50 protein-coding genes and 4 tRNA genes (1 of these 54 running past the window's edge) are annotated in these 57,419 nt (G+C 60.0%); 26 read left to right on the top strand and 28 right to left on the bottom strand.

All coding sequences use genetic code 11. The features are described from left to right. Positions 1-275, top strand: partial view of a hybrid sensor histidine kinase/response regulator gene (locus tag NQL71_RS19355; RefSeq protein WP_248686162.1) — the 3' portion only. It extends 2,089 nt beyond the left edge of the window; 275 of the gene's 2,364 nt are visible here — the last part of the coding sequence; its start codon lies beyond the left edge, outside the window; its stop codon occupies positions 273-275. On the opposite strand, the gene NQL71_RS19350 is transcribed toward NQL71_RS19355, so the two are convergent. The 3 genes from NQL71_RS19350 to msrB form a co-directional block, all read right to left on the bottom strand. After that, on the bottom strand, positions 259-720 hold the full coding sequence (locus NQL71_RS19350; RefSeq protein WP_046816092.1) for a MarR family winged helix-turn-helix transcriptional regulator: 462 nt from the start codon (positions 718-720) through the stop codon (positions 259-261). The genes NQL71_RS19355 and NQL71_RS19350 overlap by 17 nt on opposite strands. After that, the gene (locus NQL71_RS19345) at positions 717-1,202 is read right to left on the bottom strand and encodes a glutathione peroxidase (RefSeq protein WP_046816091.1); all 486 of its coding nucleotides are present in this window, start codon (positions 1,200-1,202) and stop codon (positions 717-719) included. The genes NQL71_RS19350 and NQL71_RS19345 overlap by 4 nt, the downstream gene beginning before the upstream one ends. 178 nt (positions 1,203-1,380) lie before the next feature. Next, positions 1,381-1,776, bottom strand: coding sequence for a peptide-methionine (R)-S-oxide reductase MsrB (gene msrB, locus NQL71_RS19340; protein WP_077185754.1), 396 nt, complete (start codon positions 1,774-1,776; stop codon positions 1,381-1,383). A gap of 226 nt (positions 1,777-2,002) precedes the next feature. Between msrB and NQL71_RS19335 the strand changes: the two genes are divergently transcribed. After that, positions 2,003-3,214, top strand: a complete 1,212-nt coding sequence (locus tag NQL71_RS19335) for a pyridoxal phosphate-dependent aminotransferase (protein ID WP_008030363.1) — start codon at positions 2,003-2,005, stop codon at positions 3,212-3,214. A 315-nt stretch (positions 3,215-3,529) separates the two neighbouring features. Further along, positions 3,530-4,420: a protease HtpX gene (gene htpX / locus NQL71_RS19330; RefSeq protein ID WP_046816090.1), complete on the top strand. Its 891-nt coding sequence runs from the start codon at positions 3,530-3,532 to the stop codon at positions 4,418-4,420. Positions 4,421-4,606: 186 nt separating this feature from the next. Here htpX and NQL71_RS19325 read toward each other — a convergent pair whose 3' ends face one another. After that, positions 4,607-5,263 (bottom strand): thiopurine S-methyltransferase, encoded by a 657-nt coding sequence (locus NQL71_RS19325; RefSeq protein WP_046816089.1) that lies wholly within the window; start codon positions 5,261-5,263, stop codon positions 4,607-4,609. Positions 5,264-5,366: 103 nt separating this feature from the next. Here NQL71_RS19325 and NQL71_RS19320 point away from each other — a divergent pair, with 103 nt between their 5' ends. After that, complete coding sequence (locus NQL71_RS19320) at positions 5,367-6,134, top strand: DODA-type extradiol aromatic ring-opening family dioxygenase (RefSeq protein ID WP_046816088.1); 768 nt, start codon at positions 5,367-5,369, stop codon at positions 6,132-6,134. A gap of 26 nt (positions 6,135-6,160) precedes the next feature. On the opposite strand, the gene phnR is transcribed toward NQL71_RS19320, so the two are convergent. Next, on the bottom strand, positions 6,161-6,874 hold the full coding sequence (gene phnR / locus NQL71_RS19315; protein WP_046816087.1) for a phosphonate utilization transcriptional regulator PhnR: 714 nt from the start codon (positions 6,872-6,874) through the stop codon (positions 6,161-6,163). Positions 6,875-7,224: 350 nt separating this feature from the next. Here phnR and NQL71_RS19310 point away from each other — a divergent pair, with 350 nt between their 5' ends. From NQL71_RS19310 to NQL71_RS19285, 6 genes are all read left to right on the top strand, one after another. Then, positions 7,225-8,289, top strand: coding sequence for an ABC transporter substrate-binding protein (locus NQL71_RS19310; RefSeq protein WP_046816086.1), 1,065 nt, complete (start codon positions 7,225-7,227; stop codon positions 8,287-8,289). 178 nt (positions 8,290-8,467) lie between these two features. Beyond that, positions 8,468-9,274, top strand: coding sequence for an alkaline phosphatase family protein (locus tag NQL71_RS19305; RefSeq protein WP_046816085.1), 807 nt, complete (start codon positions 8,468-8,470; stop codon positions 9,272-9,274). 5 nt (positions 9,275-9,279) lie between these two features. Continuing rightward, positions 9,280-10,116 carry an ABC transporter permease gene (locus NQL71_RS19300; RefSeq protein WP_162488905.1) on the top strand — a complete coding sequence of 279 codons (837 nt, stop codon included), beginning with the start codon at positions 9,280-9,282 and terminating at the stop codon, positions 10,114-10,116. Next, positions 10,103-10,903, top strand: coding sequence for an ABC transporter permease (locus tag NQL71_RS19295; protein ID WP_077185675.1), 801 nt, complete (start codon positions 10,103-10,105; stop codon positions 10,901-10,903). Before NQL71_RS19300 ends, NQL71_RS19295 begins: the two co-directional genes overlap by 14 nt. Then, positions 10,900-11,889 (top strand): ABC transporter ATP-binding protein, encoded by a 990-nt coding sequence (locus NQL71_RS19290; RefSeq protein ID WP_077185674.1) that lies wholly within the window; start codon positions 10,900-10,902, stop codon positions 11,887-11,889. Before NQL71_RS19295 ends, NQL71_RS19290 begins: the two co-directional genes overlap by 4 nt. A 34-nt stretch (positions 11,890-11,923) precedes the next feature. Continuing rightward, positions 11,924-12,577 (top strand): HAD family hydrolase, encoded by a 654-nt coding sequence (locus tag NQL71_RS19285; RefSeq protein WP_046816081.1) that lies wholly within the window; start codon positions 11,924-11,926, stop codon positions 12,575-12,577. Positions 12,578-12,668: 91 nt separating this feature from the next. Here the strand turns inward: NQL71_RS19285 and NQL71_RS19280 are convergent, their stop codons facing one another. Further along, positions 12,669-13,631 (bottom strand): zinc-binding dehydrogenase, encoded by a 963-nt coding sequence (locus tag NQL71_RS19280; RefSeq protein ID WP_077185673.1) that lies wholly within the window; start codon positions 13,629-13,631, stop codon positions 12,669-12,671. 138 nt (positions 13,632-13,769) lie between these two features. On the opposite strand from NQL71_RS19280, the gene NQL71_RS19275 reads away from it, so the two are divergent. Both NQL71_RS19275 and NQL71_RS19270 read left to right on the top strand, forming a co-directional pair. Beyond that, positions 13,770-15,851 carry a carboxy terminal-processing peptidase gene (locus NQL71_RS19275; RefSeq protein WP_179092172.1) on the top strand — a complete coding sequence of 694 codons (2,082 nt, stop codon included), beginning with the start codon at positions 13,770-13,772 and terminating at the stop codon, positions 15,849-15,851. A gap of 133 nt (positions 15,852-15,984) precedes the next feature. Next, positions 15,985-17,790 (top strand): bifunctional diguanylate cyclase/phosphodiesterase, encoded by a 1,806-nt coding sequence (locus tag NQL71_RS19270; protein WP_046816078.1) that lies wholly within the window; start codon positions 15,985-15,987, stop codon positions 17,788-17,790. 54 nt (positions 17,791-17,844) lie between these two features. On the opposite strand, the gene NQL71_RS19265 is transcribed toward NQL71_RS19270, so the two are convergent. Further along, positions 17,845-18,924 (bottom strand): SDR family oxidoreductase, encoded by a 1,080-nt coding sequence (locus tag NQL71_RS19265; RefSeq protein ID WP_274643114.1) that lies wholly within the window; start codon positions 18,922-18,924, stop codon positions 17,845-17,847. 74 nt (positions 18,925-18,998) lie between these two features. Between NQL71_RS19265 and NQL71_RS19260 the strand changes: the two genes are divergently transcribed. The 3 genes from NQL71_RS19260 (at position 18,999) to NQL71_RS19250 (ending at position 21,608) form a co-directional block, all read left to right on the top strand. Then, positions 18,999-19,379, top strand: a complete 381-nt coding sequence (locus NQL71_RS19260; RefSeq protein ID WP_248686169.1) for a MerR family transcriptional regulator — start codon at positions 18,999-19,001, stop codon at positions 19,377-19,379. A 302-nt stretch (positions 19,380-19,681) separates the two neighbouring features. Then, positions 19,682-20,356, top strand: coding sequence for a DUF3313 domain-containing protein (locus tag NQL71_RS19255; RefSeq protein ID WP_274643113.1), 675 nt, complete (start codon positions 19,682-19,684; stop codon positions 20,354-20,356). 118 nt (positions 20,357-20,474) lie between these two features. Next, positions 20,475-21,608 carry an aminotransferase class V-fold PLP-dependent enzyme gene (locus NQL71_RS19250; RefSeq protein ID WP_046816075.1) on the top strand — a complete coding sequence of 378 codons (1,134 nt, stop codon included), beginning with the start codon at positions 20,475-20,477 and terminating at the stop codon, positions 21,606-21,608. 153 nt (positions 21,609-21,761) lie between these two features. Here the strand turns inward: NQL71_RS19250 and NQL71_RS19245 are convergent, their stop codons facing one another. The 5 genes from NQL71_RS19245 to bamJ form a co-directional block, all read right to left on the bottom strand. Beyond that, positions 21,762-22,169 (bottom strand): SEL1-like repeat protein, encoded by a 408-nt coding sequence (locus tag NQL71_RS19245; RefSeq protein ID WP_046816074.1) that lies wholly within the window; start codon positions 22,167-22,169, stop codon positions 21,762-21,764. Continuing rightward, a complete protein-coding gene (locus NQL71_RS19240; RefSeq protein ID WP_003223109.1) occupies positions 22,170-22,541 on the bottom strand; it encodes a hypothetical protein in 372 nt (123 codons plus the stop codon). It lies immediately after the preceding gene. After that, the gene (locus NQL71_RS19235) at positions 22,538-22,879 is read right to left on the bottom strand and encodes a helix-turn-helix domain-containing protein (protein WP_046816073.1); all 342 of its coding nucleotides are present in this window, start codon (positions 22,877-22,879) and stop codon (positions 22,538-22,540) included. Before NQL71_RS19235 ends, NQL71_RS19240 begins: the two co-directional genes overlap by 4 nt. Positions 22,880-22,993: 114 nt before the next feature. Then, positions 22,994-23,449, bottom strand: a complete 456-nt coding sequence (locus NQL71_RS19230; protein WP_046816072.1) for a YkvA family protein — start codon at positions 23,447-23,449, stop codon at positions 22,994-22,996. A 310-nt stretch (positions 23,450-23,759) separates the two neighbouring features. Further along, positions 23,760-24,473 (bottom strand): BamJ family beta-barrel-assembly machinery protein, encoded by a 714-nt coding sequence (gene bamJ, locus NQL71_RS19225; RefSeq protein ID WP_077185669.1) that lies wholly within the window; start codon positions 24,471-24,473, stop codon positions 23,760-23,762. 255 nt (positions 24,474-24,728) lie between these two features. Here bamJ and NQL71_RS19220 point away from each other — a divergent pair, with 255 nt between their 5' ends. Further along, positions 24,729-26,537: a c-type cytochrome gene (locus NQL71_RS19220; protein WP_274643112.1), complete on the top strand. Its 1,809-nt coding sequence runs from the start codon at positions 24,729-24,731 to the stop codon at positions 26,535-26,537. Further along, a complete protein-coding gene (locus NQL71_RS19215) occupies positions 26,534-27,667 on the top strand; it encodes a catalase family protein (protein ID WP_274643111.1) in 1,134 nt (377 codons plus the stop codon). The genes NQL71_RS19220 and NQL71_RS19215 overlap by 4 nt, the downstream gene beginning before the upstream one ends. A 196-nt stretch (positions 27,668-27,863) precedes the next feature. Here the strand turns inward: NQL71_RS19215 and NQL71_RS19210 are convergent. From NQL71_RS19210 to NQL71_RS19195, 4 genes are all read right to left on the bottom strand, one after another. Continuing rightward, positions 27,864-27,940 (bottom strand) — tRNA-Asp (locus NQL71_RS19210). A gap of 19 nt (positions 27,941-27,959) precedes the next feature. Beyond that, positions 27,960-28,035 (bottom strand) — tRNA-Val (locus NQL71_RS19205). 198 nt (positions 28,036-28,233) lie between these two features. After that, a tRNA-Asp gene (locus NQL71_RS19200) sits at positions 28,234-28,310 on the bottom strand. A 19-nt stretch (positions 28,311-28,329) separates the two neighbouring features. Next, positions 28,330-28,405: transfer RNA gene (locus NQL71_RS19195), tRNA-Val, on the bottom strand. A 159-nt stretch (positions 28,406-28,564) separates the two neighbouring features. Here NQL71_RS19195 and rdgC point away from each other — a divergent pair. The 3 genes from rdgC (at position 28,565) to sugE (ending at position 31,029) form a co-directional block, all read left to right on the top strand. Further along, positions 28,565-29,485, top strand: a complete 921-nt coding sequence (rdgC, locus tag NQL71_RS19190) for a recombination-associated protein RdgC (protein WP_008060875.1) — start codon at positions 28,565-28,567, stop codon at positions 29,483-29,485. A 141-nt stretch (positions 29,486-29,626) separates the two neighbouring features. After that, positions 29,627-30,592, top strand: coding sequence for a bile acid:sodium symporter family protein (locus NQL71_RS19185; RefSeq protein ID WP_046816002.1), 966 nt, complete (start codon positions 29,627-29,629; stop codon positions 30,590-30,592). 122 nt (positions 30,593-30,714) lie between these two features. Next, entirely contained in the window at positions 30,715-31,029 is a 315-nt protein-coding gene (sugE, locus tag NQL71_RS19180) for a quaternary ammonium compound efflux SMR transporter SugE (protein ID WP_046816001.1), read from the top strand. Positions 31,030-31,102: 73 nt separating this feature from the next. On the opposite strand, the gene NQL71_RS19175 is transcribed toward sugE, so the two are convergent. The 7 genes from NQL71_RS19175 to NQL71_RS19145 all read right to left on the bottom strand — a co-directional run bounded on the left by NQL71_RS19175 (position 31,103) and on the right by NQL71_RS19145 (position 38,977). Further along, complete coding sequence (locus NQL71_RS19175) at positions 31,103-31,897, bottom strand: iron-containing redox enzyme family protein (RefSeq protein ID WP_274643110.1); 795 nt, start codon at positions 31,895-31,897, stop codon at positions 31,103-31,105. A 45-nt stretch (positions 31,898-31,942) separates the two neighbouring features. Beyond that, entirely contained in the window at positions 31,943-34,402 is a 2,460-nt protein-coding gene (locus NQL71_RS19170) for an EAL domain-containing protein (protein WP_046815999.1), read from the bottom strand. Between the two features lie 136 nt (positions 34,403-34,538). Further along, on the bottom strand, positions 34,539-36,356 hold the full coding sequence (locus NQL71_RS19165; protein WP_166618623.1) for an ABC transporter ATP-binding protein: 1,818 nt from the start codon (positions 36,354-36,356) through the stop codon (positions 34,539-34,541). Next, a complete protein-coding gene (locus NQL71_RS19160; RefSeq protein ID WP_178134215.1) occupies positions 36,349-36,951 on the bottom strand; it encodes a DsbA family protein in 603 nt (200 codons plus the stop codon). Before NQL71_RS19160 ends, NQL71_RS19165 begins: the two co-directional genes overlap by 8 nt. A 36-nt stretch (positions 36,952-36,987) precedes the next feature. Then, positions 36,988-37,929: an oxygen-dependent tRNA uridine(34) hydroxylase TrhO gene (trhO, locus tag NQL71_RS19155; protein WP_046815996.1), complete on the bottom strand. Its 942-nt coding sequence runs from the start codon at positions 37,927-37,929 to the stop codon at positions 36,988-36,990. A 211-nt stretch (positions 37,930-38,140) separates the two neighbouring features. Then, positions 38,141-38,440, bottom strand: a complete 300-nt coding sequence (locus NQL71_RS19150) for a BolA family protein (RefSeq protein WP_077185667.1) — start codon at positions 38,438-38,440, stop codon at positions 38,141-38,143. A 12-nt stretch (positions 38,441-38,452) separates the two neighbouring features. Beyond that, positions 38,453-38,977, bottom strand: a complete 525-nt coding sequence (locus NQL71_RS19145) for a DUF2059 domain-containing protein (RefSeq protein WP_046815994.1) — start codon at positions 38,975-38,977, stop codon at positions 38,453-38,455. Between the two features lie 192 nt (positions 38,978-39,169). Here NQL71_RS19145 and NQL71_RS19140 point away from each other — a divergent pair, with 192 nt between their 5' ends. Beyond that, a complete protein-coding gene (locus tag NQL71_RS19140) occupies positions 39,170-40,564 on the top strand; it encodes a class II fumarate hydratase (RefSeq protein ID WP_046815993.1) in 1,395 nt (464 codons plus the stop codon). Positions 40,565-40,673: 109 nt separating this feature from the next. Here NQL71_RS19140 and NQL71_RS19135 read toward each other — a convergent pair whose 3' ends face one another. The 3 genes from NQL71_RS19135 to pap all read right to left on the bottom strand — a co-directional run bounded on the left by NQL71_RS19135 (position 40,674) and on the right by pap (position 44,587). Beyond that, on the bottom strand, positions 40,674-41,633 hold the full coding sequence (locus NQL71_RS19135) for a DMT family transporter (protein ID WP_274643109.1): 960 nt from the start codon (positions 41,631-41,633) through the stop codon (positions 40,674-40,676). A 140-nt stretch (positions 41,634-41,773) separates the two neighbouring features. Further along, complete coding sequence (locus NQL71_RS19130) at positions 41,774-42,958, bottom strand: thiolase family protein (RefSeq protein ID WP_046815991.1); 1,185 nt, start codon at positions 42,956-42,958, stop codon at positions 41,774-41,776. A 105-nt stretch (positions 42,959-43,063) separates the two neighbouring features. After that, positions 43,064-44,587, bottom strand: coding sequence for a polyphosphate:AMP phosphotransferase (gene pap / locus NQL71_RS19125; protein ID WP_046815990.1), 1,524 nt, complete (start codon positions 44,585-44,587; stop codon positions 43,064-43,066). Between the two features lie 160 nt (positions 44,588-44,747). Here pap and mnmC point away from each other — a divergent pair, with 160 nt between their 5' ends. Next, a complete protein-coding gene (gene mnmC, locus NQL71_RS19120) occupies positions 44,748-46,730 on the top strand; it encodes a bifunctional tRNA (5-methylaminomethyl-2-thiouridine)(34)-methyltransferase MnmC2/FAD-dependent 5-carboxymethylaminomethyl-2-thiouridine(34) oxidoreductase MnmC1 (RefSeq protein WP_274643108.1) in 1,983 nt (660 codons plus the stop codon). Positions 46,731-46,735: 5 nt separating this feature from the next. On the opposite strand, the gene NQL71_RS19115 is transcribed toward mnmC, so the two are convergent. Further along, on the bottom strand, positions 46,736-51,559 hold the full coding sequence (locus tag NQL71_RS19115) for an NEL-type E3 ubiquitin ligase domain-containing protein (protein ID WP_274643107.1): 4,824 nt from the start codon (positions 51,557-51,559) through the stop codon (positions 46,736-46,738). A gap of 296 nt (positions 51,560-51,855) precedes the next feature. Between NQL71_RS19115 and NQL71_RS19110 the strand changes: the two genes are divergently transcribed. The 4 genes from NQL71_RS19110 (at position 51,856) to NQL71_RS19095 (ending at position 57,133) form a co-directional block, all read left to right on the top strand. Beyond that, entirely contained in the window at positions 51,856-53,628 is a 1,773-nt protein-coding gene (locus NQL71_RS19110) for an N-acetylglutaminylglutamine amidotransferase (RefSeq protein WP_274643106.1), read from the top strand. 3 nt (positions 53,629-53,631) lie between these two features. Next, complete coding sequence (ngg, locus tag NQL71_RS19105; protein ID WP_077185660.1) at positions 53,632-55,380, top strand: N-acetylglutaminylglutamine synthetase; 1,749 nt, start codon at positions 53,632-53,634, stop codon at positions 55,378-55,380. A 155-nt stretch (positions 55,381-55,535) separates the two neighbouring features. Beyond that, complete coding sequence (locus NQL71_RS19100) at positions 55,536-56,726, top strand: osmoprotectant NAGGN system M42 family peptidase (RefSeq protein ID WP_046815985.1); 1,191 nt, start codon at positions 55,536-55,538, stop codon at positions 56,724-56,726. A 179-nt stretch (positions 56,727-56,905) separates the two neighbouring features. Continuing rightward, positions 56,906-57,133: a YheU family protein gene (locus NQL71_RS19095; RefSeq protein ID WP_025212539.1), complete on the top strand. Its 228-nt coding sequence runs from the start codon at positions 56,906-56,908 to the stop codon at positions 57,131-57,133. Here NQL71_RS19095 and csrA read toward each other — a convergent pair. Next, the gene (gene csrA / locus NQL71_RS19090; protein WP_046815984.1) at positions 57,122-57,313 is read right to left on the bottom strand and encodes a carbon storage regulator CsrA; all 192 of its coding nucleotides are present in this window, start codon (positions 57,311-57,313) and stop codon (positions 57,122-57,124) included. The two genes, NQL71_RS19095 and csrA, sit on opposite strands and share 12 nt — an antisense overlap. Positions 57,314-57,419: the final 106 nt, after the last annotated feature.

Below are 57,419 nucleotides of genomic sequence, written 5' to 3'. Positions count from 1 at the left end.
CCGAGGCGCTGGATCAATTGGAGAGCCACGATTTCGATCTGGTGCTGATGGACTGCAACATGCCAGTCATGGACGGCTATGAAGCCAGTCGGCAAATCCGTCGCAGTGGACGCTGGCCGCAGCTGCCCATCGTCGCCCTGACCGCCAACGCCATGTCTGAAGAGCGCGAACGCTGCCGTGCGGCGGGCATGAGCGACTACCTGGCCAAGCCTTTCCGTCGGGAAGAGCTGGCCGCCCTGCTGGACGTGTGGATACCGGCTACGACAGCGCCTTGATCTGCACCAACAAGTGATCGAGGCCGTCACGCAGCTCATTCAGACGATCCAGATCCACGCCGCTGTCGCACAACAGGCGAGCCTTGAGCGGGCCGACCTGTTCACGCAGCGCCATGCCATTGGATGACAGGCTCAGGTGCACCTCCCGCTCATCGCGCGCCGAGCGCTGGCGCTGAACCAGTTGCAATTGCTCAAGACGCTTGAGCAACGGCGTCAGCGTGCCGGAATCCAGCGCCAGGCGTTCGCCCAGTGCCTTGACCGTGGGTTGCTCCGGGGCTGTTTCCTGCCATTCCCACAACACCAGCATCGCCAGGTACTGCGGATAAGTCAGGCCCAGTTGATCGAGCATCGGCTTATAGGCCCGAATCACCGCGCGGGACGCGGCGTACAGCTTGAAGCAGAGCTGGCTGTCGAGGTTCAGCGATTCGACGGACAAGGTGTTCATTTAAGCAGGGCTTCAATCTCGCGACTCAGGTCCTGCGGCTTGGTCGCCGGAGCAAAGCGCTTGACCAACTGGCCATCCTTGCCGATCAGGAACTTGGTGAAGTTCCACTTGATACCCTGGGAACCGAGCACACCCGGTGCACGCTTTTTCAGCTGAACAAACAATGGATGGGCGCCGTCGCCATTGACTTCGATTTTTTTGAACAGCGGAAAACTGACTCCGTAGTTCAGCTCGCAGAATTCGCTGATCGCCCCTTCGTTGCCCGGCTCCTGCTTGCCGAACTGATTGCAGGGAAAACCCAGCACCACCAGGCCCTGGTCCTTATAGGTCTGCCACAGCTCTTCGAGGCCTTTGTATTGCGGAGTGAAGCCGCATTTGCTGGCGGTGTTGACCACCAGCACGGCCTTGCCGGCGTAATCCGCCAGGGTCTTCTGCTCGCCCTTGATGGTGGTGCAAGGGATGCTGAGGAGGTTGTCGCTCATGATTGGGTGCTCGAGGAGGGGGTGATGGGACAAACATAGCGAGCAATTGAATTGTGTGCAATTTAATTAATCGAGCACCGAACCTGTAGGAGCCGGCTTGCTGGAGATTGGCGCACCGCGGTTTGTCATATCCACCGCTATCGCCAGCACGCCGGCTCCTGCAGAGATCGGGCTGATCTTATTCGCGTGGTACCAGGTCCAGACACACGGAGTTGATGCAATAGCGCAACCCGGTAGGCGGCGGGCCATCGGGGAACACGTGGCCCAAATGCGCGTCACATTTGGCGCAGACCACTTCGGTGCGGATCATGCCGTGACTGACATCACGGATTTCGACCAAGGCGCTGTCGCCGATCGGCGTGTAGAAACTTGGCCAGCCGCAGCCGGAATCAAACTTGGTCCTGGAGTCGAACAACGGCTCGTTGCAGCAGATGCAATGATAGACACCATCGGTCTTGGTGCCGTTGTACTTGCCGGAAAACGGGCGCTCGGTACCCTTGAGGCGGCAAACGTTGTACTGCTCGGGATCGAGCATGGCCTTCCATTCTTCCAGGGTTTTCTGCAACTTTTCCATCATCACACCTCAGCAGCTGAAAAAGCCCGATCTGTACCTTTTCCACGGATCGGGCGGCACGTATGATTGCGCCTCGTCAAACGCCAGTCTGGCAGCCAGACCACGCGCATTCAAACGGATTTATGGGTGCTGCCTCTCAAGGCGCCAGGCCTGTGTGATAACGCAGGTTTCCCAGCACGGTTGTTCACACGCCGCCTGGATCGTTCATTTTCGGGAACACATCGCCATGCAGGTCAGCAAATCGAACAAGCTCGCCAACGTCTGCTATGACATTCGCGGCCCAGTGCTCAAGCACGCCAAACGCCTGGAAGAGGAAGGCCATCGCATCCTCAAGCTGAACATCGGCAACCCGGCGCCCTTTGGTTTCGAAGCGCCGGACGAAATCCTCCAGGACGTGATCCGCAACCTGCCGACTGCCCAGGGCTACAGCGACTCCAAAGGGCTCTTCAGCGCGCGCAAGGCCGTCATGCAGTACTACCAGCAAAAGCAGGTGGAAGGTGTCGGCATCGAGGACATCTACCTGGGCAACGGCGTTTCCGAGCTGATCGTGATGTCGATGCAGGCCCTGCTCAACAATGGCGATGAAGTGCTGGTGCCGGCTCCCGACTATCCATTGTGGACCGCCGCAGTCAGTCTGTCGGGCGGTAACCCGGTGCATTACCTGTGCGACGAGCAGGCCAACTGGTGGCCGGACCTGGCCGACATCAAGGCCAAGATCACCCCGAACACCAAGGCGCTGGTCATCATCAACCCGAACAACCCGACCGGGGCGGTGTATTCGAAGGAAGTGCTGCTGGGCATGCTCGAACTGGCCCGCCAGCACAATCTGGTGGTGTTTTCCGACGAGATCTACGACAAGATCCTGTACGACGATGCCGTGCATATCTGCACCGCCTCCCTGGCGCCAGACTTGCTGTGCCTGACCTTCAACGGCCTGTCCAAGTCCTATCGCGTGGCTGGATTCCGTTCCGGCTGGATCGCCATTTCCGGACCGAAACACCACGCCCAGAGCTACATCGAAGGCATCGACATGCTGGCCAACATGCGCCTGTGCGCCAACGTGCCGAGCCAGCACGCGATCCAGACCGCACTGGGGGGCTATCAGAGCATTAACGACCTGGTGCTGCCGCAAGGTCGCCTGCTGGAACAGCGCAACCGCACCTGGGAACTGCTCAATGACATTCCCGGGGTGAGCTGCGTCAAGCCTATGGGCGCGCTGTATGCCTTCCCGCGAATCGACCCGAAGGTCTGCCCTATCCACAACGACGAAAAATTCGTCCTCGACCTGCTGCTCTCCGAGAAGCTGCTGGTGGTGCAAGGCACAGCCTTCAACTGGCCATGGCCTGACCACTTCCGCGTCGTGACCCTGCCGCGGGTCGATGACCTGGACATGGCCATCGGACGCATCGGCAATTTCCTCAAATCCTATCGCCAGTAGGCGGCCGTTCACCGTGCAATGTCAGAAACGTTGCACGGTGATTCATTCTGCAACACATGTTTGTACCCTACCCAAGAGTGCTGTCCAGATGCCTGCACAATGATGCGTTGCCTGGTCCCGTCGAGTAATCGCGGGCACTCAGCCACCGGTGGCGTGTTGAACACTTCGCCGTCGCACCTCGGAAATGCCCTGCAAACAGCTAAGCTTTTGCTGTAGGACACAGTTTGAAATAGTCACTCGGTTGAATACCCCGGTGCAGCACCTTATATACCCCGCAGTACGCTACATCTTTAGCATGAGGAGATTTCTACAACCATGATGCGCATCCTGCTGTTCTTGGCCACTAACCTGGCGGTCGTGCTGATTGCCAGCATCACCCTGAGCCTTTTCGGCTTCAACGGGTTCATGGCGGCCAATGGGGTTGATCTCAACCTCAATCAGCTGCTGATTTTCTGTGCGGTCTTCGGTTTTGCTGGCTCCCTGTTCTCGCTGTTCATCTCCAAGTGGATGGCGAAGATGAGCACCAGCACCCAAATCATCAGCCAGCCGCGCACGCGTCACGAGCAATGGCTGCTGCAAACGGTCGAGCAACTGTCCCGTGAAGCCGGGATCAAGATGCCCGAAGTCGGGATTTTCCCGGCCTATGAGGCAAACGCCTTCGCCACCGGCTGGAACAAGAACGACGCACTGGTCGCCGTCAGCCAGGGCCTGCTGGAACGTTTCTCGCCAGATGAAGTGAAAGCCGTCCTGGCCCACGAAATCGGCCACGTCGCCAATGGCGACATGGTCACCCTGGCCTTGATCCAGGGCGTGGTGAACACCTTCGTGATGTTCTTTGCACGGATCATCGGCAACTTTGTCGACAAGGTGATCTTCAAGAACGAAGAAGGCCAGGGCATTGCCTACTACATTGCGACCATCTTCGCCGAATTGGTCCTGGGTATCCTGGCCAGCGCCATCGTCATGTGGTTCTCGCGCAAACGCGAATTCCGCGCCGACGAAGCCGGTGCAAACCTGGCCGGCACCGCTGCAATGATTGGCGCGCTGCAACGCCTGCGTGCGGAACAGGGCCTGCCGGTGCACATGCCTGACACCCTGAATGCCTTCGGCATCAACGGTGGCATCAAACAGGGCTTTGCCCGCATGTTCATGAGCCACCCGCCGCTGGAAGAGCGCATCGACGCACTGGCGCGTCGTCGCGGTTGAGAGCGAACGCAGTAAACAAGAAGGCCCGCAGTGATGCGGGCCTTTTTTTGTCTGCTGATTTATGCGGTGCTATCAGGGCCCCTTCGCGAGCAAGCCCGCTCCTACATTAGACCTCATTCATTTTGAACACTCGGTCAACTGTGGGAGCGGGCTTGCTCGCGAAGAGGCCGGCACTGGCGCTACGGCCTATCGGCTGAAAACCCGATACACCCGCTCCTCAAGCCGCGTAACACCTGCTTCCAGAAACTTCCCGCTCTCGCTCAGCACATCCTGGTCTTCCAGGATCTTCAGCGTCCACGACGCACCGAACAACCGCTGCACTTCTTCATCGAGCACGGCAAACGGCGGACCGGGCATCTGCGCCTGGTCGTAGTCCAGCGTAATCAACAAACCAAGCGCATCCTTCGGCAGAATCCGCGTCAGATGCGCAGCGTATTGCTCACGCATGGGTGGCGGTAGCGCAATCAGCGCAGCGCGGTCGTAAAGAGCGGCGCAATCGGCAACATCACCGGCGGTGAGGGCGAAAAAATCTCCGCACCAAAGCTCGATAGAGGCTGCCCGATAGACTTTGAACGGGCCCTGTTCACTGACGTCAGGGTCCAATTGGTGCTCGTTGAAGAAATCCTCAATGGCCTTTTCCGACAACTCGATTCCCAAAACCTCATGGCCTTCGCGTGCTAGCCACAACAAATCCAGACTCTTCCCACACAACGGAACCAGTACGCGAGCGCCGTCCTCCACATCCAATTGCGGCCAAAATCGTTGCAGATAAGGATTCACTTGCGGCAAGTGGAAGCCGATCTGATTCGACGCCCACTTCTTGTGCCAAAACTCCGGCTGCATAAATAACCCCGAAAATTCGATCAAAACACCCTAAAACTTATATTAGATTTAGATCAATGATCTGACAGAAGATGGCGCTATCTTAACTCTCAGGAGCTCATCCATGTTCCCCAGCCTGTACATATCCCATGGTTCGCCGATGCTGGCCCTGGAACCTGGCGCCAGCGGACCGGCCCTGGCTCGCCTGGCGGCAGAGATACCCAGGCCGGATGCCATCGTGATTGTCTCGGCGCACTGGGAAAGCGATGAACTGCTGGTCGGCGGTAACCCGCAGCCGGACACCTGGCATGACTTCGGTGGTTTTCCAAAGGCTCTGTTCGAGGTGCAATACCCGGCCCCCGGCAACCCTGAGCTGGCTACAAAGGTGGTCGATCTGTTACGCGCCAGTGCCCTGCCCGCGCGTATCGACAGCACACGACCGTTCGACCATGGCGTCTGGGTGCCGCTGTCGTTGATGTACCCGCAGGCCGATATCCCGATTGTCCAGGTTTCACTGCCGACCCGCGGCGGCCCGGCCCTGCAGGCCCGCGTTGGCCAGGCGCTGGCCGGCTTGCGCGAACAGGGCGTGCTGTTGATCGGCTCCGGAAGTATCACCCACAACCTGCGAGAGCTGGACTGGCATGCTGGCCCGGAGAGCGTGGAGCCCTGGGCCCGGGAATTTCGCGACTGGATGATCGACAAGCTCGCGGCAAACGATGAAGCCGCCCTGCACGACTATCGCCGGCAAGCTCCGAACGCCGTACGCAACCATCCCAGCGACGAACACTTGTTGCCGTTGTACTTCGCCCGAAGTGCCGGGGGCCCGTTCAGCATTGCCCACCAGGGATTCACCCTGGGCGCGCTGGGCATGGACATCTACCGTTTCGGATAACGCTCCAGAGCCCGTTGTGGCCAGGGTCAGGCCACATCGACCCCGACATGAATCGCATCATGGCGCCAGAACTCCAGGTCACAATCGATCAGCCTCCCGTGCTGATCGTAATTGACCCGGGCGATGCGCAGCCCGGGGCTGCCCACCGACACCCGCAAGGCGGCCGCCGCGTCCGCCGACAGAGCCGTCGGCACGATCTCGAAGCGCACTCGCCCGTAGTGCAGGTCGTAGTGCCGCGCATACAGCTCAGTGATCGACTGATTCAGGTCGAAATCCAGAATGCCCGGAAAATACTGCGGATTCAGATAGTGCTCCACGTAGAGCACCAGACGCCCATCGATACGCCGCGAACGACAGACCTGAATCACGCTCGACAACGCCGGCAACTGTAACCACGCACAGATCGCCGCCGATGCCGGCTGCAATCGCGCCGAAATGACTTCGGTGGACGGCACCCGTCCCTGGGCGCTGACCATGGCGTGGAAGTGACTGCGCTGCATGAGGTTATAGGCCAGGCGCGGCGGCGACACGAACCAGCCACGACGCTCTTCGCGATAGATCTGGCCCTGGGCTTCGAGCTGGAGCAATGCCTCGCGCACGGTAATCCGGGTGGTACCAAACAACTCACTGAGCTTGCGTTCGGCTGGCAACTTGCTCCCAGGAGCCAGCAGCCCGTGATCGAGTTGCTCCTGAAGTACCTGGCCAATGGCTGTCACCGCTTTTGTTGCCTCATCGCGCATCAACGTTACCTATCTGGACTAGACCAGCACACTTTCGGGGCAGAACTGTTGGAAAAAACGGCTGTTTCAAGATCCTGCAAGCGTAGGCAATGCAGATGACCGAGAGATGACAAACCCGCCCGACGGTCACGCCAACAGCTTGCAAGACATCGGCCAAGTCCCTTGTGTTATGGGGCTTCGCCCATGGTCTACGCTTACCTGGCACTCGCCCATAACGGGCAAATAAACGTCCGTCGGGGCGACGAACGACATCAAAGTGTCATCGAGTCGCCTTAGATTGGCTCAGGTATTGCTGACCTAGACCAACACAATCGCAATCGCAGCGTTAAAACGCCCATAGGAGCTTCGGAATGAAACAGCTTTTCCTGGCATCACTGTTAGGCTCGACCATTGCCATGTGCACCGCCGCCATGGCGGCTGATGATTTGAAAACCCTTGAAGCCGCTGCGAAAGCGGAAGGCGCTGTCAACAGTGTCGGCATGCCCGATGACTGGGCCAACTGGAAAGGCACCTGGGAAGACCTGGCCAAGAACTACGGCCTTAAACACATCGACACCGACATGAGTTCGGCCCAGGAAATCGCCAAGTTCGCCGCAGAAAAAGACAACGCCAGCGCCGACATCGGCGACGTGGGCGCTGCCTTCGGCCCGATCGCGGTCAAGCAAGGCGTGGTGCAGCCTTACAAACCATCTACCTGGGACCAGGTTCCGGAGTGGGCCAAGGACAAGGACGGCAACTGGGCTCTGGCCTACACCGGCACCATCGCCTTCATCGTCAACAAGAAACTGCTGCACGGTTCCGACGTACCGACCAAATGGGCTGATCTCAAGGACGGCAAATACAAGGTGTCCATCGGTGACGTAAGCACCGCGGCCCAAGCGGCCAACGGCGTTCTGGCCGCGGCACTGGCCAACGGCGGCGACGAGAAAAACCTCGAGCCTGCGCTGTTGCTGTTCGCCGACCTCGCCAAGCAGGGTCGCCTGTCGATGTCCAACCCGGTCATTGGCGCCATGGAAAAAGGCGAAATTGAAGTGGGCGTGGTCTGGGACTTCAACGGCCTGAGCTACAAGGCCAAGATGGCCAACCCGGATGACTACGTGGTGCTGATCCCGTCCGATGGCTCGGTGATTTCCGGCTACACCACCATCATCAACAAGTACGCGAAGAATCCCAACGCCGCCAAGCTGACCCGCGAGTACATCTTCAGCGACGCAGGCCAGATCAACCTGGCCAAGGGCAATGCGCGTCCGATCCGCGCCGAACACATCACCCTGCCGGATGACGTGAAAGCCAAGCTGCTGCCGAACGAGCAGTACAAGAACGTCACGCCGATCAAGGACGCGGATGCCTGGGAAAAAACCTCCAAGGCCCTGCCGCAGAAGTGGAACGAAGAAGTCATCGTAGAAATGAAATGATGCGTTAGGTCCCCGCTTCTGGATCTGATGAAGATCCAAATGTGGGAGCGGGCTTGCTCGCGAAGGCGGTGTGTCAGTCGACATCAATGTCGAATGTCTGTCCGCCTTCGCGAGCAAGCCCGCTCCCACAGTGGACCGAGTAAATTTCTAATTCCCGTTTCCCGGAGTGTTTGCCCCCATGAAACACAACGTCATCCTGGTCGTGCTCGACGGCCTCAATTACGAAGTCGCGCGCCATGCCATGGGGCACCTGCAGGCTTATGTCGGCGCGGGACGCGCAGCGCTCTACAAGCTGGAGTGCGAGTTGCCGGCCCTGTCCCGACCGCTTTACGAATGCATCCTCACCGGCGTCAAGCCGATCGACAGCGGCATCGTTCACAACAACGTCTCGCGCCTGTCCAACCAGCGCAGCATCTATCACTACGCCAGCGACGCCGGGCTGAAAACCGCAGCGGCGGCGTATCACTGGGTCAGTGAGCTGTACAACCGCTCGCCCTTCGTGGCGTCCCGGGACCGTCACACCGACAATCCCGCCCTGCCGATCCAGTACGGGCACTTCTACTGGAGCGATCACTACCCCGACTCGCACCTGTTCGCCGACGCGGAAAACCTGCGCTTGAGTCACGCGCCGAATTTCCTGTTGATCCACCCGATGAACATCGACGACGCCGGGCACAAGCACGGTCTCGACACCCCGCAATACCGCAACAGCGCGCGCTTTGCCGACATCTACCTCGCCGACTACCTGCAGGACTGGCTCGACGCCGGGTATCAGGTGCTGGTGACCGCCGACCACGGCATGAACAACGACCGCTCCCACAACGGCCTGCTGCCCGAAGAGCGCGAAGTCCCGTTGTTCGTACTGGGCGATGCCTTCAGTTTCGATGCCGACGCGGCGCCGAAACAGACCGACCTCTGCGGTACCGTCTGCGAACTGTTGGGTGTACCCCACGACAAACCCGTGTGCCGGGAGCTGCTCAAGTGACGTCAATGACTCGCGGCAAATGGCTGGCAGCCCTGTGCCTGGTGCCCTTCGCCCTGTTCTTTATCGTGTTCGAAATTGCCCCGCTGACCTGGGTGATCATCAACAGCCTGGAATCGGAAGAGTTCGGTTGGGGCATTGCCAACTTCAGTAAAATCTTCAGCTCGAAGTTCTACCTGCAGGCGATCCGGTACAGCCTCGAGATCAGTTTCTGGTCCAGCGTGTTCGGCATCATCATCGCCGTGCTCGGGGCCTACTCCCTGCGCCGGGTCGACTCCAGGCTGCGCAGTTTCGTCAACGCCTTCGCCAACATGACCAGCAACTTCTCCGGCGTGCCTTTGGCGTTCGCGTTCATCATTCTGCTGGGTTTCAACGGCAGCTTCACCATCATGCTAAAACAGGCCGGGATCATTCAGGACTTCAACCTGTACTCGAAAACCGGCCTGATCATCCTCTACACCTACTTCCAGATCCCCTTGGGGGTGCTGCTGCTCTACCCGGCCTTCGACGCCCTGCGCGAAGACTGGCGCGAATCCGCCGAGCTGCTCGGCGCCAACGGCTGGCAATACTGGCGGCACATCGGTCTGCCGGTACTGACGCCGGCACTGCTCGGCACCTTCGTGATCCTGCTGGCCAACGCCCTCGGTGCCTATGCCACGGTGTACGCCCTGACCACCGGCAACTTCAACGTGATGACGATCCGGATCGCCGCGATGGTTTCGGGTGACATTTCCCTGGACCCGAACCTGGCCAGTGCCCTGGCTGTGGTGCTGGTGGCATTGATGACCCTGGTGACCATCGTCCATCAAATGCTGTTGAAGAGGAGCTACCATGTCTCGCGCTGAATTGGGGCCTGCCGGCATCTATCATCGGGTGGTGGTTTACCTGCTGTTTGCCATCATGTTGCTGCCGCTGCTCGGCACCTTTGTCTATTCGATTTCCAGCAGTTGGTCGGCGACCATCCTGCCCAGTGGTTTCAGTATCAAATGGTACGCGCAGCTGTGGAGCGATCCGCGTTTCCTGAGCGCTTTCGGCCAGTCGCTGCTGGTCTGCGTCGGCGCACTGGTTCTGGCGGTGGTACTGATCCTGCCGCTGTTGTTCGTGGTCCACTACCACTTCCCGAAACTCGATGCGCTGATGAACATCCTCATCCTGCTGCCCTTTGCCGTGCCCCCGGTGGTGTCGTCGGTGGGGCTGCTGCAGCTGTATGGTTCCGGGCCGTTCGCCATGGTCGGCACGCCGTGGATCCTGATCGGTTGCTACTTCACCGTGGCGCTGCCGTTCATGTACCGCGCCATCACCAACAACTTGCAAGCGATCAACTTGCGCGACCTCATGGACGCCGCCCAGTTGCTCGGCGCGAGCACTTTTCAGGCAGCGTTCCTGGTGGTGCTGCCGAACCTGCGCAAGGGCTTGATGGTGGCCTTGCTGCTGTCGTTCTCGTTCCTGTTCGGTGAGTTCGTGTTCGCCAACATCCTCGTCGGCACCCGCTACGAAACCCTGCAGGTCTACCTCAACAACATGCGCAACAGCAGCGGTCATTTCACCAGTGCCCTGGTGATTTCCTACTTCCTCTTTGTGCTGGTCTTGACCTGGATCGCCAACATCTTGAACAGGGACAAAAGCGAATGAGCTATGTCAGCGTCCAACATTTGCAAAAGAATTACGCAGGCACCACGGTGTTCAGCGACATCAACTGCGAAATCCAGAAAGGTGAGTTCGTTACCCTGCTCGGCCCGTCCGGTTGCGGTAAATCCACCCTGCTACGTTGCATCGCCGGGCTGACGCCGGTAGATGGCGGCAAGATCCTGCTGGACGGGGTCGATATCGTGCCTCTGAGTCCGCAAAAACGCGGGATCGGCATGGTGTTCCAGAGTTACGCGCTGTTCCCCAACATGACCGTGGAACAAAACGTCGCGTTCGGCCTGCGCATGCAGAAAGTCAACGCCAACGACAGCCAGAAGCGTGTCGCCGAGGTGTTGCAACTGGTGGAACTCAACGACTTCGCCAGCCGCTACCCGCACCAGCTGTCAGGCGGCCAGTGCCAGCGAGTGGCCCTGGCTCGTTCATTGGTCACCCGACCGCGCCTGCTGTTGCTGGATGAACCGCTGTCGGCCCTGGATGCGCGGATTCGCAAGCATCTGCGCGAACAGATCCGTCAGATCCAGCGCGAGCTGGGCCTGACCACGATCTTCGTCACCCACGATCAGGAAGAAGCACTGACCATGTCCGATCGCATTTTCCTGATGAACCAGGGAAAAATCGTACAAAGCGGTGACGCGGAAACCCTCTACACGGCACCGGTGGACGTCTTTGCCGCCGGCTTCATCGGCAACTACAACCTGCTGGATGCCGAAAGCGCATCGAAGCTGTTGCAACGGCCGATCAAGCACCGCATCGCCATTCGCCCGGAAGCCATCGAGCTGAGCCTCGACGGCGATCTCGACGCCCAGGTGCGCAGCCACAGCCTGCTGGGCAACGTGATTCGCTACCGGATCGAAGCCCGGGGTGTGGAGCTGGTGGTGGACGTACTGAACCGCTCGGCGACCGACTTGCATCCCGATGGTCAGCGCCTGGCACTTTCCATCGATCCGACAGCCCTGTGTGAGGTAGCCTGATGCCTTTGCTGACGTTGAAGAGAGAGTTGCACTGATGGCCCTGGCAATTTTTGATCTGGACGAAACCCTGATCCACGGCGACTGCGCCTCGTTGTGGAGTGAGCAAATGGTCCGCCTCGGCTGGGTCGACGGCGAATCCTTCCTGCGTCGTGACAAGGAATTGATGGACGCCTACGGCAGGGGTCACCTGGCCATGGAGGACTACATGGCCTTCAGCCTGGAGCCCTTGATCGGCCGTACGCCCGAGGAAGTCGAGCACCTGGTCGGCCCTTGGGTGGAAGACTTCATCGAACCGATCATCTTCAGCGACGCCACCAAAACCATCGCCGCCCACCGCAAGGCCGGCGACCGGATCCTGGTGATCTCGGCCTCGGGTACGCATTTGGTGAAGCCGATTGCCGATCGCCTGGGCATCGACGAGATTCTCGGCATCGAACTGGAAGTGGCACACGGGGCATACACCGGCAAGACCGTCGGCACCCTGACCTATCGCGAAGGCAAGATCACCCGCCTGCTGGAGTGGCTGGATGCGGAGGAAGAAAACCTGGAAGGCGCGAGTTTCTATTCCGACTCACGCAATGATTTGCCGTTGCTGCTGAAGGTGGATTTCCCCCACGTGGTCAATCCGGACCCGGTGTTGCTCGAGCAGGCCGAGAAGTCTGGTTGGCCAATCCATAACTGGAAATAACCTCAAACCTGTAGGAGCTGGCTTGCCAGCGAAAGCGGTATGCCTGCCATACCGCGTCGCCTGGTTCGCCGGCAAGCCGGCTCCTACAAGGTCAGCTCAGGCTCTCGTCAATCACCAACACCAGCTTCCCCGCCACCGTGTTGCTCGCCAACTCGGCAAACGCCGCTTCGGCATCCTTGATCGGGAAAGCCTTGGCCAGTTGCGGGCTCAAGCGCTTATCGGCAAACAGGGGCCAGACATGCTGGCCCAAATCCCTGAACAGATCCGCCTTGAACTGATCGCTTCGGCTGCGCAAAGTCGACCCCAGCAACTGCACGCGCTTGGCCAGCACCTGCGCCAGGTCCAGTTTCGCCTCGCGCCCACCCATCAGGCCGATCAGCACCCAACGGCCATCAGTCGCCATCAGTTTCAGGTTCAGCGCTGCATAGTTGCCGCCCACCGGATCGAGGATGACATCGAACGGCCCCAGGTCGCGCAGGCTGTCCAGGTCGTCCGTGCGCACCACGCCGCCCTGGGCGCCAAGTGCTTCGCAGTACGCAAGGCGCTCAGTGGAGCCGACACTGACCCAGCACGGATTGCCGAACGCCTTGCACAGCTGAATGGCAGCTGAACCGATTCCACTTGCTCCGGCGTGCAACAGTACTTTTTCACCCGGCTTGAGTGCCGCCAGTTGAAACAGGTTCAACCAGACGGTGGCGTAGACTTCCGGCAGCGCGGCCGCTTCAACCAGTGACATTTCGTCGGGAACCGGCAGCACGTGCCGCCCGTCTACCACCACTTCCTCGGCCATCCCGCCCCCGGCCAGCAAGGCACAAACCCGATCGCCCACTTTCCAGGACGAGCCCGCGCCGACCTCGCTGATCACCCCGGAACACTCTAGACCAAGCACTTGGCTGGCCCCCGGCGGGGGTGGATAAAGGCCTGCCTTCTGCAACAAATCGGCACGATTGAGCCCCGCTGCCGCCACTCGAATACGAACTTGCCCTGCATCACACGCAGGACTGGGCTCTTCAACCCACACCACTTGACCGTCAACGCCTTGCAATGCTTTCACAGTGCCTCCATAGTGAGTCTGGACTGAGCCCGAAGCTGTAGCGCCGGGCTTTTTGCATTATGCGACCGGCCCTTGTGGAACCGGCGACTTCAAAGACGGCCTAATATGCGTTATCAATTGTCCCCGCGTCGAATCAACATGAAGCGTTTGTTCCCCAGCACTGCCCTCGCCCTTTTCATCGGTATCGGCCTGTTGCCGATGTCCGGCAATACTTTCGCAGCCAACAGCTGGGACAAGCTTCAACCTGATCGTGACGAAGTCATCGCCAGTCTGAATGTCGTGGAACTGCTCAAGCGCCACCACTACAGCAAACCGCCGCTTGATGACGCGCGTTCGCAGATCATCTACGACAGCTACCTGAAATTGCTCGACCCGTCGCGCAGCTACTTCATGGCCAGCGACATTGCCGAATTCGACAAGTGGAAGACCCAGTTCGACGACTTTCTCAAGAGCGGCGACCTCAACGCCGGGTTCACCATCTACAAGCGCTACCTGGACCGCGTCAAGGCGCGTCTGGACTTCGCCCTTGCCGAGCTGAACAAGGGCGTCGACAAGATCGACTTCACCTCCAAGGAAACCTTGCTGATCGACCGCAAGGACGCTCCTTGGCTCAAGTCCACCGCGGAACTCGACGACCTGTGGCGCAAACGCGTCAAGGACGAAGTCCTGCGGCAGAAGATCGCCGGCAAGGATTCCAAGCAGATCCAGGAAACCCTGACCAAGCGCTACAAGAACCAGCTGGCGCGCCTGGACCAGACCCGCGCGGAAGACATCTTCCAGGCGTACATCAACACCTTCGCCATGTCCTACGACCCGCACACCAATTATCTGTCGCCGGATAACGCGGAAAACTTCGACATCAACATGAGCCTGTCCCTTGAGGGCATCGGCGCCGTGCTGCAGAGCGATAACGACCAGGTGAAAATCGTGCGCCTGGTGCCCGCAGGCCCTGCCGACAAGACCAAGCAGGTCGCACCGGCCGACAAGATCATCGGCGTTGCCCAAGGCAATAAAGAGATGGTGGACGTGGTCGGCTGGCGCCTGGATGAAGTGGTCAAGCTGATCCGTGGCCCGAAAGGCACCATCGTGCGCCTGGAAGTGATCCCGGCCAGCAATGCGCCGAACGACCAGACCAGCAAGATCGTGCCGATCACCCGCGAAGCGGTGAAGCTTGAAGACCAGGCCGTGAAAAAATCGGTCCTCAACCTCAAGCAGGACGGCAAGGACTACAAGCTCGGCGTCATCGAAATCCCGGCCTTCTACCTCGACTTCAAGGCCTTCCGTGCCGGTGATCCGGATTACAAGAGCACCACCCGCGACGTCAAGAAGCTGCTGACCGAGCTGCAGAAAGACAAGGTCGACGGCGTGGTCATCGACCTACGCAACAACGGAGGTGGCTCCCTGCAGGAGGCTACCGAGCTGACCAGCCTGTTCATCGACAAGGGCCCTACCGTGCTCGTGCGTAATGCCGATGGCCGCGTCGATGTCCTGGAAGATGAAAATCCGGGTGCGTTCTACAAAGGTCCGATGGCGTTGCTGGTCAACCGCCTGTCCGCCTCGGCCTCGGAAATTTTTGCCGGCGCCATGCAGGACTACCACCGCGCCCTGATCATCGGCGGCCAGACCTTCGGCAAAGGCACCGTGCAGACCATCCAGCCGCTGAACCATGGCGAGCTCAAGCTGACCCTGGCCAAGTTCTACCGGGTTTCCGGGCAGAGCACCCAGCACCAGGGCGTACTGCCGGACATCGATTACCCGTCGATCATCGACACTAAGGAAATCGGCGAAAGCGCCCTGCCCGAAGCCATGCCGTGGGACACCATCAAGGCGGCGATCAAGCCGGCGGTGGACCCGTTCAAACCGTACATTACCCAGCTCAAGTCCGAGCATGACGTGCGCACGGCCAAGGACGCGGAATTCGTGTTTATCCGCGACAAACTGGCCCTGGCGCAGAAGCTCATGATGGAAAAAACCGTCACCCTCAATGAAGCCGAGCGTCGTGCCCAGCACACCGAAATCGAAGCCAAGCAGCTTGCCATGGAGAACATCCGTCGCAAGGCCAAGGGCGAAGAGCCGCTCAAGGAGCTGAAGAAAGAAGACGAAGACGCTATCGCGGCCGAGGACGACAAGACCAAGCCAGAAGACGATGCCTACCTGAGTGAAACCGGGCGCATTCTGCTGGATTACCTCAAGCTCAATACGGCGGTAGCCAAGCACTAAGCTGATGGCAATTTAATGCTGACGCTCCCCGGAGCGTCATCAAACAGTCATCATTCTGTCGTGAAATAACGGACCGGTAGCGGCTCTTTTTACCAAGGGCACTCCCGGTCCTTTTTTTTCGCCAGAGATCGCCATGACCACAACCGAACAGCTGAGTGCCTTGAGTTCAATCCTGGCTCAAAGCGGTCTGCACAGCCTGTTCCAGCCCATCATCAGCCTCTCTGAACGACGCATCCTGGGCTACGAAGCCCTGAGCCGCGGCCCATCCAACAGCCCGTTGCACTCCCCTGTCGCCCTGTTCGCCGTCGCCCGCCAGGCGGGTCGCCTGAGCGAACTGGAAATCGCCTGTCGGCAGAGCGCGTGCCGACGCTTCAACGAACAAAAACTGCCCGGTAAACTGTTCCTCAACGTCTCCCCGGAATCATTGCTCGAAGCGGCCCACCAGCCTGGACGCACCTTGCAGTTGCTGCAGGATTTCGGCATCGCCCCGAACCAGGTGGTGATCGAACTCACCGAGCAGACTCCGACCGACGACTTCCAGCTGCTGCATACCGCCTTGCATCACTATCGGGCCATGGGCTTTTCCATTGCCCTGGACGACCTGGGCGCGGGTTACTCAAGCTTGCGCCTGTGGTCCGAATTGCGTCCCGACTACGTGAAGATCGACCGTCACTTCATCGACGGCATCCACCAGGACGCCCTCAAGCGCGAGTTCGTCGGCTCGATCCTGCAGATCGCCAAAGCCTCCCGGGCACAGGTGATCGCCGAAGGCATCGAGTTGCCGGAGGAATTGGCGGTATTGACCGAGATGGGCGTCGATCTCGTCCAGGGCTATTTGCTCTGTCGGCCACAAGAGCATCCGCCGCGCGATGCCCGCGCCTTGATGCCCAGGCGCGACAGCAGCGCCGTGGCCCTGGGCGACGATGGCAGCGACCTCAGCGCCCTGCTCAACGACCAGCCCGCCGTGCCCCGCGACACCCCGACCGCCACCGTGCTCGAAGCCTTCCGCCGCCAGGCCAACCTGAATTCCCTGGCGGTGCTGGATGAGCACGACCAACCCTGCGGCATCGTCCATCGGCACTCGCTCTCGGACGCCTTGCTCAAGCCGTTCGCCACCGACCTGTTCGCCCGCAAACCGATCAGCCGCCTGATGAGCGACGACTTCCTCGCCGTCGAGATCAGCCAGTCGCTGCAACAGGTCAGCCGGCTGATCACCAGCCGCGCCCGACAACGCATCGAAGAAGACTTCATCATCACCCTCAACGGCCATTACCTGGGCCTGGGCCGGGTGATCGACGTGCTCAAGCTGATCACCGAACTGAAAATCCAGCAAGCACGCTACGCCAACCCACTGACCCTGCTGCCCGGCAACGTACCGATCCAGCAATGCCTCACACGACTGCTGCAACAGCAACGCGAATCGGTCATCTGTTACGTCGACATCGACAGCTTCAAACCCTTCAACGACCTCTACGGCTACGGCCGCGGCGACGAAGTCCTGCTGTGCCTGGCGCAATGCCTGAACGAACGCATCGACCCCTCCCGCGACTTCGTCGGCCATATCGGCGGCGATGACTTCCTGTTGGTGCTGGGCCCGGACGACTGGCGCAAACGCTTGAACCAGCTGCTCGACGACTTCCACAGCCAGTGCCGGCGCTTCTACCGCAGCGAACACCTGGAAGCCGGCTGCTTCACCGCCCCCAACCGCCAAGGCGTGCGCCAGGAATTTCCCTTGTTGTCGCTGTCGATCGGCGTGGTGCATTTACACCCGCAAGTTTGTGCGCAGCTCGATGCCAGCCAGTTGGCGGAGATGGCTTCGCAGGCCAAGCATCATGCGAAGAATGTGCAGGGCTGGAGCGTGCATGTGATTGATAGTTTGGTGGGGATGGGCGGGAGTGTTGAGCGCGACATTGCACTCCCGCAGGTAATCAGGCGTTGAGTAGGAAAGTCCATTTGATTGGGGCTAACGACTTTGTCACCCCCCAAGGAAAAGTCAGAGAGCCTGGCCCTTGGCGATGCAATATGCGTTGACGAACGTTGCAGTGTGCTCCAAAGACTGACGTATATCCGGTTTGGCTATTCCATGCCTGTTGGCAAATTGCTCGACCGCCGCTGTATCAAAACGAGTGGTCTGGATAAAGTCCAAGGCTTCGGGTTTTGTATTCAGAAAACGCGCGACGGGAGGAATACTCAGTAGCCACTTCAGCAATCGCAGTGAAATGTAATGCTTGGGAGACTTCAAGCCCAAAGGCTGTGCCACCTGTACCAGGAGTTCTCGCAAGTTGGGCGTTTGGTCATCAAGCGCCAGCAGTTCCTGACCCACCATGGCAGGATCAAACGCACAAACCGCCACCAGCTCAACCAGGTAATCCACCGTGACCAGGGGTAGCCAATGCTCGGCGGTACCGGGCACTGCAGTCAGCTTTCCCTGCACAAGGTTGCGTATCAGCTCCACCAGCGGCTGTCCGTCAAGGATATGCCCCGTGCGGCTGTGGCCACAAACCGTCGCGGGGTGGACAACGATAATCTCCCCGCCCTTGGCGGACATGACCTCCAGGGTCGCAAAATGCGCCTCCAGCTTGCTCCCCTCGTAACCACCGACCTGTCGGTAGACGGCTGGCCAATTCGTCAGCTGCGGATAACGAGGATCAATTCCGATGCGTTGCAGATGTTCATGATTTTTCAGCATGTAGCCGCCGATCATCACTAACCGGCTTTTTTGCTCAGCCGCCAACAGCGCCACGCGCTTTGCCCCTTCCACATTTACCGCGCGCGAATGCTCCACGGAAAGCCCCCATGCGAAGTGGGCACCCAGGTGAAAGATGACGCTGGCGTGCCTCAGCACTTCTCGGTCAGCAAGACTCAGCCCGAGGTTGTCCCGTTCCAGATCGCCAGCCACGGCAAATACCCGGTTTGCGCACCCTCCCAAATTGCCGACTTGCTCCCGCAGTGCAGCGAGTCGCTCTGGGCGACGCATCAACACTCGAATGGTGTGACCTTTTGCACTCAAGTACGCCACCAAATGTTGACCGATGAAGCCAGCCCCCCCCGTGACAAAGCACTCCACGCTCATTTCCCTGCTCCTTGGTTAAGGTGAGAAATCAAGCGTAAACTATCGACCCAACTCTATAGTCAAGCGGTGTTTTCATGAAAATCGGCGAACTCGAGGCCCGCAGCGGCGCCAGCCGCCATACGCTGCGTTACTACGAGCAAATCGGCCTGATCTCACCGCTGCGGCAAACTAACAACTATCGCGTTTACACAGCGCAAACTCTGCAGGATCTGGACTTTATCCAGCGCGCGCAAAGCATGGGATTTTCCCTCGGGGAAATAGGCGAGATTCTGGATGCGCAGCGCAACAAGCTGATCGATTGTGCTGGCGGCGCGAAGCTAATTGAAAAGAAGATGGCAGACATCAAACAGAAAATCGCCAACCTCCAAAGCATTTATCGGTATCTGGATGAAGAGCGTGCAACCCTCGAAGCCAGTGCTGCCAAGCAACTTGAGCTTCAGCAGCTGAACAACTGATCCAACTGAACTGTCAGCATCTGGGAAACCGAAGCTGCGGCCTGCTGCCAGTTGCAAGTCCATCGCTTACGCATCTTTTGATAAGGCCAAAACTGGCGCACAAACCAAGGTCAGTGAAATAGCCGGCGGCCCAGCCAGTGGTTGCTCCCCCCCCCTTCTACAAACCATAGAGAAATGAATCGATTGCAGCCCCCCTTACCTGACTATGCTGTGTAGCGGTCATTTTGATGTTTTGGCCAACTGCGAAATCAAGGAAAGGCCTGCTTCAAGGGGCGATGCTGCTTATCAATACAGGACTCATCATGGATAAATCACGCTATTGGCTTTCTGGTTTCGTCATGAGCGCAATGATGCTCAATGGCTGCGCTTCCAAGGTCACTGAAGTCGACCAGTACTCTGGTTATCTGGATCGTTATGATGTTTTGCAGCCGTCGGTTTCTGCCACTGGCGCGTCGACACTGCGCTGGGTTTCGCCGACCTTTAGTCCTGCGGCATTTGATACGGTGGATTTCGATGGGTTGGAATTGTTTCCTGCACCCACGGCGACGGATCGCATAAACATGAATACATTCATGCAACTTCAACAGACTGCCAACCAGACTGTTGTTACCGCATTGTCCAAGCGATACAAGGTTTCCAACACCTTGCAGCCGCTGCCCCCCAATGCACGTCCCTTGGTCATGAGAGCTGCCATTACGGGCGTGAATGCCTCCAACGAAGGCATGAAGTGGTATGAAATCATTCCTGTAGCGGCCGTGGTTGGAGGCGTCAGTGCCGTCACCGGCCACCGCGATCAAGACACCGAATTGTATGTAGAGGCCGTCTTGCTCGACCCCGCGACCAACGAACCGGTAGCGAGGGTCGTGCGCAAGGTATTTGAAAACAAACTGGAAAATGCTTCAACGCAAATCAAGGCGGAGGACTTTGCGCAAGCAATCAACGGATTGGGCGCCGACCTGAGTGCGTTCATTCGTTAGTCGTCAGTCTGCGCATCACGGTTCGACAGAAGTCGCCATTCAATCCGGGCAAACTTGTCAATTGCCAAGGCTTAGGGCAGGGTCGATACCACTGAGTCTCTGCCAAAGGAGTCACTCCATGTCAAAGCTATATCCCAGTATCGATCCCGACGGGTTGGTCGAGTACTCAGTGGTCTACACCGACCGCTCGCTCAACCACATGTCGCAGTCCTTTCAAGACGTGATGAAGAACATTTCCAAGACCCTGAAACAGGTCTACAACGCCCAGGCTGTTGCGGTGGTCCCGGGCAGTGGTACGTTCGGCATGGAGGCGGTGGCGCGACAGTTTGCCACCGACCAGCCATGCCTGGTGATACGCAACGGCTGGTTCAGTTATCGCTGGAGCCAGATCCTTGAGATGGGCAACATCCCGGCGGCCACCACGGTGCTTAAAGCCCGGCCGGTCGAAACCGGTCGCCAGGCTGCCTACGCCCCACCTCCTCTGGACGAAGTGCTGGCAGCCATTGCGGCTTCTAGGCCGCAGATTGTCTTCGCTCCCCACGTTGAAACCTCATCAGGGATTATCCTGCCCGACGAATACCTGCGGGCCGTCGGCGACGCTGTGCATGCGGTGGGTGGCCTGTTCGTGCTGGACTGCATCGCCTCGGGCACGCTTTGGGTCGATATGCACAAATGCGCAGTCGACCTGCTGATCAGCGCACCTCAGAAAGGCTGGAGCGCCTCCCCTTGCTGCGCCTTGGTGATGCTCAGCTCCCTGGCACTCGGGCGCATCGAACAGACGCAGAGCAGCAGCTTCGCCTGCGACCTGAAAAAATGGCTTCAGATCATGCAGGCCTACGAACAGGGCGGACATGCCTACCATGCGACCATGCCCAGCGATTCCCTCGCGCGATTTAACGAAGTGATGAAAGAGACGCAAGCCTACGGTTTCGACAAGGTCCGCGCCGAACAACAGGCTCTGGGCGATCGGGTGCGCGCCATGTTGACCGGTAAAGGCATCAAAAGCGTGGCCGCCGCCGGCTTTCAAGCCCCTGGCGTAGTGGTGAGCTACACCGATGATGCCGACATCAAGAACGGCAAGAAATTTGCCAATCACGGCCTGCAGATCGCCGCCGGAGTGCCGTTGCAATGCGACGAACCGGCCGACTTCCAGACCTTCCGCATCGGTCTGTTCGGACTCGAAAAGCTGCACAATATCGAGCGCACGGTCAGCACCCTGGAGAAGGCACTGGATGAGGTGATGATGAACTAACCCGCATCTTGCCCGCAGCACATGCCGAACGTGTGAATTCAAGGGCGGCATCCTGCCCTTGGCCAGCCGGCCCATGGCGTGGATCTTCCAATAAAATGCAACGTGGCACAGGGTTTCCCTCACGCCACGTTTGCTTATGGAAAAACAAACGAATTACTGCGAAGAGCCGCCAGCCGCCAACTCTTTGAGTTTGATCTCGGCCAATGGATGCCCGGCGTTGGCCGCCATGGTCCAGAATCGCGCCGCCTCTGCCGGATCCGGCGACTTACTCGGGCTCCCGGCCAGGCTGATCACACCCACCTGATACGCCGCCTTGCCATCGCCCGCCAATGCCGCCAGACGCAACAGCCGAATACCCTCCTCCCGCGCACCCAGGCCGACGCCACGAAAGGTCAGGATGTGCCCATAAAAACTCTGTGCGCCGACATCGCCCAGGTTGGCCATGCGGGCGAACTGACCCTCCATCCAGCTCCAACCGCGGGGCTGGCGCACGAACCAGGGCCAGTGGAACAACTGGCGGGCCAGCCAGTAGCCGGCCCGTGCCTTGAGCTTCAGAAACACTCAGGCCTCCGCCGATTCGGGGTACTCGTATTCGAACACGCGAACCACTTCCGAGGCATGCCAGGAGGCGGCGGCGACGCCGTCGGACGGGCCGGAGAAACGCCCCAGGCGCTCGACGCACTCAAAGAAACCGGTGCGCGGCAAGCGGCTGGCGCCTTGGCTGATCACCAGCGAGCTGCGCAGAGGCTGTTCGGCCTTGGCATCCAATGCGGCCAGGTGTTCGAGTGCGGCGGTGAGAGTTTGCATGGCGGGCGTCGGCAGCTGCAAGCGCTCCAGCAAGGCCCGATAGGTCAGCAGATGACGCTGGCGGCGCGCCTGGTCCAGTTCCCCGAGCAATCCGTCCCAATGTTGACGACTGATGCGTACGCTCACGATTCGTCCCTCCATCCTGGCACCGTCAATTCCCAGGCCAGGCTGCGGCGAATCGCGGCGTCGGGCAGACGCTCGCCACTTTCAATCATGGCCAGGTATGACGGGCTGATGCCTACCGTGCGGGCCAGCGCCTCGATGGCGATGCCCTTCCCTTCGCGCAAACTGCGGAGTTGATCCAGACCGGGAAGAATCACGTCTGGGGTGGTCGCGAGCGGCGCCGGGGCCGGACGCGACGGTGCTTCGTTGATGCCTGCTGCTTTCAGTAACGCCTGATACTGAGCCCATGGCAGAACCGCATATTCGGGCTCGCCTTCGCGTGTAATTATCTGAATATCCATGACTACCCCGTAGGACAAAAACACTTAGCGAGTCGGCACTTTTCCCTAGAAGTGTAATCCTATCAGCGGCTAAGGTCGCGGGGGCTATCCATATAAGGCGTAGACCGGATCGAATCAGGTTTTTTTCGGCCCTTGAAGCTTCAGTTTTTCAGGGGTATCGGGTAGGCGTTCGACCACGGCGAGCTTCTCCGGTACCTGGCGTTTGCGCCAGGCGCGGAAGGCGTTGAGTTCATCGTCGAGGACTTTCATCAGCCAAGCCAGCACGGCGATGTCGTCGATCATGCCGAACACCGGGAGGAAATCCGGAATGGCATCGACCGGGCTGAGAAAGTACATCAGGCCGGCGACGACCGAGACCAGTGCCTTTGGACTTATAGCGCGGTATTCACCTCGCCAATAGGCCAGGCACAGTGCCTGCAACAGGCGCAGATCATCCTTGAGCTTACCCAGTCGGTTCCCCTGGCTGGCAGTTTTACTGGCCACTGCGAACAGCAAGGTCGGCAAGCGCCCACGGGCGAGCAGGCGTCCGGCCAGGGGCAGGAAACGAGCAAAATTCCAGGGTGCTTTCATGACGCCTCCGGCAAGAATGTTATCCACACAAATTGTGGATAACCTTGTGAACAGAGCCACTTTTCATGGCTGAAAGGCCCGTTTCATAAGGGCTGAACTCAGATCGGGCGTTTTTTGCCCATCTAAAAAATCCTAATATTTCATTGACTTGGAGGTCTGCCGAGGGTTAGGCGCGGCCCCCACACTGTCTATGACTTCAGCTTACCGCAACTGTTCGCTTTGTTTAGCCCTGTGCACTGGCTTGTTCAATACAGGCCAGATGCAACAACGCCCCGCATGAGCGAGGCGTTGTTATCAAAGCAGACGCGAATTACTTGGCGGCGTCTTCTTTGGCTGGGTCTTTAATGGCCAGCAGTTCCAGGTCGAATACCAGCACCGAGTTGGCCGGGATCGCCGGGCTTGGGCTTTGCGCGCCGTAAGCCAGTTCGCTAGGAATGTACAGCTTGTACTTCTCGCCGACGTGCATCAGTTGCAGGCCTTCGACCCAACCCGGGATCACGCCGCTGACCGGCAGATCAATCGGGCTGCCGCGCTCGACGGAACTGTCGAACACGGTGCCGTTGGTGAGCTTGCCGGTGTAGTGAACGGTCACTACGTCAGTCGGCTTAGGCTGTGGACCTTCGGCTTTCTTTTCCACTTCGTATTGCAGGCCGGAAGCGGTGGTCACGACACCCGCTTTCTTGCCGTTCTCTTCGAGGAATTTCTTGCCGGCCGCTGCCGACTCTTCGCTCATCTTGGCCATGCGCTCTTCGGCACGCTTTTGCAGCGCGGCGAAGGCTTCGACCAATTCTTCATCCTTCAGCTTCTGCTCTTTCTTGCCAACCGCATCTTCGATGCCCTGGGCAACGGCTTTGGAGTCCAGATCGTCCATGCCTTCCTGAGCCAGGCTCTTGCCCATGTTCAGGCCAATTCCGTAGGAAGCTTTTTGCGCCGGGGTTTTCAGCTCTACGCTGGTTTGCGAGTCGCAACCCGCAAGTACCAGGCTAACCAGGGCCACCGCCGCCGCCAACCGATGCTGTTTCATGCTATTTCCTTGTTCATGCGCCTAAAGGGCAATCGAGTAAAGTCGCGAGCTTATCAGGCGGCCACGACCAATGGCTACCGGCATGAGAGCCGTAAACTGGCGATAAGTTCAGGTGTTTAAACGCATTTCGGCCTGTAGACGATGAAACTTCTGTTATCTGGCCCTCAGTGAGGCCGAACATCTGGCGTAATGGCCTCTTGCCGCTTACCTGGAGCTGGTGCATAACGGCAGGAAAGATCGACAAGGATGGTCTACGTGCGCCTCTTCCTCCGTTTACTGGCTTTGATTGTGGCCCTGGTGGCCCTCGCCCTGGCCGTGGTCCTGTACTACGTCGCCAACCCGAAACTGCCGCGCCACGCGGCCGCGCAACAAGTGCACTACCTGGAGCAATGGAGCGCCGAAGAGCGCCAGCGTTACTATTTCACGCCCCAGGGCACCCAGGTCAAGGGCTTGCGCTACGACTGGTTCACCGCCCTGGAACTGCCCTTTTCGCAGCAACGATTCGCCGCTCCCGACTACCTTGCACGCTTCGGTTTCCTGATCGACCCCGGGCAGAAACCCACGCCTGACAACCCCGGCAACCTGCCGGTGGGTTTTGCCCGGCATCAGAATCCGGGCAGTGCGGATGCATTTCTGGATATTACCTGCGCCGCCTGCCACACCGGTGAGCTACGCCTGAAGGGTCAAGCCGTGCGCATCGACGGCGGTGCTGCCCAGCATGTGCTTCCCTCCAGTGTGCCGACCCTGCAGGGCGGCAGTTTTGGGCAGGCCCTGGTGGCGAGCCTGGTCTCCACCTACTACAACCCATGGAAGTTCGAACGTTTCGCCCGCAAGGTCTTGGGCCCTGACTACGAGGCCGGAAAACAACCTCTGCGCGAAGCCTTCAAGGGGTCCCTCGATACTTTCCTCAAGGTGGCCTGGAACGACACCCATCGCGGGCTGTACCCGACCGAAGAGGGTCCCGGGCGCACCGATGCGTTCGGGCGCATTGCCAACGCCAGTTTCGGCGACGCGATTTCCCCCGCCAACTACCGCGTGGCCAACGCCCCCGTCGACTACCCACAGTTATGGGACATGTGGACTTTCGACTGGGTGCAGTGGAATGGCTCGGCGCAGCAGCCCATGGCGCGCAATATCGGTGAAGCCCTGGGCGTGGGCGCGACACTGAGCTTTTTCGATGGCAATGGCCAGCCACTCAAGGGCGACGATCGATATCCCTCCAGCGTGCGGGTGCGCGACTTGCACCTGATCGAAGAGACTCTGCAACGACTCAAGCCGCCAGCATGGCCGGAAGACTTGCTGGGAGTGGTCGACAAACCGCTGGCTGCAAAAGGTCGCGCGTTGTTCACGCAGAACTGCGCCGGTTGCCACATACCGCAGGTCAGCCCCAGCGCAGGGCGCCCGGTGCAACAGCTGAAAATGCTGCCAGTGGCAGTGATCGGCACCGACCCTGGCGCAGCCAACAATATCGCCGATCATCGCTTCGACCTGACGGCCTTGCAGTGGGACCCGGCCGAGCTGGCGCGGCTGGACGTACAACTGCATCCAACCCCCAGCGAACCCCTCGACCTGAGCCAGCTGTCGGTCGCCAAGGGGCTGGCCTACGTCACCGCATTCGTCGGCAATCGCGCCTATCGCGAGGCCGCCATCACGCCCGCCGAACGCGCGGACATGGATGGTTTCGGCCTGCCGATAGGCGTCCAGGAATTGCGCGCCTACAAAGCTCGACCACTGGCGGGCGTATGGGCGACGCCGCCGTTCCTGCACAACGGTTCGGTGCCGAGCCTTTACCAATTGCTTTCGCCCCAGGACGAACGCGCCACCACCTTTTACAAAGGCACCTTTGAGTACGACCCGAGGCACCTGGGCTACCGCACCGAAGCCTTCGACAATGGGTTTGTGTTCGACACCCGCATCACCGGCAATCACAACAGCGGCCATGAGTTCCGCGCCGGTAAACGTGGCAACGGCGTGATCGGTCGCTTGCTGCAACCCGAAGAACGTTGGGCCTTGCTGGAATATCTGAAAGTGCTGGGCGGCCCCCTGGAGGCGCAACTGCCATGAAATATCTGTGGATGCGTCTGGGCGCTTTTCTCGGCAAAACCCTGTTCTGGATGCTGGGCCTTGGTGTGCTCGGCTGGCTATTGGCGACGGCGTGGTTCGCCTGGCAACAGCGTGGCCCGGTATCAACGCAGGAACTGATTCCCGCCGGCGAAGCCGCGATGACCCAGGACATCATCCAGACCGCGGTGCGCATCGTTGATCAGCACCGCGAAAGCACCCGTTTCCTGCGTGACGCCCACGCCAAGGCACACGGCTGCGTGCAGGCTCAATTGCAGGTGCTGCCGGAACTGGCGGGCGAACTGCGTCAGGGGGTGTTCAGCGAACCCGGCAAGACCTGGCAAGCGACGATGCGCCTGTCCAATGGCAACGCTTACCCGCAATTCGACAGCATCCGTGATGCCCGGGGCATGGCGATCAAGCTACACGACGTGCCGGGCAAGCAACTTCTGAGCGATCAAGCGGATCGAGGCGAACAGGACTTCGTGATGTTCAGTCACCCGAACTTCTTTGTCAGCGATGTCGCCGAGTACCGTCAGAATGTGGCCGCCCAGGCGGACGGCAAAAAGGCCATGGCGTTTTTCCCGAGCCTGGACCCGCGCAGCTGGCAGGTGCGCCATCTGTTTATCGCCCTGGCGACACTCTCCCCTGCCCCGGATAGCCCGACGCGCAGCCCCTACTTTTCGGTTTCGCCCTACAAGTTCGGCGAGGTCAATGCCAAGTTCCGCGTGATACCCGACCCTGACAGCTGCCCGGCCTACGCCCTGCCCGCGCAGAATCAGAAGCTGCCGAATTTCCTGCGTAGCGCGCTGTACCAGCAGCTATCGACCGATCGGATGCCCGCCTGCTTCGTCCTGCAGATCCAGCGCCAGGACGCGAGCAAGTACATGCCGATCGAAGACACGAGCATTGAGTGGCAAGAAAGCGATGCGCCATTCCAGACGGTGGCGCGGGTCAAGGTACCGGCCCAGGACTTCGATACGCCAGCGCAGAACCTGCAATGCGACAACCTGTCTTTCAACCCATGGTTCGGACTGGAGGCCCATCGCCCTATCGGCGGCATCAACCGTTTGCGCAAGGCCGTTTACGAAGCTGTCAGCGACTACCGTCACGCCCGTAATGCCGCTCTGTAGGAGCAACCGGTCGACGCTCGAATGCTCGCGAAAAACTGCAGGGCGCCACGCGGCGTCAGGTATCGCGCGTTATCGTTGACCTCTTTCGCGAGCAGGCTCGCTTCCACAGGAAAACCCAAACGCCAGACAGCAAAAAGCCCGCACTAAGCGGGCTTTCCGTGGTGACCTGGCGTTCAGTGTTCCAGGTTACCGAATATGGCGCAGCGGACGGGACTCGAACCCGCGACCCCCGGCGTGACAGGCCGGTATTCTAACCGACTGAACTACCGCTGCGCGAAACGCTCGAAACGAATGGTGGGTGATGACGGGATCGAACCGCCGACATTCTGCTTGTAAGGCAGACGCTCTCCCAGCTGAGCTAATCACCCTTCGCTTCGTTACGGGACGCATTATGCCACAGATTTTCGTAATGTGTTGATTTAATTGAAGTTTTGTTCAAATAAATCCGAAAACCGGTGAAACGATACAACCCGATGGAACAAGGTACAAACTTGAGGCAGAAAAAAGCCCGCTTGAGCGGGCTTTTCCGTGGTGACCTGGCGTTCAGTGTTCCAGGTTACCGAATATGGCGCAGCGGACGGGACTCGAACCCGCGACCCCCGGCGTGACAGGCCGGTATTCTAACCGACTGAACTACCGCTGCGCTAAACACTTGAAACGAATGGTGGGTGATGACGGGATCGAACCGCCGACATTCTGCTTGTAAGGCAGACGCTCTCCCAGCTGAGCTAATCACCCTTCGCTTCGGTGTGGCGCGCATTCTACGGAGCAGCCCTACCTCTGGCAAGCACTTTTTTAATTAATTTTCTGATGCCTTCCAAAGGCTTAGAGAAGGGTTGGCCTATGACCCGGCGAAGACAATAATGCCCCCCTTTGTATAAAGGAGAGACTCACCCCATGTGGTTCAAAAACCTGCTTATCTATCGCCTGACCCAAGATCTGCCTGTTGATGCCGAGGCGTTGGAGACTGCACTGGCCACCAAGCTGGCGCGTCCATGTGCAAGCCAGGAGTTGACCACCTACGGTTTCGTCGCGCCGTTTGGCAAAGGCGAAGATGCCCCACTGGTGCACGTCAGCGGTGATTTCCTGCTGATCAGCGCGCGCAAGGAAGAACGCATCCTGCCGGGCAGCGTCGTGCGCGACGCCGTGAAGGAGAAAGTCGAAGAGATCGAAGCCGAGCAAATGCGCAAGGTCTATAAGAAGGAACGCGACCAGATCAAGGATGAAATCATCCAGGCCTTCCTGCCGCGCGCCTTTATCCGCCGCTCGTCGACCTTCGCCGCCATCGCGCCGAAACAGGGCCTGATCCTGGTCAACTCGGCCAGCCCGAAACGTGCCGAGGACTTGCTGTCCACCCTGCGCGAAGTGATCGGCACCCTGCCGGTGCGTCCGCTGACCGTGAAGATGTCCCCGACCGCGACCATGACCGAGTGGGTCACCACCCAGAAAGCCGCGGACGATTTCTTTGTGCTGGACGAGTGCGAACTGCGCGACACCCACGAAGACGGCGGCATCGTGCGTTGCAAGCGCCAGGATTTGACCAGCGAAGAAATCCAGCTGCACCTGAGCACCGGCAAAGTGGTCACCCAGCTATCGCTGGCCTGGCAGGACAAACTGTCGTTCGTGCTCGACGACAAAATGGTGGTCAAGCGCCTGAAGTTCGAAGACCTGCTGCAAGACCAGGCGGAACAGGACGGCGGCGACGAAGCCCTCGGCCAACTGGATGCCAGCTTCACCCTGATGATGCTGACCTTCGGTGACTTCCTGCCGGCGCTGGTTGAGGCACTGGGCGGGGAAGAGACGCCGCAGGGGATCTAAAAGCTTTTGATCTTACTGTGGGAGCGGGCTTGCTCGCGAAGGCGGAGTGTCAGTCGATAGTATTGCCTGACACTCCGCCTTCGCGAGCAAGCCCGCTCCCACATTGGTTTTGTGGCGTTGCTTATTAATAAGGATCAGGCCATGCGCGCACTGGCTGCATTAAGTCGTTTTGTCGGTAACACCTTCGCCTACTGGGTACTGATTTTCGCCGTCGTGGCGTTCCTGCAACCGGCTTGGTTCATTGGCCTCAAGGGCGCCATCGTGCCGCTGCTGGGGCTGGTGATGTTCGGCATGGGCCTGACCCTCAAGCTCGAGGACTTCGCCGAAGTCGCCCGCCACCCGTGGCGCGTGGCCTTGGGCGTGGTGGCGCATTTCGTGATCATGCCCGGCGTGGCGTGGTTGCTCTGCCAGGCGTTTCATTTGCCGCCGGAAATTGCCGTCGGGGTGATCCTGGTCGGCTGCTGCCCAAGCGGCACCTCGTCGAACGTGATGACCTGGCTGGCTCGCGGGGACTTGGCGTTGTCGGTGGCTATCGCCGCCGTGACCACCCTCCTCGCTCCGCTGCTGACGCCGGCCTTGATCTGGCTGCTGGCTTCGGCCTGGCTGCCGGTGTCGTTCATGGAGCTGTTCTGGTCGATCCTCCAGGTGGTGCTGCTGCCGATCGTGCTGGGTGTGGTTGCCCAGCGTCTGCTCGGCGACAAGGTTCGCCATGCGGTGGATGTATTGCCCCTTGTTTCGGTGGTAAGCATCGTGATCATCGTCACGGCGGTGGTGGCCGCCAGCCAGGCGAAGATCGCCGAGTCGGGCCTGTTGATCATGGCCGTGGTCATGCTGCACAACAGCTTCGGCTACCTGCTGGGCTACTTCACCGGGCGCCTGTTCAAGTTGCCATTGGCCCAACGCAAATCCCTGGCGCTGGAAGTCGGCATGCAGAACTCCGGGCTGGGTGCAGCCCTGGCCAGTGCGCACTTCTCGCCGCTGGCGGCGGTGCCGAGCGCACTGTTCAGTGTCTGGCACAACATTTCCGGGGCGCTACTCTCAACGTATTTCCGCCGTATGAGCGAGAAAGAAGATGGGCGCACCGCGGCTCGGCAAGCGACTGACTGATACGTGAAAACTTGATCCCCGGGTTAATGCTGGGCACTATATTGCGCAAACGCGAGGACGACCTCGCGGCTCGATCGAGTCATTAACCTGGGGACGACCCCGTCAATCGATGGAGGTCTTCCTTGTCCTGGATCATTCTGTTTTTCGCCGGCCTGTTCGAAGTGGGCTGGGCCGTCGGCCTGAAATACACCGACGGTTTCAGCCGCCCTCTTCCTACGGCATTGACCGTTGCCGCCATGGCCGTCAGCCTCGGCTTGCTTGGCCTTGCGATGAAGGAATTGCCGCTGGGCACTGCCTATGCGATTTGGACAGGCGTCGGTGCCGTCGGCACGGTGATCGCCGGGATCATTCTGTTTGGTGAATCCATGGCGTTGATCCGGCTGGCCAGCGTGGCAATGATCATTGCCGGGCTGGTGGGGCTGAAAGTCAGCGCCTGACGCCTTGCGGTCATCACAAAAAAGCCCGCCCCCTGACGTCAGGGGGCGGGCTTTTTCATGGGGCCTCTACCGATCAGGTTTCGGCCAGTGCCAGGCGCTCACGCGCCACCGGGGCCCTTTCCGAATGCTCCAGCTGCATGCAATGCTCCAGGAACAGGAACATGTAGTCGTAGCTCTTGCACACGGCCTGGCGCAGTTCCACCTGCAAGGCCTTGCTCGGGTTCGTGCCGGCAAGGGTGCAGATGATTTCCAGCGCTTCCCACGGATGGGCATCATCATACTGGGCATGCATCTTCAGCCACTTCATGGCCCGCTTGCGATCCTCCTCGGGGAACGCCGCCGCGTAGAGTCCATTGGAGCAGACTACCGCCGACCACTCACCGGTTGCACCTTCAATGGCGTAGTTGGTGGCGGCAATGGCTACGATCAGCGAATCGGAAGAACTCGTGTGCCAGCACCAATGGCTCAAGGCGTGAAGCTCAGGGGCCACCTGCTGCGCCTGCAGATCCTCCAGGCTGACGCCGTGGGCACGGCTCCAGTTCACCCAGTAGTCGGCATGGTTCAATTCGACACGAATGTTGCGCATCAACCAGCGACGCGCCATGTCTTCGCCGGGGTGGCGGGCAAAACGGGTCTTGGTCAGGTTCTGTGCCATGTATAACGCGAACTGCTCGACCACTGGCCAGCCACCGATCAGGTACTGGCGCATGGTCCGTGCGCTGAGTTTGTTATCTCGCATGCGCTGGTACAGTTCGTGTTCGACAACCCGGCGCTTACTCGCGCTGCAATCCTGAATCAGGCGCTGGGCCCAGGCGGGATAACTTGCAGCTTCCATGAGTGGTCCGGTGCGGTTGAATGTCTCGATCACTGTCGGGCTCCTTTTGATTGTGATTGTTCTGATCAACGAGAGACTTCAACGGAAAGTGCCGGGCGCTTTGAACAACAAGCGCTGTGGCCTGGCTGGACGACTTTGCAAACTATCGCAGGTAAACAGATGCGGGCGTTCAATAACATACCCTTGAGCGTAATCAACCCCGATTTCCAGCAATGCCTGCTCGATCTGGGGCGTTTCAACAAACTCGGCAATCGTACGCTTACCCATGACATGACCGATGTGATTGATCACTTCGACCATGGCGCGGTTAATCGGGTCGTCCAGCATATCCTTTACGAAACTCCCGTCGATCTTCAGGAAGTCTACAGGCAAATGTTTCAAGTAGGCGAACGAGGACATACCGGCGCAAAAGTCATCGAGGGAAAACAGGCACCCTAAGCCTTTGAGTTCATTGATAAACTTAATTGCACTTCCAAGATTTGAAATTGCACTGGTTTCAGTGATTTCAAAACAAATTATTTCAGGTGGTATTTGGTAAGTAATGAACTGTTGACGCAGGAAGTCCAGGAACGCGTCATCTCCTATAGTTGTGCCTGACAGATTAATCGCACACATTGCCAAAGGCCCTTTGTGCTGTTCGGCCATACATTGGGCAATGATCTTGAATACGTTCTGTACAACCCAACGATCCAGCGAAGTCATCAGGCCATAACGTTCTGCTGCCGGAATAAAACTGTCGGGCAATATCATGCGCCCGGCTTCGTCATGCAGGCGCAGTAGAATTTCGATATGCCCGCCGCCCTGCTCGACATGTCCGAGCGGGGCAATTTCCTGGGCGTACAGACAAAAGCGGTCTTCTTCCAGGGCCATGTGCAAGCGCTGTACCCAAGCCATTTCGCCAAAGCGCAAGGACAGTTCCGAATCGTCGGGATGATAGACCTGAACGCGGTTGCGGCCTTTCTCCTTGGCCATGTAGCAGGCCATGTCGGCAGTGCGCAATGAGGCTTCGAGGGTGGTCGGAGTTTGCGCGATATGCACCAGCCCGATACTGACGGTGGTCACGAACGGCCGTCCTTTCCAGACGAAGTGCAAGTTCTGCACGGTCTGACGCAACCCTTCGGCCATTTTCTCGGCTGCCTCCGGCCCACAGTGCTCCAGCAGGATGCCGAACTCGTCCCCCCCCAATCGGGCCAGGGTATCGCCCTCGCGCAAACCCGATTGCAAGAGCGCGCAGATATGCCGCAGCAACTCGTCACCTGCCGCGTGACCGCAGGTATCGTTGACCAACTTGAACTGATCCAGATCGAGGAACATCAAGGCATGGCGCCCCGGCTGTCGCGTCAGGGCCTGCAGAGCCTGCTCCAGGCGAAATTCAAACTCGCGGCGGTTGGCGAGCCCGGTCAGCGCATCATGGGTTGCCTGCCAGGACAGGTTGGCAATGTATTGCCGCTCCTGGGTCATGTCATGCAGCACCAGCACCGCACCGCTGACCTTCCCGGCATTGCGGATCGGCGCCCCGACCAAGGTAACCGATACCGTGCTGCCATCGAGGCGCTGAATGAGCTTGGAGTGTTCGCTGCCACCGCTGAGCTGACCGCTCAGGATGTGCTCGATCAAGGTAAAGCCATCGGCCTGGGCATTGTCGTCCAGCAGGTTGAACAGCGCCGCCAGTGGCACTCCGGTGGCCTGTTCAGCTTTCCAGTGGGTCAAGGCTTCGGCGGCCGGGTTCATATAGGCGATCGCGCCCTCCACCGTCGTGGTGATCACGGCATCGCCAATCGATTGCAGGGTGATTTGCGCCCGCTCTTTCTCCACCTGCAGGGCGTCGGCGAAAGCATGCCGTTGCTTGAGCAGTTTATGCGTACGCAGCAGCGCCAGGGCGATCAGGCCGAGGGCGGTGGCCAGGTTCAACGCCAAGAGCAGCCGCAGGATCATCCGCGAGCCCTCGCCCAGTGCATCGCTGAAGGCCTTGGCCGCGGGCGTCACCTCGTCGTTGATGGCGAATATCTGTCCCTTCCAGCGCTGTATGTCGGCATCGCTGGTCTGCTTGACGCCGATGTGCTGATGCATGTCCCTGGCAACTTCATCGAGTTTGACCAGGTACGCGTCACCCACGGTCCACAGATCGATGGCTTTTTCGAGGAAGCTGAAATGACGGAAGTTGAGGTAGAGCCAGATCAGGCTGGGAACGTCATCGGGATGGTTGCCACCCTTGAGAATGGCCTGCCTGGCCGCCTCGAGATCGGGTGGCTGCTGATCCAGCGCCAGGCGCAACTCGTGCCCTCCCTGAGGGACGGCAATAGCCTCCTGGTACTTGAGGAATTTGCTCTCGTCGCGACTGTCGGCATACAGATTCAGGTAATAGATCGCGTCCTTCTGGCCCTTGGACCACAGGCTTTCACCGGCAACATAGCCGCGGACCGCCGACAATACATAAAGGCTGACGCCACCCAACAGGGCCTGAAATAACACGACGGCGATAAATGGCCAGACGATGCCCAATAGCCGCGGTGTTCCGAGAGTCCGGGTTTGATTCATGGGGTCCCTTGTTTTAGCACTGCCAGATCATCATCCACGTGATCGCTACCGCTAGACTAGGGGGCCTTGTGCATCCCGGCAAGCGATGCCCCCTCCCCACTGCGGGAAACTCCACTCAACCTGCCTTGGCATTGATTCAGTGCTGCTGCAAATGTCCGTAAAGCTTGGCGTATAGACCGCCTTCGGCAATCAACTGCTGATGGTCGCCATCTTCGGCAATCTGCCCGCCATCGAACACCAGCACCCGGTCAGCCTGCTTCACCGCCGACAAACGATGGGCGATGATCAGGGTGGTGCGATGGCTGAGGAATCGCGCGAGCGCCTGGTGCAGGTTGTATTCGGTGGCGGCATCCAGCGCCGAGGTGGCTTCGTCGAGAATCACCACCTTGGGATCGGCCAGCACCATCCGCGCGATAGCCAGGCGTTGGCGCTGGCCACCGGACAAGCGCACCCCGGAACGCCCGACGACGCTGTCCAGGCCGTTGGGCAATTCACGCACCGTGGTGTGCAATTGCGCGATTTCCAAGGCATTCCAGCAAGCCTCGTCACTGCGTTCACGGCCCATGGTCAGGTTCGCGCGCACCGTATCATTGAATAACGCCGGGTGTTGCAGGACCACCGCGACATTTTCCCGCACGGTCTCCAGGCCGATTTCCTGCTGGGTCGAACCACCGAAACGAATAGTCCCGGCCAGCGGCGTGTACAAGCCCAGCAGCAATTGCACCAGGGTGCTCTTGCCGCCACCGCTGGCGCCGACGATCGCGACCTTTTCACCGGGGGCAATCGACAGGTTCATCTGGTTCAGTACCAGTTCGTCACCGTAGCCGAAGCTCAGCCCCTGAACCTCGATACCCACGGTCTGGCGACCAATGAACGGGTCGACACCGCACGGGTATTGCGGCTCATCGGCGCGCGACAGCAGCTCATTGATTCGCGACAGTGCGCCGCCGGCGGCGTAGTAGGCATATTGCAGGTTGAGCAGTTGTTCAACCGGACCGATCATGAACCACAGGTAGCTGAATACCGCGAGCATCTGGCCGATGGACAGGTCGGAGAACAGCACGGTCAACATGGCCGCCGCACGGAAAATATCGATGCCGAACTGGAACAGCAGACCGCTGGCCCGGTTCGAGGCATCGGTTTTCCATTGCGAGTTCACCGCGTAATCCCGTACGTCCCGGGCGCGATGCCCCAGACGACCGAGGAAAAAGCCCTGGCGGTTACCGGCACGCACTTCCTGGATCGCGTCCAGGGTTTCGGTCAACGCCTGGGTGAAGCGCGAGGTGCTGTCGTTCTCGAGTTTCTTCAGGTGCTTGACCCGCTTGCCCAGTTGCACCGTGGCGTAGATCACCAGCGGGTTGAACAACAGGATCAGCAACGCCAGTTGCCAGTGCATCCACACCAGGATTGCCGCAGTGCCGACCAGCGTCAGCATGGCCACCAGGAAACGACTGAGGGTTTCGCCGACGAACTTGTCCAGAGTGTCGAGATCGGTCACCAGGTGCGTGGTCACGGTGCCGCTGCCCAGGCTTTCGTATTCCGCCAGCGAGATGCACTTGAGTCGTTCGATCAGGCGGATGCGAATGCGGTAGACGATGTCCTTGGCCAAGGCCGCAAACAAGCGCGCCTGCACCACGTTGAACAGCAATGCCGCGCAACGCAGGGCCAGCGTCACCACCAGCATCAGGCCAATGTAGCCCGCGGCTTTCTGCCAAACCTCAGGCAGCGCGAGGTTCATGATTTTCAGCGCGGCGTCACCGTGCCCCAGCAACACTTCGTCCACCAGCAACGGCAGGAGCAAGGGAATCGGCACGCTGCACAGTGTCGCCAGCACGGCCACACCGTTGGCGATCCACAGGGATTTCTTGTGATGAAGAGCCAGGCGACGAATTTCTGCCCAGCTCAGCCGGTCGACACGCTTTACGGCTGGGGTGTCGTCGGGCTGGTCATGCACAGGCAGCGCGCTCCAGCCAGCGGCCGAGTAAGGGGGACAGGACACTGAGGGGCTGATAGCCATTGGTCAGCAACGCCAATTGCCCATTGCGTTCCGCCAGCAAGGTCGGGAAACCGGCGATACCCAGGTCCTGGACCCAGGTGAAATCGGCGGCCGTCGCGGCGTGCGTATCGGCACGGTCGAAAGCGGCGGCGAACTCGATGCGCGGCAGCCCGGCCTGCTCCGCCAACTCGACCAGAACGCTGGCGCGGGTGACATCACGACCTTCGGCGTAAAACGCATGCTGGATCAACCCGAGCAGCTTCCATGCGCAATCCGGCGCCAGGCCGCGTGCAGTAACCAGCGCCCGGCAAGCGGGTTCGGTGTCGTAGACGAAGCCGTCGGGCAGCGCCCCTTCAAGCTTGAAGGGTTGGCCGGTGGCCTCGGTCACCGCCTGCCAGTGCTCGAGTATGTAGCGACGGGTGGTCGGCTCCAGCGCCGAACCACTGCCGGTGCGCAAACCACCCACCACCAGGTGTACATCCACGCCGGCGGCTTGCGCCTGCTCGACCAATGCGTTGGCAACCGGCGCGAAGCCCCAGCACCAGGAACACATCGGGTCCATCACATAGAGCAGGCGTGCAGACATGGTTCAGGCCTCGGTGGATGCTTGCTTGTAGTTGTAGCCGATCGGGTGCGGCATGTTGCGAGCCTTGGCCAGTTCGATCTGCTTTTGCCGGTCGATGGCGCTGCGACGGGTTTTCTCGCTCAGCGTATTCCAGCAATGCGGGCAGCTGATCCCGGGCACGTAATGTTCGGACGCGCGGTCGGAGGCGCTGACCGGTGTGCGGCAGGCATGACATTGATCGTAGTCGCCTTCGCTGAGGTCGTGGCGAACCGTCACGCGGTTGTCGAACACGAAGCAGTCGCCCTGCCACTTGGTTTCTTCCTGAGGCACCTCTTCGAGGTATTTCAGGATGCCACCCTTGAGGTGATAGACCTCATCGAAGCCCTCGCTGAGCATGTAGCTCGAGGCTTTTTCGCAACGAATGCCACCGGTGCAGAACATTGCCACTTTCTTGTGCACGGCCGGGTCGAAATTGGCTTTGATGTAGTCAGGAAATTCGCGAAAACTGGTGGTTTTCGGATCGATAGCACCTTCAAAGGTGCCGATCGAGACTTCGTAGTCGTTGCGGGTATCGATCAACAGGACTTCAGGGTCGCTGATCAGCGCATTCCAATCCTGCGGATCGACATAGGTGCCGACCTTTTTGTTCGGGTCCACGCCCTCGACGCCCAGGGTCACGATCTCTTTCTTGAGCTTGACCTTGGTGCGGTAGAACGGCTGTTCGTCGCAGTACGACTCTTTATGGTCGATATCGTCCATGCGCGGATCGTTCTTGAGCCAGGCCATCAGCCCGTCGATGCCTTCGCGGCTGCCGGACACGGTGCCGTTGATGCCTTCTTCGGCGATCAGCAGCGTGCCCTTGATGCCGTTGTCGACCATTGCCTTGAGCAGGGGCTCGCGCAGGGCGACGTAATCTTGCAGGGTGACGAACTTATACAGTGCCGCCACGACAATCTGTTGTGTCATGGGTAAATCTCCAGGTGGCTACCCTCGTAAGGGGTGAACCGGATGCGAAAAAAAACGCGCCGCAGGAGCGGCGCGTTGGACATTCTAACAAATATTACGCCATCCCTGTAGGCGCTGGCTTGTGTAGGAGCTGGCTTGCCAGCGAAAGCGATCTTAAGGACGCCTTCGCTGGCATGCCAGCTCCTGCAACAAGCCAGCGCCACAAGGCGTGTCAGGTTTTGCTACCACCGGCACAGGTCGGCGAGGCCGGAGCCGCGTCGATCTGCGCCCATTCCTCGGGCGTGTAGGTGTGCAAGGCCAACGCATGGAATTCACCCATCAGCTCGCCAAGCGTGGCGTAGACCTTCTGGTGGCGCTTGACCCGGTTCAAGCCTTCGAACTGTGCACTCACCACCACAGCCTTGTAGTGGGTTTGCAGCCCACGACTGTGCATGTGGCTTTCGTCCAGCACCTGCAAATGCTCGGGCTGTAGAAGGCTCAGTGTCGATTCAATGCGTTGTTGCATGGTCATGCCGAACTCCGCTTATGGCTTTTTCTTGGCCGGAGCAGCGGCGCCTTTCGGCTCCAGCTCGGCGGTCATGTCAGCCAGCAGTTTGTTGACCACAGGCACCGCGCTTTCCAGCTTGGCCTGGGTCATCTGGGCCGATTGCTGGGTCAGCTGCGGCATTTTCTCCAGGACTTTCTTGCCCAGTGGCGACTGGTAGAACGCGACCAGATCCTTGAGCTCCGATTCGGTAAAGTTGGTGGTGTAGAGCTTGACCATGTCCGGCTTCAGCTTGTTCCAGCCAATGGCTTGGTCCAGAGCGGCATTGGCCTTGGCCTGATAGGTTTCCAGTACGGCTTTTTTCGACTCGGGGGCTTTGGTTTGCTGGAAGCGCTGGGCGAACATCTGCTGTACTTGCATGTACACCGGAGTGCCCAGTTTGTCAGCGTGCGCCAGGGTCAGGAAAGCCTCGGCACTGGCGTTGTGGCTGGCGGTATCGGCAAAAACAGGGCCGCTGGCGCAGACCAGTGCAACCGCGGTACAGATGGCACGAAGACGAGTCATCGAGTTTCCTTTTCTAGCAGACGAGGTAAAACCCCAAGGACGACCATTCTGCGCCTAAAAAAGTGTGTCGCTCAACCCCAAGCCTTGTCGCACCTGATTTAGAGGGGTTGAATGGGCAGATCCCAGACTGATGGAACCACGGCCGTCGATCACGGCCTAAACTGCGCAATCAGACCTACAGGAGTGTGCATGATGAGCCGAATCGAAACCGATAGCCTGGGCCAGGTAGAAGTCCCGGATGAGGCCTACTGGGGTGCTCAGACGCAACGCTCGCTGGTCAATTTCGCCATCGGCAACGAACGTATGCCGCTGGCGGTACTGCACGGCCTGGCGCTGATCAAGAAAGCGGCTGCACGGGTCAACGACCGTAACGGCGATTTGCCCGCCGACATCGCCCGGTTGATCGAGCAGGCGGCCGACGAAGTGCTCGACGGCGAGCATGACGATCAGTTCCCGCTGGTGGTCTGGCAAACAGGCAGCGGCACCCAGAGCAACATGAACGTCAACGAGGTGATCGCCGGACGCGCCAACGAACTGGCCGGTAACCCCCGCGGCGGCAAGTCCCCGGTGCATCCCAACGATCACGTCAACCGCTCCCAGAGTTCCAACGACTGTTTCCCCACGGCCATGCACATTGCGGCGGTCCAGGCGGTGCAACAGCAGTTGCTGCCGGCCATCAGCGAACTGTCCGGTGGCCTGGCCGAGCTATCGGCCCGCCATATGAAACTGGTCAAGACCGGCCGCACCCACATGATGGATGCCACGCCGATCACCTTTGGCCAGGAACTCTCGGCGTTCATCGCCCAGCTCGATTACGCCGAACGGGCGATCCGCAGTGCGCTGCCGGCGGTCTGTGAACTGGCCCAGGGCGGTACGGCGGTTGGCACCGGGCTGAACTCGCCCCACGGCTTCGGTGAAGCCATCGCCGCGGAACTGGCGGCCCTTTCCGGCTTGCCGTTCGTCACCGCGCCGAACAAGTTCGCCGCCCTGGCCGGCCACGAGCCGCTGACCAGCTTGTCCGGCGCGCTGAAGACCCTCGCCGTGACGCTGATGAAAATCGCCAATGACTTGCGCCTGCTCGGCTCCGGCCCGCGCGCCGGCTTTGCCGAAGTGAAGCTGCCGGCCAACGAACCGGGCAGTTCGATCATGCCGGGCAAGGTCAACCCGACCCAGTGCGAAGCGCTGTCGATGCTGGCCTGCCAGGTCTTGGGTAACGACGTGACCATCGGTTTCGCGGCGAGCCAGGGTCACCTGCAGCTGAACGTATTCAAGCCGGTGATCATCCACAACCTGCTGCAATCGATCCGCCTGCTGGCCGACGGCTGCAGCAACTTCCAGCAGCATTGCATCGCCGGCCTGGAACCGGACGCCGGGAAAATGGCTGAGCATCTGGAACAAGGTTTGATGCTGGTGACAGCGCTGAACCCGCACATTGGTTATGACAAGTCGGCGGAGATCGCCAAGAAAGCCTATGCCGAGGGGCTGACACTGAGGGCGGCGGCGTTGCAGCTGGGCTATCTGACCGATGAAGAGTTCGATGCCTGGGTGAGGCCGGAGAATATGCTGGAGGCTGGGGCCAAGGGCTGAGCTCTTTAGCGCCTGATAGTCCGCTTTCGCGAGCAAGCCCGCTCCCACATTTGACCCGTGCGAGGTTCAATGTGGGAGCGAGCCTGCTCGCGAAGAACGAAAACGCGGTCTAACTGGCCGCCATCCGAATCTTGCGAGCCCGAAGCCCGGCAATCAACGACGGCCCCAACGCCACCAGCGCCGACCCCAACACCACCAGCACCGCTCCGCCATAGCCCAGGCCATTGATGGTCTCGGCGTGCACATACTCCGGCCACCACCAGGCGGCCACGGCCACGGCGGCCAAGGTCACCAGCGGCGTGATAGCCAGGGTCGCACTGACCCGCGACGCCTCCCAATGCGCCAGCGCCTCGGCAAATGCGCCATAGGCAATCAGGGTGTTCATGCAGCACGCCAGCAGCAGCCAGCCTTGTACGGGGGTCAATTGCAGCGCCTCCAGCGGATGAACCCACGGCGTCAGCAACAGCCCGCAGAACAGGTAGATCACCATCATCACCTGCAGCGAATTCCACACGGTCAGCAACTGCTTCTGCCCCAGCGCATAAAACGTCCAGACCGTGGAAGCCAGCAATACCAGCAGCACACCGGCGGTGTAGTCGCTCAACGAGGTCAGCAGTTCACTCAGGCGCTGGTTGAAAAACAGCACGAAGCCGACCAGTAACACCAACAAACCGATCCCCTGCCCCAGACTGAAGCGCTCCTTGAACACGAACACACTGGCGATCAGCAACATGATCGGGCCCATCTGCACCACCAGTTGCGCGGTGCCGGGGCTGAGCAGATTCAACCCCATCAGATACAGCACGTAGTTGCCCACCAGGCCGAGCACCGCCATCAGCACCAGCCAGCCACCGCGCGGCCCGAGCACCTTGTGGCTCGGCAGGCGCCGGGTCGCCGCCAGGTAAATGAACAGGCAACTACCGGACACCATCAGGCGAAACCAGGTCACCGTGACCGGGTCCATCACCAGCAGCACCTGCTTGAGCTTGATCGGCAGGATTCCCCACAACAGCGCGGTCAGCAAGGCCAGGAACAGCCCATAAACCCAGCGACCCGATGAAATGTGCATGCCAACCCCAATCCGGAAACAAGTAGCGCCATTCTAGGCGCTGACTCGCTTGGGACACAGGGACAGTTGAGGCCTGGGCGCGAATGAAACTGTGCAGGTCGCGAGCTGGCTTTACGACTATCTATACAAATCCGTGAAACCTAACGCACCGCCTCGAACAACCCGGTAGCCCCCATCCCGCCGCCCACGCACATGGTGACAATGCCGTAACGCAGATTGCGCCGCTGCAACTCACGAACGAGGTGCCCGACCTGGCGCGAACCGGTCATGCCGAACGGGTGGCCGATGGAAATCGAACCACCATTGACGTTATACCGCTCGTTGTCGATTTCCAGCCGGTTACGCGCGTACAGGCACTGCGAGGCGAAGGCTTCGTTGAGTTCCCACAAATCGATATCGTTAATGTGCAAGCCCTTGGCCTTGAGCAGTTTCGGCACCGAGAACACCGGGCCGATGCCCATCTCGTCCGGTTCGCAGCCCGCGACGGTGAATCCGCGGAAGAACGCCTTGGGCTTCAAGCCCAGCGCCAGGGCTTTTTCCAGGCTCATCACCAGGGTCATGGAGGCGCCGTCGGACAGCTGCGACGAGTTACCGGCGGTGACCGAGCCACCCTCGGCAAACACTGGATTCAGTCCGGCCAGGCTTTGCAGGGTGGTGTCGGGACGGTTGCAGTCATCGCGCCCCACCATGCCCTCGAGAATCTGCACCTGGCCGGTGGCCTTGTCTTCGACCCGGTACTTCACCGCCATCGGTACGATTTCATCGTCGAACAAACCCTGCGCTTGTGCCCGGGCAGTGCGCTGCTGGCTTTGCAGGGCGTACAGGTCCTGTTCTTCGCGGCTGACGTCGTATCGACGTGCGACGATTTCAGCGGTCTGGCCCATCGGGAAGTAGATCCCCGGCACTTGCTCTTTGAGCAGCGGATTGATCAGGTGATCGGTGTTGATGCTTTTCATCGTCAGGCTGATGGACTCGACGCCACCGGCCACGATGATGTCGCTGCAACCGGAGGCAATCTGGTTGGCGGCGATGGCGATCGCCTGCAAGCCCGAGGAACAGAAGCGGTTGAGGGTCATGCCGGCGACGCCGATGCCCAGGCGCGACAACACCGCGACGTTGCGCCCGATGTTATAGCCCTGGGAGCCTTCGTTGGAGCCGGCACCGACGATGCAGTCCTCGACGCTGGCCGGGTCGATGCCGGTACGCGCCAGCAAGGCGTCGACACAATGCGCCGCCATGTCGTCGGGACGGGTCATGTTGAACTTGCCGCGAAAGGATTTGGCCAGGCCGGTCCGCACGCTGTCGACGATCACCACTTCACGCATGGCATACCTCATTGTTGTTGTCGGTTGAAAGTGGACCGAGCATAAGCCCACCCAATAACCCACCGCGACAATCATTCACCCCGCGTATGCGCAACCATCGCCTGACTACTTGCCCCTGCCCTTGCCCTTGCCTTTGCCCTTGTCCGACTGTTCGAACGCGTCTTCCACTGCGCGATTGATGGTGCGCAAGACCTTGACCCGCGCCCAGCGCTTGTCATTGGCCTCAACCAGTGTCCAGGGCGAGATCTCCGTGCTGGTGCGGTCAACCATGTCACCGACGGCGGTGCGATAGTCCTCCCACTTGTCGCGGTTGCGCCAATCGTCCTCGGTGATCTTGAAGCGTTTGAACGGGATGTTTTCGCGTTCCTGGAAGCGTTCCAGCTGCGTCTGCTTATCGATGGCCAGCCAGAACTTGACCACGATCACCCCGGCATCGCTGAGCTGTTCCTCAAAGTCGTTGATTTCGCTGTAGGCGCGCAGCCAGTCCGCCGGGGTGCAAAAACCTTCGATTCGCTCCACCAGCACCCGCCCGTACCAGGAGCGGTCGAACACGGTGAATTTGCCCCGTGCGGGAATATGCCGCCAAAAACGCCAAAGGTACGGCTGTGCCCGCTCCTCCTCGGTGGGCGCGGCAATCGGCACGATGTTGTATTGGCGCGGGTCCAGCGCCGCGGCAACCCGGCGAATCGCCCCGCCCTTGCCCGCCGCGTCATTGCCTTCGAACACCGCCACCAGCGCGTGGCGGCGCATGCGTTTGTCGCGCATCAACCCGGAAAACCTTGCCTGTTCGGTAATCAGTTGCTCTTCATAATCGTTTTTGGCCAGATTCGAGGTGAGGTCGAGGCTATCCAGCAGGTTCAATTGATCGACGCTTGGGAATACGGGGGCGGCGTTGACTTTTTCCGGGTGGATTTTCGGTCGTCTCAGGGCGTTTTGCAGGCCTTCGAGCAGAATTTTCCCCACCACCAGGCTGCGATAATGCGCATCCATGCCGGCGATCACATGCCAGGGCGCATAGTCGCGGCTGGTGCGACGCAAGACGCGTTCACCGTATTTCACAAAGCGGTCATAGGTTTCGGACTGCTGCCAGTCCAGCGGGCTGATGCGCCAGCTGTGCAGCGGGTCATCGGCCAAGGCCTTGAGGCGTGCCTTCATTTGTTTCTTGGACAAGTGGAACCAGAACTTGAAGATCAGCGCGCCTTCGTCGCACAGCATTTTTTCCAGGCGTTCGGCGGCGTTGATACTTTGATCGAACCTTGGGTCCTTGATCACGCCATGGACCCGAGCCTGCAGCATCTGGCTGTACCAGTTGCCGAAAAACACGCCCATGCGGCCCCTGGCCGGGAGCATCCGCCAATAGCGCCAGGCCGGTGGCCGTGCGAGTTCTTCATCGGTTTGCTGATCGAAGGTGCGGACCTCGATCAGGCGCGGGTCCATCCACTCGTTGAGCAGCTTGACCGTCTCACCCTTGCCGGCGCCTTCGATGCCATTGATCAGAATGATCACCGGAAAGCGGCTCTGCTGGCGCAGCTCGAATTGCGCTTCGAGCAAGGCTTCACGCAGGGCCGGGACCTCGGCGTCGTAGGTTTCTTTGTCGATGGCGTGATCGATTTCGGCGGATTCGAACATGGGCAGCTCCCTGGCAGATGTGAGCAAGACTAGTGGATTGACCTCTCCTGCGGGGGAGAAATCCCATTTTCATCGCTGGCGGCGTTGCCGGCCTTGCCATGGATCAAGCACCCCACCCGCGATCGGATAGAATGTGCGCCTTGCCGTGACCGAGCCTGCCATGAAACCTGTACTGCCCCACGCCCAGATCGACTGGGACGACCAAGGCCTCCCGCGCTCGCGGGTGTTCGACGATGTGTACTTTTCCGACCTGTCAGGGCTGGATGAAACCCGCTACGTGTTCCTCGATCAGAACGCTTTGCGTGAACGTTTTGCCGCGTTGCCGGTGGGCGGGCGACTGGTGATTGGCGAAACCGGCTTCGGCACCGGGTTGAATTTTCTCTGCGCCTGGCAGTTGTTCGAGCAGCACGCTTTGGCCGGTGCGCGCCTGCATTTCGTCAGCGTCGAGAAATACCCGCTGAGCCTGGCCGACCTGCAACGGGCGCTGGCCTTGTGGCCGGAACTCAAGCCGTTCGCTGATCAACTGCTGGCGCAATACCAGGCGATCCACCAAGGTTTCCAGCGCCTGGTCCTGGATAACGGCCGCGTCACGCTCACCTTGCTGATCGGCGATGCCCTGGAGCAATTACCGCAACTGGACGCGCAGATCGACGCCTGGTTTCTCGACGGCTTCGCCCCGGCGAAAAACCCCGACATGTGGACCGCCCAATTGTTTGCCGAACTCGCCCGCCTGGCGGCACCCGGTTCGACCATCAGCACCTTCACCAGTACCGGTTGGGTGCGCCGGCTGCTCAATGCCGCGGGCTTCAAGATGAAACGTACGCCAGGCATCGGCCACAAATGGGAAATCCTGCGCGGCACGTTTCTCGGCTGGCCAGCAGAAGGCCCGACACCCGCGGTGGCGAAACCCTGGTTTGCGCGCCCGACACCGCCCACCGGCGAACGTCGCGCACTGGTGATCGGCGCCGGGCTGGCCGGTTGTGCGACGGCCGCGAGCCTGGCTGCGCGCGGTTGGCAGGTGAGTCTGCTGGAGCGTCACGATGCGCTGGCGCAGGAAGCCTCGGGCAATCCCCAGGGCGTGCTGTACCTCAAGCTCTCCGCGCACGGCACGGCGTTGTCGCAATTGATCGTCAGTGGCTTCGGCTACACCCGGCGCTTGCTTGAGCATCTGCAACGGGGCGTCGACTGGGACGATTGCGGAGTCTTGCAATTGGCCTTCAACGCCAAGGAAGCCGAGCGGCAAGCGCAATTGGCGGCGGCGTTTCCCGAAGGCTTGCTGCACAGCCTCGATCAAGTGCAAGCCGAGGCTCGCGCCGGTATCGCGTTGCCAGCGGGGGGCCTGTTTTACCCCGAAGGCGGCTGGGTGCATCCACCCGCTCTGTGCCAATGGCAGGCCGGGCAATCGAACATTGAACTGCTGACCCATCACGATGTGCTGGAATTGCGCCGCGTGGACGGAGACTGGCAAGCCTGGGATGGCGACAGGTTACTTGCCCAAGCCCCCACCGTGGTGCTGGCCGGCGCCGCCGAGATCAAGCGATTCACCTACAGCAGTGGGTTGCCGCTCAAGCGCATTCGCGGACAAATCACCCGCCTGCCCCAAACCCCTGCAAGCCAGGCGCTGAGTACCGTGGTGTGCGCCGAAGGCTACGTCGCGCCGGCACGCCTGGGTGAACATACCCTGGGGGCGAGTTTCGATTTCAACAACGACGACCTGACCCCGACCACTGCCGAACACCTCGGCAACTTGCAGATGCTCGAAGAGATCTCGCTGGATCTGGTCGCTCGGCTCGGAGCCGGCTCGTTGCACGCAAACGAACTGGAAGGCCGCGCAGCGTTTCGCTGCACCAGCCCGGATTACTTGCCGATTGTCGGCCCATTGGCCGACAGCCAGGCGTTCACCGACACCTACGTCGCATTGAGCAAGGATGCCCGGCAAGTCCCGGACATCCCTTGCCCTTGGCTGGATGGCTTGTACGTCAACAGCGGCCACGGTTCGCGAGGGCTGATCACTGCGCCGTTGTCAGGCGAACTGATCGCCGCCTGGCTGGATGACGAACCGCTGCCGCTGCCCAGGGCCGTGGCCGAGGCCTGTCATCCAAATCGCTTCACCTTGCGTCGCTTGATACGCGGCAAGGCCTGACGGGGTCAGTCCAGCGCAAAGCAGGCCTTTAACTCGTCGGCCTTCATGGCTGCCTCGGTCAGGCGCTTCAACAAATCGCTCTCAGCCACCTTCATTTCAGCGGCGATGCCGTCGACCGTGGCGCGATAGTCCGCGCCAAACGCCTCCTCACTTTCAAAGGCGGTCTGCATACGCTCTTGAAATGGTGCAGCCAGGTCGGTGAACTGTTTGCCATGATGCTGGCGCAAAAAGTCACTCCAAAACGTACGGCCTCGCACGTAAGTCAATAGTTCGGGGGACATTTCGGCGGTGAGGACGTCGTTGCAGGCATCGTCCAGGTCCTTGGCTGTTACGCCGCTGAGTGATGCATAGCGCATATGCCGGGGTTGACCTACCAGTTCGAGCCGATCGGCCAGGCCGGTGCGATAGGCCAATTCCACTTCCACGGGGTCGAGCTTGGGATTGGCCCGGACTTTCTCCCGGGCGAACCTGGCGAGGTAATCCAGGCGGAACAAACGTCGCGCAAGTTTCAACAACCGAGCGGCCTGATCATGGGCATTGACCGACTGGCGAACCACCGTGTCGATATCCACGGCCACTTCAAGATTACTGAAGATTGTCGCCGCAGAGTCGGCGCAGTTGGCTTTCACCGCCATCGCCAGCAATTGATCGCGCAATGCAGGGTCTGTCCGGGTCGAGTCAATGACACTCCACACCCGCCGCGTCATGTCTTCGTGGACAAAACGGCTGTCCCCCGAGCTTCCCAACTCTGCCAGCAACTCAAAAAAACCCTTCGAACCCGGTTCGTTCTTCAACGCCAGCCATGCCTGGTTACGAAGGGCATAGGTTTCTTCCACCGGGTTCGACATCCACAGGTCTCGCGCCTTCTGCTCGTTGAACACTTCGGTTCTGGTGTCCAGCAGCCCCATCCCGATCCCCGTGTTGTCACGGAAGATTTCCAGCTTCGCACGGCTCGCCTCGGATATCGGGTTGTTGCGCAGGTTGATCGTCTGGGCGAGTCGTCGAGGGACCTGGAGCAGCCAGGCAGGCAACTCACGAATCTCGTTGCCCCTCAGGTCGACGAAATCCAGATACGGCAAGTGAGCCAGCCCGACGGGCAATTCCGTTGCATGGGTATCGCCCAGGAACAGGGCTTGCAGATGCAGCATCTTGCTGACGTCGATCGTGGCCCCCAACCGATTGCCACTGAGCCCCAAGGTGCGCAAATTGCGCATGCCGGCGAGTTTTTTCAGCGTGTGCTCGGTCAGCGCTATCTGATTGCCGTCCAGCCTCAGGTGCTCAAGGTCGGGCATGTGCGACAGCACTTCAGGCAATCGTGTGAGTTGATTGCGGTCCAGCTCCAGGCTGACAAGGCCTTTGAATGGTTTGAGGAAATACGCGAGTTCATCACCGGCCTGCATGTCCATGATCGAAAGGCTGCGCACATGGGCGACATCCTCCTCGGTCAGGGTCGGTAACTGGCCCACCGGGTTGCGCGTCAGCGTGAGCGAAGTGAAGGGCTGATGTTGCGGCCACCCCACAGGCGTTATCCGGCGCCAGCAGTTTTCGAGGGTCCTGGCCACCTGACGACGGCTGACACGGATGTCGTTAAGCACCCCCGGCAACTTCCTCATCTGCACCTCGTCGCTGCACCAGGCGTCCAGCACCCCGCGCAGTGTCTTCAGTCGCTGACCCAGCACCTTGACTCGATTCGCCCGCTGCATCGGCGTACTGCCGGCCCCATCGAGAAACGCCGACACCTGGGCATTCGTAAACATCGGATACAGCTTTTTGACTTTACGCATCAAGCCCGAGGGATAGGCGCTGGCAGCGGGAGGGCTCGCCTGGACACAGGCGTACAGGTACGCCGCTGTTTCAGTGCGTTCGCCCCGTAGCACCCGCCCGGTATGCGCGGGGTCACCCGTGGCGGCCCTCGACAGACGAGACCGAAGTGTCGGGACGTCGAGCGTATCGCTGCCGGTGAAGCCCATGCGGGAACGATCGGAAGCAGGCAATGCATCCAGTATTGACTCAAGCAGCGATTGGCTCGTATGAGTGAAAGTCACATTGCCGCCGTCGTTTGTGACCTGATAGCGGGTGGGCAGCTTGACGATCACAGCGAGCGACTGCGCAGCAGCGTCGCCCACGCTGTCGAGCAAGGTGCCTGTTACTGACCCCTGGCGTACTTCGAGTCGAAAGTCGTCATTCCAGCCTTGCACTCGATCCATCAAACCGAGCATCAGTTTGTCGGTGTCGGCATTGGCCAGTGTCGGCAGGTGCAGCCCCGTGAGTGCACGGTCCTGCCTGATCCTGGCCTGCGCCTCACTGACCTGCCGGGCGAGATCCACCCCCGGGATCTTGCGCTCGCGCAGAAAGCTTCGATCCCGACCCGAAGCGTTGTCCAGCAACTCCTGGCACACGCGCACGGGCAGGTCAGCGGCGTGTTCGCGCAGTGTCGCGACGTCACCGGTAGCGCTTGAGTCCCAGGTTTTATAGAGCCATTCAAACAACGGCTGACGATTGCCCCTGAGACTGGTTGCGATCTTCTTGGCCAACAACTGCGATCGCGACTCAGTTGTCGTGGTACCGACAATGCCCTCGACTTCTTCCGGATAGAGTCCATCGATGACGGTATCGAGCAGTTGTCCCGAGTTCAATTGCGTCTGCCAAACCGGCACGCTGTTGACATCATCGTCGTATGGCGCTGTTTCGGGGAAGCGGGACACGACCAGGTCGCTCTCGTCGAGCACTTCGATGAAACGCTCCTGCGGCCAACCGGCCAGCCTTGGTAACGTATGCAGTTGTTCCTGGATGAAAGCCGTGTTTGCGATCTCTCCCTGCTCCAGCGAAGCAACCATCGCGGTAATGCGCCGGTCGATCCTGAAACGCTCGACACAGTCATTCAACCGCTGCGGCAACTTGAGGTTGCTTTCATGCAAACGGTGCAATTTGTCAGGGGTCATCGCAGTGATTTCGGCAATCGCATCCAGGTCGCTGCCCAGTTCACTCAAGCGCTGATCCGTGCGCCCCAACGCATATCCCCCTTCGCGCCATTCGTGGACGTGCTCATAAACATGCCGCCAGCCACCTTGCAAGTTCCGCTCGACGGCCGGCCGGAATGCGTCACTTCGCACCGGGTGATTGATGATCCATGCCGTGTCCGCCGCGTTGCGGGTCACTCTATAGGGTGCTCCATCCACGACGATCGAAGTGTGTCCGGCATGCCGGTAGATCCCTTGCGAATCAGGTTGTACATCTGCTGGCAGCGTCGTGGTGTGTTTATAGGGTTCGAGGTCCGGCTTCCATAGCCTTGCCTTGCCATCCGTTCCGGTGACGGCCTCGAAACCGTCGAAGAATGCCGCCTGCTCTTTCACGCCCTTGCTCACGGCTGTCGAGATTATTTTGCTGCCCGCCGCAAACGCCGCTATCTGCGCGAGGTTTTCCACGACGTTCAGCAAATGGGACAACGCCTGCGTTCGCTCACCGCGAGTCCAATCCAGCACCCCTTCGAACACCTCGCTGGCAATATCGACCACAGCCGCCGCCAACATCATCTGGCCAATCAGCGGGACGAAAAACGAGGCGGCATTCATCAGCAGAAGACCTCCGTCCTGCAACACCCGAAGGGTTTTTTCCCGTTGTTGTTCATCCACGTCTTCGGTCGGCACAACAAGGATCCGTGCATCTTCCTGGGTCTTGCTGACAAACGAACTGAAGAAAAAATCGGCAAGGCACGTATCGGCAGGAAGGGCCTTGAGCGTTCCCAAGGCCCTGCCGTTGTCAAACCGGGAAAAAAACCCGGTCTTGTCGTGGCCATGCAGGTACTGCCGGACGAAAAACTTCCTGTAGCTTGTACTTTGCAGCTTGAGGGTGAGGTAGATCCGGAACTCCTCCAGCGAGGCGTATTCATACAGCGGTCGACGAGGTTCGTTCGGCATGTAGACCACGCACCCGGCTTTCGTATCGGTATCGATGGAGACCTTGCTGAACACCAGGACTCCACAAATGCAGGCGTCATGAATCGACAGGCCTTGCCACAGCACCGGGGCGCCAGCAAGCAGCGCATCCCTTGTTTGAGCCGCCGGGACATCCTGTTCGAGCACGCTCAGCAGCATGGTGTAAACGGCGTGGGTGATGTCCTTTTTCAGATAGGCCATATGCAGTGCGACTTGCATATCCAGCGCCTTCAGGCGCCGGATATCCGCGATGCCAGCCTGATCATCGACGGGCGCACCGCCTGCAGGCTTGGCCGGTAACGCCAGGGTTTCAATAATGTGGCGTTGATAGTTGGCACCAAGATCAAGCTCTCGACACAGCGTTGCGAATTCGCCAGCAGTGACTTCATCACCTGATGGCGGCTTTGTATCGATTCGAATCACCGCGCCCGTCAGGCCGCCGCCGCTCCCGGCCTCTGCGAGGGTGAAATTTTCCATGGCCGCCTGGAGCAGGCTGCGAGAAAGGGTGTTGTCTTCAGCCAAATAACCGACCGGGAACAGCCCTGTTGATGCGTAGGCTTTTTTTGCGATCTGCAGGGTGTCGCGCTCGACGTCGACATCAATCTTCCATTTGGCCTTGAGGCCGCTGGTCAGTTGCTCTTTGCAGAACTCGTCCAGTGGCTTGAGCTGTTCAAGTGCCGTCGTGACTTTGCCTTGAGTGAGAAACGACTGCTCGAACGCAGTTTTCAGCGCCTGCACCACTTTCAGGTCCGCATCGGACAACCACTTTGGAATGGACGCTTGCAAGACGTCAGCCTTGTCCAGATCGCCGGCGTGCTCCAGCAAAGCCTCCAGACGTTGTGCTGGGGTCATGGACGCGGCCTCGGGGGCGTCCTCAAGTGTTTTGATTAGCATGGGGCAATATCCTTATTGCATGGGGAGACACTCAGTTTATGAAGCTCGACGGGCAATTGATAATTCGAAAACCGGAACGAAGCGGGCGGTGTCACAACAGCTTCTCCTATGCATCCCAGCAATAATTACCACCACGGCAATGCAAGCTTGTGCACCACGGACGTGCGCCGCCGAACGACTGCTTATAACCGATTGTTCTAAAACTCCCACTACCGAGGCGGGTCAGTTTCTGAGTACCCGCCGTTTTGGCGCGGTATCGATTACCCCTCCCCAACGGAAAAACCGGTAAGGAATTTATGTGCGGATTAGCTGGCGAGTTACGTTTTGACAATCAACCTGCAGACCTTGCAGCCATTGAGCGGATCACCCATTACCTGGCACCTCGAGGCCCCGACGCCTGGGGTTTTCACAGCCAGGGGCCGATTGCCCTGGGCCATCGCCGCCTGAAAATCATGGACTTGTCGGACGGTTCGGCGCAGCCGATGATCGACAACCAATTGGGGTTGTCCCTGGCCTTCAATGGCGCGATCTACAACTTCCCGGAACTGCGCAGCGAACTTGAAAGCCTGGGTTATGCCTTCTATTCCGGTGGCGACACTGAAGTCCTGCTCAAGGGCTTTCATGCCTGGGGTGAAGCACTTCTACCAAAACTCAACGGCATGTTTGCCTTCGCCATTTGGGAACGCGACAGCCAACGCCTGTTCATCGCTCGCGACCGCCTGGGCGTCAAGCCGCTGTACCTCTCGCGCACCGGCCAGCGCCTGCGCTTTGCCTCGGCGTTACCAGCGTTGCTCAAGGGCGGCGATATCAATCCGATCCTCGATCCGGTTGCGCTCAATCACTATCTGAATTTCCACGCCGTGGTTCCGGCGCCGCGCACATTGCTGGCCGGTATCGAAAAACTGCCACCGGCGAGCTGGATGCGCATTGAAGCGGATGGCCGCACCGAGCAGAAAACCTGGTGGACCCTGCCCTACGGCCCACACGACGATGAGAAAAATCTGACGCTCGAAGACTGGCGTGACCGCGTACTCGACAGTACGCGCGACGCGGTGGCCATCCGCCAACGTGCCGCGGTGGATGTCGGCGTGCTGCTGTCCGGCGGTGTCGATTCGAGCATGCTGGTCGGGCTGTTGCGCGAGGTCGGCGTGGAAAACCTGTCGACCTTCTCCATCGGTTTCCAGGATGCCGGCGGCGAGCGCGGCGACGAGTTCCAGTATTCGGACCTGATCGCCAAACACTACGGTACCCAGCACCACCAATTGCGCATCGACGAAAAAGAGATCATCGAACAATTGCCCGCTGCGTTCCGCGCCATGAGCGAGCCGATGGTCAGCCACGACTGCATCGCCTTTTACCTGCTGTCCCGGGAAGTGGCAAAGCATTGCAAAGTGGTGCAAAGCGGCCAGGGTGCCGACGAACTGTTTGCCGGATACCACTGGTATCCACAGGTCGACGGCGCCAGCGATCCGTACGCGGCCTATCGCGAAGCGTTTTTCGACCGCAGCTACGACGACTATGCCGCCACCGTGCAGCCGAAATGGCTGACAGCCAATGACGCTGCCGGCGACTTCGTGAAGGAACATTTCGCACAACCCGGCGCCGATGCCGCTGTGGACAAGGCCCTGCGCCTGGACAGCACGGTGATGCTGGTGGACGACCCGGTCAAGCGCGTCGACAACATGACCATGGCCTGGGGCCTGGAAGCGCGCACACCGTTTCTCGACTATCGCCTGGTGGAATTGTCGGCGCGGGTGCCGGGCAAATTCAAACTGCCCGACGGTGGCAAGCAGGTCCTGAAGGAAGCGGCGCGCCTGGTGATCCCCAGTGAAGTGATCGACCGCAAGAAGGGTTACTTTCCGGTACCTGGTCTCAAGCACTTGCAGGGTGACACGCTGAACTGGGTGCGCGAACTGCTGCTCGATCCAAGCCAGGATCGCGGCCTGTTCAACCCCGCCATGCTCGACCGCCTGCTGACTGATCCGCAAGGTCAATTGACGCCGTTGCGCGGCTCCAAGCTGTGGCAACTGGCAGCGCTGAACCTGTGGCTCAGTGAACAAGGAATCTGACCGATGAAACCTCACGCTACGGCCATCAGCCAGCGCTTGTTGCGCGGTCAGGCGCCCTCCTACGAACGTTTGCAGGCGCGCCTGGCCGAAGACGGCAGCAGCCTGGGCGCCGAGCCCATTGCCGTGCATTGCGGCTGGGGCCGCCTGCTGATCGGGCACACCTTCGCCGACGCCGCCAGCCTCGCCCGGGAGCTGCTCAAGGAGCAGCCAGGCGAACGGGATATCGCTCTCTACGTCGCCGCGCCCCAGCAGGTACTGGGGCTGGAACCCGCTCAGCTGTTCCTCGATCCGTCCGATACCTTGCGCCTGTGGTTCAGCGATTACCGCCAGGCCACCCGGGTGTTTCGCGGTTTTCGCATTCGCCGTGCCCAGAGCGAAGCAGACTGGGACGCCATCAATCAGCTTTACCACGCACGCGGCATGCTGCCGATCGATGCCCGCCGGCTGACCCCCATGCACCAGGGCGGTCCGGTGTATTGGCTGGCGGAAGACGAAGACAGCGGCGCGATCATCGGCAGCGTCATGGGCCTCAATCATCACAAGGCCTTCAACGATCCGGAAAACGGCAGCAGCCTGTGGTGCCTGGCGGTCGATCCGCGCTGTTCGCGGCCCGGTGTCGGTGAGGTGCTGGTGCGGCATTTGATTGAACACTTCATGAGTCGCGGGTTGAGCTACCTCGATCTGTCCGTACTGCACGACAACCGCCAGGCGAAAAATCTCTACGCCAAGCTCGGCTTTCGCAACCTCTCGACGTTCGCCATCAAGCGCAAGAACGGTATCAACCAGTCACTGTTCCTTGGTCCGGGTCCTGAAGCGGCGTTCAATCCGTACGCGCGGATCATCGTCGAAGAAGCGCACCGGCGCGGCATCGATGTCCAGGTCGATGATGCCGAAGCCGGCATGTTCACCCTCAGCCATGGTGGCCGCCGGGTACGCTGTCGCGAGTCCCTCAGCGACCTGACCAGCGCCATCAGCATGAGCCTGTGCCAGGACAAAAGCCTGACCCATAAAGTGCTTACGGCCGCTGGCCTGAACCTGCCGGCGCAGCAACTGGCGGGTAACGCCGATGACAACCTGGCGTTTCTCGACGAACACCATCGAGTGGTGGTCAAACCGCTGGACGGTGAACAAGGCCAAGGGGTGGCAGTGGATCTGCAAACGATCGAGGAGGTCCAGCAAGCCATCGACGCGGCCCGCCAATTCGACACTCGAGTGCTGTTGGAAAGCTTCCACGAAGGCCTGGACCTGCGGATTCTGGTGATCGGCTTTGAAGTGGTGGCTGCGGCGATCCGTCGGCCGGCGGAGGTGGTGGGCGATGGCCAGCACTCCATCGGCGCGCTGATCGAAGCCCAGAGTCGGCGGCGGCAGGCGGCTACGAGCGGCGAAAGCAAGATACCGCTGGATCATGAGACCGAGCGTACCGTGCAGGCAGCGGGTTACGACTTCGACAGTATTCTGCCGGCGGGCGAGCATTTGTTCGTACGGCGTACTGCGAATCTTCATACAGGCGGGATTCTCGAGGACGTCACCGCGATCCTGCATCCCACCCTGGTGGACGCCGCCGTGCGCGCGGCGCGGGCGCTGGATATTGCCATGGTCGGCCTCGACCTGATGGTGTCTGCCGCCGACCAACCGGAGTACGTATTCATCGAAGCCAACGAGCGCGCCGGGCTGGCCAATCATGAACCGCAGCCGACGGCTGAGCGGTTTGTGGACCTGTTGTTTCCGCACAGTCAGCCGGCCGTTTCTTAATTGTGGTGGCTGGACGGCCGCTTTCGCTGGCAAGCCAGCTCCCACAAGGTTTTTTGTTTGACCTGTAGGAGCTGGCTTGCCAGCGAAGACGGCCTGACAGGCCACAAAAAAACCTCATCGAAACCATCGATGGCCTCAACTCATCAGGAGTTTCCATGACCCGCCAATACCCGGAACCGGACCTGACCTACCTGCAAAAAGTCCTGCTGGAAATGCTCGCCATTCCCAGCCCCACCGGCTTTACCGACACCATCGTGCGCTATGTCGCCGAACGCCTCGAAGAGCTGGGCATTCCCTTCGAGATGACACGCCGCGGCACCATCCGCGCCACCCTCAAGGGTAAGAAAAACAGCCCCGACCGCGCCGTCTCCGCCCACCTGGACACCATTGGCGCCGCCGTGCGCGCCATCAAGGACAACGGCCGCCTGACGCTCGCCCCCGTGGGTTGCTGGTCCAGCCGCTTTGCCGAAGGCAGCCGCGTGAGCCTGTTTACCGACAATGGCGTGATCCGCGGCAGCGTGTTGCCCTTGATGGCCTCCGGGCACGCGTTCAATACTGCCGTGGATGAAATGCCAATCAGTTGGGATCACATCGAACTGCGCCTGGATGCCTATTGCGCCACCCGCGCCGATTGCGATTCCCTGGGCATCAGCGTCGGCGATTTCGTCGCCTTCGACCCGCTGCCGGAGTTCACCGAGAGCGGCCACATCAGCGCCCGTCACCTGGACGACAAGGCCGGCGTCGCGGCCTTGCTGGCCGCGTTGAAAGCCATCGTCGACAGTGGCGAAGAGCTGGCGATCGATTGTCATCCGCTGTTCACCATCACCGAGGAAACCGGCAGTGGTGCCGCGGCGGCGCTACCGTGGGACGTCAGTGAATTCGTCGGTATCGACATTGCGCCCGTCGCGCCCGGCCAGCACTCCAGCGAGCACGCGGTAAGCATTGCGATGCAGGATTCCGGCGGGCCGTACGACTATCACTTGTCGCGGCACCTGCTACGCCTGGCCAGTGACAACGAGCTGCCGGTCCGCCGCGACTTGTTCCGCTACTACTTCAGCGACGCGCACTCGGCGGTCACCGCCGGCCATGACATCCGCACCGCCCTGCTCGCCTTTGGCTGCGATGCCACCCACGGCTACGAACGCACCCACATCGACAGCCTCGCCGCCCTCAGTCGCCTGCTCGGCGCCTATATCCTCAGCCCACCGGTGTTCGCCAGCGACGCGCAGCCGGCCAAGGGCTCGCTGGACCGGTTCAGTCACCAGATCGAACACGAAACGCAGATGGAAAGCGATACGCGGGTGCCATCGGTGGATAGCCTCGTAGGCCAACGCAACAATAGCTAAGCCGGTATTTCGCTGACCGGTCTACCGTCATCACCATCAGGCTGGCGCCCGCAGGGTTGTGCACTCAACTGTGAGAGCCAGCCTGATGGCGATGACGTCAGACCGACAACGCAGCCCCCAGGCTAGCCCCGCCCGGTGATTCACCGTAGCATCGCGTCATTGATTTGACCGAGGTGCCTATGCTGATTCCCCACGACCAACTTGAAGTCGATACCCTGACCCGCCTGATCGAGGATTTCGTGACCCGCGACGGTACCGACAATGGCGATGACACACCGCTGGAAACCCGTGTATTGAGGGTTCGCCAGGCATTGACCAAGGGCCAGGCCCTGATTGTCTTCGATCCGGACAGCGAGCAATGCCAGCTGATGCTCAAGCATGACGTGCCCAAGCATCTATTCGACTGATTTTTTGTTTTGAGCCAGCTTGCGCTGGATGCGCTCGTAGATCTCCGAACGGTGCACGCTGACATGGTTAGGGGCTTCAATGCCGAAGCGGACATGGCCGCCATTGACGGCAATGATGCGCACCGAAATGGTGTCGCCGATGGAAATCAATTCGCCGACTACGCGACTGAGTACAAGCATGGCTGTGGTCCTTCAGGGTTACCGGACCTTGAAGATGCCCGGTGCACCCCGGGCCTACAAGACAGCCGCGGTAAACCAGACCAAACCTACAACCACAGGCCTGCCT

It is taken from the genome of Pseudomonas serbica (genome assembly GCF_028823535.1).
Classification (GTDB): domain Bacteria; phylum Pseudomonadota; class Gammaproteobacteria; order Pseudomonadales; family Pseudomonadaceae; genus Aquipseudomonas; species Aquipseudomonas serbica.
The sequence above is the reverse complement of the archived record's forward strand: the minus strand, read 5'-3'. Positions and strand labels throughout refer to the sequence as shown.

Excerpts from the sequence above, each read along its gene's own strand:
- NQL71_RS19350 (WP_046816092.1), bottom strand. The coding sequence starts at position 720 with ATGAACACCTTGTCCGTCGAATCGCTGAACCTCGACAGCCAGCTCTGC.
- NQL71_RS19345 (WP_046816091.1), bottom strand. The coding sequence starts at position 1,202 with ATGAGCGACAACCTCCTCAGCATCCCTTGCACCACCATCAAGGGCGAG.
- msrB (WP_077185754.1), bottom strand. The coding sequence starts at position 1,776 with ATGGAAAAGTTGCAGAAAACCCTGGAAGAATGGAAGGCCATGCTCGAT.
- NQL71_RS19335 (WP_008030363.1), top strand. The coding sequence starts at position 2,003 with ATGCAGGTCAGCAAATCGAACAAGCTCGCCAACGTCTGCTATGACATT.
- htpX (WP_046816090.1), top strand. The coding sequence starts at position 3,530 with ATGATGCGCATCCTGCTGTTCTTGGCCACTAACCTGGCGGTCGTGCTG.
- NQL71_RS19325 (WP_046816089.1), bottom strand. The coding sequence starts at position 5,263 with ATGCAGCCGGAGTTTTGGCACAAGAAGTGGGCGTCGAATCAGATCGGC.
- NQL71_RS19320 (WP_046816088.1), top strand. The coding sequence starts at position 5,367 with ATGTTCCCCAGCCTGTACATATCCCATGGTTCGCCGATGCTGGCCCTG.
- phnR (WP_046816087.1), bottom strand. The coding sequence starts at position 6,874 with ATGCGCGATGAGGCAACAAAAGCGGTGACAGCCATTGGCCAGGTACTT.
- NQL71_RS19310 (WP_046816086.1), top strand. The coding sequence starts at position 7,225 with ATGAAACAGCTTTTCCTGGCATCACTGTTAGGCTCGACCATTGCCATG.
- NQL71_RS19305 (WP_046816085.1), top strand. The coding sequence starts at position 8,468 with ATGAAACACAACGTCATCCTGGTCGTGCTCGACGGCCTCAATTACGAA.
- NQL71_RS19300 (WP_162488905.1), top strand. The coding sequence starts at position 9,280 with ATGACTCGCGGCAAATGGCTGGCAGCCCTGTGCCTGGTGCCCTTCGCC.
- NQL71_RS19295 (WP_077185675.1), top strand. The coding sequence starts at position 10,103 with ATGTCTCGCGCTGAATTGGGGCCTGCCGGCATCTATCATCGGGTGGTG.
- NQL71_RS19290 (WP_077185674.1), top strand. The coding sequence starts at position 10,900 with ATGAGCTATGTCAGCGTCCAACATTTGCAAAAGAATTACGCAGGCACC.
- NQL71_RS19285 (WP_046816081.1), top strand. The coding sequence starts at position 11,924 with ATGGCCCTGGCAATTTTTGATCTGGACGAAACCCTGATCCACGGCGAC.
- NQL71_RS19275 (WP_179092172.1), top strand. The coding sequence starts at position 13,770 with ATGAAGCGTTTGTTCCCCAGCACTGCCCTCGCCCTTTTCATCGGTATC.
- NQL71_RS19270 (WP_046816078.1), top strand. The coding sequence starts at position 15,985 with ATGACCACAACCGAACAGCTGAGTGCCTTGAGTTCAATCCTGGCTCAA.
- NQL71_RS19265 (WP_274643114.1), bottom strand. The coding sequence starts at position 18,924 with ATGAGCGTGGAGTGCTTTGTCACGGGGGGGGCTGGCTTCATCGGTCAA.
- NQL71_RS19260 (WP_248686169.1), top strand. The coding sequence starts at position 18,999 with ATGAAAATCGGCGAACTCGAGGCCCGCAGCGGCGCCAGCCGCCATACG.
- NQL71_RS19255 (WP_274643113.1), top strand. The coding sequence starts at position 19,682 with ATGGATAAATCACGCTATTGGCTTTCTGGTTTCGTCATGAGCGCAATG.
- NQL71_RS19250 (WP_046816075.1), top strand. The coding sequence starts at position 20,475 with ATGTCAAAGCTATATCCCAGTATCGATCCCGACGGGTTGGTCGAGTAC.
- NQL71_RS19235 (WP_046816073.1), bottom strand. The coding sequence starts at position 22,879 with ATGGATATTCAGATAATTACACGCGAAGGCGAGCCCGAATATGCGGTT.
- NQL71_RS19230 (WP_046816072.1), bottom strand. The coding sequence starts at position 23,449 with ATGAAAGCACCCTGGAATTTTGCTCGTTTCCTGCCCCTGGCCGGACGC.
- bamJ (WP_077185669.1), bottom strand. The coding sequence starts at position 24,473 with ATGAAACAGCATCGGTTGGCGGCGGCGGTGGCCCTGGTTAGCCTGGTA.
- NQL71_RS19215 (WP_274643111.1), top strand. The coding sequence starts at position 26,534 with ATGAAATATCTGTGGATGCGTCTGGGCGCTTTTCTCGGCAAAACCCTG.
- rdgC (WP_008060875.1), top strand. The coding sequence starts at position 28,565 with ATGTGGTTCAAAAACCTGCTTATCTATCGCCTGACCCAAGATCTGCCT.
- NQL71_RS19185 (WP_046816002.1), top strand. The coding sequence starts at position 29,627 with ATGCGCGCACTGGCTGCATTAAGTCGTTTTGTCGGTAACACCTTCGCC.
- NQL71_RS19170 (WP_046815999.1), bottom strand. The coding sequence starts at position 34,402 with ATGAATCAAACCCGGACTCTCGGAACACCGCGGCTATTGGGCATCGTC.
- NQL71_RS19160 (WP_178134215.1), bottom strand. The coding sequence starts at position 36,951 with ATGTGTTCCTGGTGCTGGGGCTTCGCGCCGGTTGCCAACGCATTGGTC.
- trhO (WP_046815996.1), bottom strand. The coding sequence starts at position 37,929 with ATGACACAACAGATTGTCGTGGCGGCACTGTATAAGTTCGTCACCCTG.
- NQL71_RS19150 (WP_077185667.1), bottom strand. The coding sequence starts at position 38,440 with ATGACCATGCAACAACGCATTGAATCGACACTGAGCCTTCTACAGCCC.
- NQL71_RS19145 (WP_046815994.1), bottom strand. The coding sequence starts at position 38,977 with ATGACTCGTCTTCGTGCCATCTGTACCGCGGTTGCACTGGTCTGCGCC.
- NQL71_RS19140 (WP_046815993.1), top strand. The coding sequence starts at position 39,170 with ATGAGCCGAATCGAAACCGATAGCCTGGGCCAGGTAGAAGTCCCGGAT.
- NQL71_RS19135 (WP_274643109.1), bottom strand. The coding sequence starts at position 41,633 with ATGCACATTTCATCGGGTCGCTGGGTTTATGGGCTGTTCCTGGCCTTG.
- NQL71_RS19130 (WP_046815991.1), bottom strand. The coding sequence starts at position 42,958 with ATGCGTGAAGTGGTGATCGTCGACAGCGTGCGGACCGGCCTGGCCAAA.
- pap (WP_046815990.1), bottom strand. The coding sequence starts at position 44,587 with ATGTTCGAATCCGCCGAAATCGATCACGCCATCGACAAAGAAACCTAC.
- mnmC (WP_274643108.1), top strand. The coding sequence starts at position 44,748 with ATGAAACCTGTACTGCCCCACGCCCAGATCGACTGGGACGACCAAGGC.
- NQL71_RS19115 (WP_274643107.1), bottom strand. The coding sequence starts at position 51,559 with ATGCTAATCAAAACACTTGAGGACGCCCCCGAGGCCGCGTCCATGACC.
- NQL71_RS19110 (WP_274643106.1), top strand. The coding sequence starts at position 51,856 with ATGTGCGGATTAGCTGGCGAGTTACGTTTTGACAATCAACCTGCAGAC.
- ngg (WP_077185660.1), top strand. The coding sequence starts at position 53,632 with ATGAAACCTCACGCTACGGCCATCAGCCAGCGCTTGTTGCGCGGTCAG.
- NQL71_RS19100 (WP_046815985.1), top strand. The coding sequence starts at position 55,536 with ATGACCCGCCAATACCCGGAACCGGACCTGACCTACCTGCAAAAAGTC.
- NQL71_RS19095 (WP_025212539.1), top strand. The coding sequence starts at position 56,906 with ATGCTGATTCCCCACGACCAACTTGAAGTCGATACCCTGACCCGCCTG.
- csrA (WP_046815984.1), bottom strand. The coding sequence starts at position 57,313 with ATGCTTGTACTCAGTCGCGTAGTCGGCGAATTGATTTCCATCGGCGAC.